Annotated in this window: 53 protein-coding genes and 3 pseudogenes; 26 read left to right on the forward strand and 30 right to left on the reverse strand. The window is 67.6% G+C overall.

Annotation, left to right across the window (positions count from 1 at the left end):
• Positions 1–147 precede the first annotated feature (147 nt).
• A complete protein-coding gene (locus tag A5767_RS01935; RefSeq protein ID WP_016692418.1) occupies positions 148–948 on the reverse strand; it encodes an alpha/beta fold hydrolase in 801 nt (266 codons plus the stop codon).
• A 195-nt stretch (positions 949–1,143) separates the two neighbouring features.
• On the opposite strand from A5767_RS01935, the gene A5767_RS01940 reads away from it, so the two are divergent.
• A complete protein-coding gene (locus tag A5767_RS01940) occupies positions 1,144–1,353 on the forward strand; it encodes a hypothetical protein (RefSeq protein WP_016692417.1) in 210 nt (69 codons plus the stop codon).
• A 111-nt stretch (positions 1,354–1,464) separates the two neighbouring features.
• Positions 1,465–2,976 (forward strand): alpha,alpha-trehalose-phosphate synthase (UDP-forming), encoded by a 1,512-nt coding sequence (locus A5767_RS01945; protein WP_064851525.1) that lies wholly within the window; start codon positions 1,465–1,467, stop codon positions 2,974–2,976.
• A gap of 10 nt (positions 2,977–2,986) precedes the next feature.
• Here A5767_RS01945 and A5767_RS01950 read toward each other — a convergent pair whose 3' ends face one another.
• The 12 genes from A5767_RS01950 to A5767_RS02005 all read right to left on the reverse strand — a co-directional run bounded on the left by A5767_RS01950 (position 2,987) and on the right by A5767_RS02005 (position 14,694).
• A complete protein-coding gene (locus tag A5767_RS01950) occupies positions 2,987–3,628 on the reverse strand; it encodes a hypothetical protein (RefSeq protein ID WP_039585845.1) in 642 nt (213 codons plus the stop codon).
• Entirely contained in the window at positions 3,625–4,137 is a 513-nt protein-coding gene (locus tag A5767_RS01955; RefSeq protein ID WP_064851526.1) for a hypothetical protein, read from the reverse strand. Before A5767_RS01955 ends, A5767_RS01950 begins: the two co-directional genes overlap by 4 nt.
• Positions 4,137–5,549, reverse strand: a complete 1,413-nt coding sequence (locus tag A5767_RS01960) for an MCE family protein (RefSeq protein ID WP_059382464.1) — start codon at positions 5,547–5,549, stop codon at positions 4,137–4,139. Before A5767_RS01960 ends, A5767_RS01955 begins: the two co-directional genes overlap by 1 nt.
• Entirely contained in the window at positions 5,546–6,763 is a 1,218-nt protein-coding gene (locus tag A5767_RS01965) for an MCE family protein (protein WP_064851527.1), read from the reverse strand. Before A5767_RS01965 ends, A5767_RS01960 begins: the two co-directional genes overlap by 4 nt.
• Positions 6,760–8,088: an MCE family protein gene (locus tag A5767_RS01970; RefSeq protein WP_019290088.1), complete on the reverse strand. Its 1,329-nt coding sequence runs from the start codon at positions 8,086–8,088 to the stop codon at positions 6,760–6,762. The genes A5767_RS01965 and A5767_RS01970 overlap by 4 nt, the downstream gene beginning before the upstream one ends.
• Entirely contained in the window at positions 8,085–9,143 is a 1,059-nt protein-coding gene (locus A5767_RS01975) for an MCE family protein (RefSeq protein WP_064851528.1), read from the reverse strand. The genes A5767_RS01970 and A5767_RS01975 overlap by 4 nt, the downstream gene beginning before the upstream one ends.
• Complete coding sequence (locus A5767_RS01980) at positions 9,140–10,159, reverse strand: MCE family protein (protein WP_024102956.1); 1,020 nt, start codon at positions 10,157–10,159, stop codon at positions 9,140–9,142. The genes A5767_RS01975 and A5767_RS01980 overlap by 4 nt, the downstream gene beginning before the upstream one ends.
• A 2-nt stretch (positions 10,160–10,161) precedes the next feature.
• Positions 10,162–11,340 carry an MCE family protein gene (locus tag A5767_RS01985; RefSeq protein ID WP_064851529.1) on the reverse strand — a complete coding sequence of 393 codons (1,179 nt, stop codon included), beginning with the start codon at positions 11,338–11,340 and terminating at the stop codon, positions 10,162–10,164.
• Between the two features lie 10 nt (positions 11,341–11,350).
• Positions 11,351–12,199, reverse strand: coding sequence for an MlaE family ABC transporter permease (locus A5767_RS01990; protein ID WP_024102955.1), 849 nt, complete (start codon positions 12,197–12,199; stop codon positions 11,351–11,353).
• Positions 12,200–12,215: 16 nt separating this feature from the next.
• The gene (locus tag A5767_RS01995) at positions 12,216–12,980 is read right to left on the reverse strand and encodes an MlaE family ABC transporter permease (RefSeq protein WP_064851530.1); all 765 of its coding nucleotides are present in this window, start codon (positions 12,978–12,980) and stop codon (positions 12,216–12,218) included.
• Between the two features lie 468 nt (positions 12,981–13,448).
• Positions 13,449–14,375, reverse strand: a complete 927-nt coding sequence (locus A5767_RS02000) for a 3-oxoacyl-ACP reductase (RefSeq protein WP_064851531.1) — start codon at positions 14,373–14,375, stop codon at positions 13,449–13,451.
• Positions 14,376–14,508: 133 nt separating this feature from the next.
• Complete coding sequence (locus A5767_RS02005) at positions 14,509–14,694, reverse strand: ferredoxin (protein ID WP_006551900.1); 186 nt, start codon at positions 14,692–14,694, stop codon at positions 14,509–14,511.
• Between the two features lie 132 nt (positions 14,695–14,826).
• Here A5767_RS02005 and A5767_RS02010 point away from each other — a divergent pair, with 132 nt between their 5' ends.
• The 4 genes from A5767_RS02010 to A5767_RS02025 all read left to right on the forward strand — a co-directional run bounded on the left by A5767_RS02010 (position 14,827) and on the right by A5767_RS02025 (position 19,421).
• Complete coding sequence (locus tag A5767_RS02010) at positions 14,827–16,011, forward strand: acyl-CoA dehydrogenase family protein (protein WP_064851595.1); 1,185 nt, start codon at positions 14,827–14,829, stop codon at positions 16,009–16,011.
• Positions 16,012–16,026: 15 nt separating this feature from the next.
• Complete coding sequence (locus A5767_RS02015) at positions 16,027–17,142, forward strand: acyl-CoA dehydrogenase family protein (RefSeq protein ID WP_006551902.1); 1,116 nt, start codon at positions 16,027–16,029, stop codon at positions 17,140–17,142.
• A gap of 4 nt (positions 17,143–17,146) precedes the next feature.
• The gene (locus A5767_RS02020; RefSeq protein ID WP_064851532.1) at positions 17,147–18,781 is read left to right on the forward strand and encodes a long-chain-fatty-acid--CoA ligase; all 1,635 of its coding nucleotides are present in this window, start codon (positions 17,147–17,149) and stop codon (positions 18,779–18,781) included.
• Positions 18,782–18,899: 118 nt separating this feature from the next.
• The gene (locus tag A5767_RS02025) at positions 18,900–19,421 is read left to right on the forward strand and encodes a DUF3253 domain-containing protein (protein ID WP_064851533.1); all 522 of its coding nucleotides are present in this window, start codon (positions 18,900–18,902) and stop codon (positions 19,419–19,421) included.
• Positions 19,422–19,437: 16 nt separating this feature from the next.
• On the opposite strand, the pseudogene A5767_RS02030 reads toward A5767_RS02025, so the two are convergent.
• The 4 genes and pseudogenes from A5767_RS02030 to A5767_RS02045 all read right to left on the reverse strand — a co-directional run.
• A pseudogene (locus A5767_RS02030) lies at positions 19,438–20,177 on the reverse strand (nitronate monooxygenase); the annotation flags it as partial.
• A 93-nt stretch (positions 20,178–20,270) separates the two neighbouring features.
• Complete coding sequence (locus A5767_RS02035; RefSeq protein ID WP_064851534.1) at positions 20,271–21,491, reverse strand: CaiB/BaiF CoA transferase family protein; 1,221 nt, start codon at positions 21,489–21,491, stop codon at positions 20,271–20,273.
• Positions 21,492–21,765: 274 nt separating this feature from the next.
• Positions 21,766–22,878, reverse strand: a complete 1,113-nt coding sequence (locus A5767_RS02040; protein WP_064851535.1) for an NAD(P)H-dependent flavin oxidoreductase — start codon at positions 22,876–22,878, stop codon at positions 21,766–21,768.
• An 8-nt stretch (positions 22,879–22,886) separates the two neighbouring features.
• Positions 22,887–24,554 (reverse strand): acyl-CoA synthetase, encoded by a 1,668-nt coding sequence (locus A5767_RS02045; RefSeq protein WP_019290099.1) that lies wholly within the window; start codon positions 24,552–24,554, stop codon positions 22,887–22,889.
• 45 nt (positions 24,555–24,599) lie between these two features.
• Between A5767_RS02045 and A5767_RS02050 the strand changes: the two genes are divergently transcribed.
• Positions 24,600–25,499, forward strand: a complete 900-nt coding sequence (locus A5767_RS02050) for a crotonase/enoyl-CoA hydratase family protein (RefSeq protein WP_231913097.1) — start codon at positions 24,600–24,602, stop codon at positions 25,497–25,499.
• A gap of 141 nt (positions 25,500–25,640) precedes the next feature.
• A complete protein-coding gene (locus A5767_RS02055; protein WP_006551910.1) occupies positions 25,641–27,170 on the forward strand; it encodes an AMP-binding protein in 1,530 nt (509 codons plus the stop codon).
• A gap of 76 nt (positions 27,171–27,246) precedes the next feature.
• Here the strand turns inward: A5767_RS02055 and A5767_RS02060 are convergent, their stop codons facing one another.
• Positions 27,247–28,284 carry an LLM class F420-dependent oxidoreductase gene (locus tag A5767_RS02060; RefSeq protein WP_064851536.1) on the reverse strand — a complete coding sequence of 346 codons (1,038 nt, stop codon included), beginning with the start codon at positions 28,282–28,284 and terminating at the stop codon, positions 27,247–27,249.
• Positions 28,285–28,374: 90 nt separating this feature from the next.
• Between A5767_RS02060 and A5767_RS02065 the strand changes: the two genes are divergently transcribed.
• The 7 genes from A5767_RS02065 to A5767_RS02095 are packed head-to-tail and all read left to right on the forward strand — an operon-like array spanning position 28,375 to position 34,805.
• Positions 28,375–29,346 (forward strand): Zn-ribbon domain-containing OB-fold protein, encoded by a 972-nt coding sequence (locus A5767_RS02065; protein WP_064851537.1) that lies wholly within the window; start codon positions 28,375–28,377, stop codon positions 29,344–29,346.
• A gap of 13 nt (positions 29,347–29,359) precedes the next feature.
• Complete coding sequence (locus A5767_RS02070) at positions 29,360–30,421, forward strand: thiolase domain-containing protein (protein WP_064851538.1); 1,062 nt, start codon at positions 29,360–29,362, stop codon at positions 30,419–30,421.
• Positions 30,421–31,596, forward strand: a complete 1,176-nt coding sequence (locus A5767_RS02075) for a thiolase domain-containing protein (protein WP_064851539.1) — start codon at positions 30,421–30,423, stop codon at positions 31,594–31,596. Before A5767_RS02070 ends, A5767_RS02075 begins: the two co-directional genes overlap by 1 nt.
• Positions 31,597–31,604: 8 nt before the next feature.
• Positions 31,605–32,486, forward strand: coding sequence for a TIGR03619 family F420-dependent LLM class oxidoreductase (locus tag A5767_RS02080; RefSeq protein WP_064851540.1), 882 nt, complete (start codon positions 31,605–31,607; stop codon positions 32,484–32,486).
• Complete coding sequence (locus tag A5767_RS02085; protein WP_064851541.1) at positions 32,483–32,896, forward strand: nuclear transport factor 2 family protein; 414 nt, start codon at positions 32,483–32,485, stop codon at positions 32,894–32,896. Before A5767_RS02080 ends, A5767_RS02085 begins: the two co-directional genes overlap by 4 nt.
• Before the next feature lie 10 nt (positions 32,897–32,906).
• Entirely contained in the window at positions 32,907–33,479 is a 573-nt protein-coding gene (locus A5767_RS02090) for a nucleotidyltransferase family protein (protein ID WP_064851542.1), read from the forward strand.
• Positions 33,480–33,539: 60 nt separating this feature from the next.
• A complete protein-coding gene (locus A5767_RS02095; RefSeq protein ID WP_064851543.1) occupies positions 33,540–34,805 on the forward strand; it encodes a hypothetical protein in 1,266 nt (421 codons plus the stop codon).
• A gap of 82 nt (positions 34,806–34,887) precedes the next feature.
• Here the strand turns inward: A5767_RS02095 and A5767_RS02100 are convergent, their stop codons facing one another.
• Positions 34,888–36,141, reverse strand: a complete 1,254-nt coding sequence (locus A5767_RS02100; protein ID WP_064851544.1) for a cytochrome P450 — start codon at positions 36,139–36,141, stop codon at positions 34,888–34,890.
• 180 nt (positions 36,142–36,321) lie between these two features.
• Here A5767_RS02100 and A5767_RS02105 point away from each other — a divergent pair, with 180 nt between their 5' ends.
• The 3 genes from A5767_RS02105 to A5767_RS02115 all read left to right on the forward strand — a co-directional run bounded on the left by A5767_RS02105 (position 36,322) and on the right by A5767_RS02115 (position 38,710).
• Positions 36,322–37,485, forward strand: a complete 1,164-nt coding sequence (locus A5767_RS02105) for a steroid 3-ketoacyl-CoA thiolase (RefSeq protein ID WP_033096885.1) — start codon at positions 36,322–36,324, stop codon at positions 37,483–37,485.
• Position 37,486: 1 nt separating this feature from the next.
• Positions 37,487–37,960 carry a nitroreductase family deazaflavin-dependent oxidoreductase gene (locus A5767_RS02110; RefSeq protein WP_064851545.1) on the forward strand — a complete coding sequence of 158 codons (474 nt, stop codon included), beginning with the start codon at positions 37,487–37,489 and terminating at the stop codon, positions 37,958–37,960.
• Positions 37,961–38,050: 90 nt separating this feature from the next.
• Positions 38,051–38,710, forward strand: a complete 660-nt coding sequence (locus tag A5767_RS02115) for a GNAT family N-acetyltransferase (protein ID WP_006551922.1) — start codon at positions 38,051–38,053, stop codon at positions 38,708–38,710.
• A 58-nt stretch (positions 38,711–38,768) separates the two neighbouring features.
• Here the strand turns inward: A5767_RS02115 and A5767_RS02120 are convergent, their stop codons facing one another.
• Together A5767_RS02120 and A5767_RS02125 are read right to left on the reverse strand one after the other, a co-directional pair.
• Positions 38,769–39,683, reverse strand: coding sequence for an SDR family oxidoreductase (locus tag A5767_RS02120; RefSeq protein WP_019290111.1), 915 nt, complete (start codon positions 39,681–39,683; stop codon positions 38,769–38,771).
• The gene (locus tag A5767_RS02125) at positions 39,680–40,456 is read right to left on the reverse strand and encodes an SDR family oxidoreductase (protein ID WP_006551924.1); all 777 of its coding nucleotides are present in this window, start codon (positions 40,454–40,456) and stop codon (positions 39,680–39,682) included. The genes A5767_RS02120 and A5767_RS02125 overlap by 4 nt, the downstream gene beginning before the upstream one ends.
• A gap of 194 nt (positions 40,457–40,650) precedes the next feature.
• On the opposite strand from A5767_RS02125, the gene A5767_RS02130 reads away from it, so the two are divergent.
• The 6 genes from A5767_RS02130 to A5767_RS02155 are packed head-to-tail and all read left to right on the forward strand — an operon-like array spanning position 40,651 to position 45,601.
• The gene (locus tag A5767_RS02130) at positions 40,651–41,205 is read left to right on the forward strand and encodes an FAS1-like dehydratase domain-containing protein (RefSeq protein WP_064061699.1); all 555 of its coding nucleotides are present in this window, start codon (positions 40,651–40,653) and stop codon (positions 41,203–41,205) included.
• Positions 41,202–41,609 carry a Zn-ribbon domain-containing OB-fold protein gene (locus A5767_RS02135; protein ID WP_024102932.1) on the forward strand — a complete coding sequence of 136 codons (408 nt, stop codon included), beginning with the start codon at positions 41,202–41,204 and terminating at the stop codon, positions 41,607–41,609. Before A5767_RS02130 ends, A5767_RS02135 begins: the two co-directional genes overlap by 4 nt.
• Positions 41,606–42,016, forward strand: a complete 411-nt coding sequence (locus tag A5767_RS02140; RefSeq protein ID WP_064851546.1) for a MaoC/PaaZ C-terminal domain-containing protein — start codon at positions 41,606–41,608, stop codon at positions 42,014–42,016. The genes A5767_RS02135 and A5767_RS02140 overlap by 4 nt, the downstream gene beginning before the upstream one ends.
• A complete protein-coding gene (locus tag A5767_RS02145) occupies positions 42,013–43,197 on the forward strand; it encodes a lipid-transfer protein (RefSeq protein ID WP_039585806.1) in 1,185 nt (394 codons plus the stop codon). The genes A5767_RS02140 and A5767_RS02145 overlap by 4 nt, the downstream gene beginning before the upstream one ends.
• 39 nt (positions 43,198–43,236) lie before the next feature.
• Positions 43,237–44,469: an acyl-CoA dehydrogenase family protein gene (locus A5767_RS02150; protein WP_064851547.1), complete on the forward strand. Its 1,233-nt coding sequence runs from the start codon at positions 43,237–43,239 to the stop codon at positions 44,467–44,469.
• A 1-nt stretch (position 44,470) separates the two neighbouring features.
• The gene (locus A5767_RS02155; RefSeq protein WP_064851548.1) at positions 44,471–45,601 is read left to right on the forward strand and encodes an acyl-CoA dehydrogenase family protein; all 1,131 of its coding nucleotides are present in this window, start codon (positions 44,471–44,473) and stop codon (positions 45,599–45,601) included.
• A 70-nt stretch (positions 45,602–45,671) separates the two neighbouring features.
• Here the strand turns inward: A5767_RS02155 and A5767_RS02160 are convergent, their stop codons facing one another.
• On the reverse strand, positions 45,672–46,268 hold the full coding sequence (locus tag A5767_RS02160) for a TetR family transcriptional regulator (protein WP_255312751.1): 597 nt from the start codon (positions 46,266–46,268) through the stop codon (positions 45,672–45,674).
• Positions 46,269–46,524: 256 nt separating this feature from the next.
• Here A5767_RS02160 and A5767_RS02170 point away from each other — a divergent pair, with 256 nt between their 5' ends.
• Entirely contained in the window at positions 46,525–47,043 is a 519-nt protein-coding gene (locus tag A5767_RS02170; protein WP_006551933.1) for a flavin reductase family protein, read from the forward strand.
• A 53-nt stretch (positions 47,044–47,096) separates the two neighbouring features.
• On the opposite strand, the pseudogene A5767_RS02175 reads toward A5767_RS02170, so the two are convergent.
• From A5767_RS02175 to A5767_RS02215, 8 genes and pseudogenes are all read right to left on the reverse strand, one after another.
• Positions 47,097–47,783: pseudogene (locus A5767_RS02175) on the reverse strand (MFS transporter); the annotation flags it as partial.
• A gap of 238 nt (positions 47,784–48,021) precedes the next feature.
• Positions 48,022–49,917, reverse strand: coding sequence for an ATP-binding protein (locus A5767_RS02180; RefSeq protein ID WP_231913098.1), 1,896 nt, complete (start codon positions 49,915–49,917; stop codon positions 48,022–48,024).
• 676 nt (positions 49,918–50,593) lie between these two features.
• A pseudogene (locus tag A5767_RS23605) lies at positions 50,594–51,104 on the reverse strand (FAD-binding protein); the annotation flags it as partial.
• Positions 51,105–51,242: 138 nt separating this feature from the next.
• Positions 51,243–51,656, reverse strand: a complete 414-nt coding sequence (locus A5767_RS02190; protein ID WP_082937573.1) for an MmgE/PrpD family protein — start codon at positions 51,654–51,656, stop codon at positions 51,243–51,245.
• Positions 51,657–51,874: 218 nt separating this feature from the next.
• A complete protein-coding gene (locus tag A5767_RS02200) occupies positions 51,875–52,798 on the reverse strand; it encodes a VOC family protein (RefSeq protein WP_006551938.1) in 924 nt (307 codons plus the stop codon).
• Positions 52,799–52,832: 34 nt separating this feature from the next.
• Positions 52,833–54,011: an acyl-CoA dehydrogenase family protein gene (locus A5767_RS02205; RefSeq protein ID WP_006551939.1), complete on the reverse strand. Its 1,179-nt coding sequence runs from the start codon at positions 54,009–54,011 to the stop codon at positions 52,833–52,835.
• A 192-nt stretch (positions 54,012–54,203) separates the two neighbouring features.
• Entirely contained in the window at positions 54,204–55,070 is an 867-nt protein-coding gene (locus A5767_RS02210; protein WP_064851552.1) for an alpha/beta fold hydrolase, read from the reverse strand.
• A 106-nt stretch (positions 55,071–55,176) separates the two neighbouring features.
• Positions 55,177–56,070 carry an IclR family transcriptional regulator gene (locus tag A5767_RS02215; RefSeq protein WP_019290123.1) on the reverse strand — a complete coding sequence of 298 codons (894 nt, stop codon included), beginning with the start codon at positions 56,068–56,070 and terminating at the stop codon, positions 55,177–55,179.
• Positions 56,071–56,344: 274 nt separating this feature from the next.
• Between A5767_RS02215 and A5767_RS02220 the strand changes: the two genes are divergently transcribed.
• Positions 56,345–57,490, forward strand: coding sequence for an oxidoreductase (locus tag A5767_RS02220; RefSeq protein WP_064851553.1), 1,146 nt, complete (start codon positions 56,345–56,347; stop codon positions 57,488–57,490).
• Positions 57,491–57,671: the final 181 nt, after the last annotated feature.

Genomic DNA, 57,671 nt, shown 5'->3' on the forward strand with positions numbered 1-57,671 from the left:
CCCCCCCCCCCCCCCCGCCCGCCCCGCGCCCCCCCCCCCCCCCCCCCCCCCCCGCGCCCCCCCCCCCCCGCCCCGGGGGGGGGGGGGGGGCCCCCCCCCCCCCCCCCCCCCCCCCCCCCTGCCGATTTCCCGTGTGAAGGGACTCCTCTAGGAAGCCAGGAAGTCCACCAGGATCTTGTTGACCGCCTCGGGCCGCTCGAGATAGCCGTAGTGCCCCGCGTCCGGGATCTCCTCGTAGCGCGCACCCGGAATGGCGTCCGCCACCTCGCGCGACAGATAGGCCGGGATCATCCGGTCGTCGGCGAATCCGACGGCCAGGCACGGCACGGTGATGCCGCGGTAGGCCGCGCGCCGATCGAATTCCCGGTCCATGCCGAGCTGCGCGCGCACGCCCGCCGACACCTTTCCGCCGCTGAACTCGAAGACGTCCAGCCAGTCGCGGGCGGTGTGCTCGTCGGCCAGCGAGGCCGGCGACAGATTCATCACCGCCGTGACGGCGGCCTGGTACTTCGGTGGCAGTTCGACGCCGCTGTCGTAGAGCTGGCGCTCCCCCTCGGTGAGCGTCAGCTGGAACTGGTCCATGCGGGCGTGGCCGGCCAGGAAGACGGCCTTGCGGACGAGCTCGGGACGGGCGAGCGTCAACTCCTGCGCGACACGCGCACCCATCGACGTGCCGATCACGTAGGCGGGACCGCCGAGCAGTTCGATCAGGCCGGCGGTGTCCTTCACCAGGTCGTCGATGGTCATGCCGCCGAGGCTCTCGCCCGACGGTGCGATGCCGCGGTTGTCGAAGGTGGCGACCCGGTAGCCGGCCTTCACGAGCGCGGGCACCTGGTGCAGATCCCACACGCGCCCCGGACTACCCGTTCCCATGATGAGGACGACGAGATCGCCCGTTCCCTTGACCTGGTAGTTCAGCGGGATGCCGTTCACGGTGGCAATGGGCATGAATACCTTCCTCGACGAGAGCGCGGTTGTGCGCCGCGGGTCGGCGCCGTGACGTCGCGCACCGGAAACACACACGGTGTACCTACAGCACGACCGTCCTACGGTACCGCGACGTAGACGTGCAGGACCGTGCCAGGACCGACCTCGGAAGGCGGGTGGCGGCGAGCTGTCCGATTCTCCTAGAGTCGAAGGACGATGCGTGCTCGCACAGAGCAGCGACCCCGGGAGGACATCATGGCCGCGGACCCGACCACCGCGAACGACATCGCCGACGAGGATCTCGAACCCGTCGCCGACGAAACCGCACGACAGGCGCAGCGAGTCGTCGCCGCCTACGCAGAGAATGCGGACGAGTGCCGCATGCTGCTGTCGATGCTCGGCATCGGTCCCAGCGACAAGCACTGACGAGCACGACACCCACCACGGTGCCGGTGACGGCACCCACCCTGCCGGGCCGGTGACGGCACCCACCCTGCCGGGCCGGCGACGGCACCGGCCCCGAAAGAGGACCACAACGTGACAGCAGGCGAAGCGGACGCAGCGGGGAACCACGACTCGCACGCCGGGTCGGACTTCGTGGTCGTCGCCAATCGCCTGCCGGTCGACCTCGAACGGCTTCCCGACGGCACCACCCGCTGGAAGCGCAGTCCGGGCGGCCTCGTCACCGCGCTCGAGCCGATCCTGCGTTCGAACAACGGCGCCTGGGTCGGCTGGGCCGGTGTGGCCGACGCCGAGTCCGGCGTCATCGTCGAGGACGGTCTGACCCTGCACTCGGTGCGGTTGAGCACCGAGGACATCGCCGACTACTACGAGGGGTTCTCCAACGCCACGCTGTGGCCGCTCTACCACGACGTGATCGTGCGCCCGGAGTACCGGCGCGAATGGTGGAACTCCTACGTCGAGATCAACCGCCGCTTCGCGGAGGAGACCGCGAAGGCCGCCGCGGAGGGCGCGACCGTCTGGATCCAGGACTACCAGCTGCAGCTGGTGCCGAAGATGCTGCGGATGCTCCGCCCCGATCTGACGATCGGCTTCTTCCTGCACATCCCGTTCCCGCCGATCGAGCTGTTCATGCAACTGCCGTGGCGCACCGAGATCGTCGAGGGTCTCCTCGGCGCCGATCTCATCGGCTTCCACCTCCCCGGTGGTGCCCAGAACTTCCTGTATCTCGCCCGACGTCTGGCAGGGGCCCAGACCTCCCGCGGCAACATCGGTATCCGGTCGAAGCTCGGCGTGGTCCAGGTCGGCTTCCGCTCGGTGCGTGTCGGTGCCTTCCCCATCTCCATCGAATCGGGCCGGCTCGACCAGCAGTCGCGCAGCAAGACGATCCGCGATCGTGCCAAGGCGTTGCGCAAGGAACTCGGCAACCCGAAGAAGATCCTGCTCGGCGTCGACCGGCTCGACTACACCAAGGGCATCGACGTGCGGCTCGACGCGGTGCACGAACTCCTCGCCGAGGGTCGCATGGACCCGAAGGACACCGTGATGGTGCAGCTCGCGACCCCGAGCCGGGAACGCGTCGATTCCTACGTCCACATGCGCGGCGAGATCGAGCGGACGGTCAGCCGCATCAACGGCGAGTACGCCGAGGTGGGGCGTCCGGTGGTGCACTACATCCACCGGCCGGTCCCCCGCGACGAGCTCATCGCGTTCTTCGTCGCGGCCGACGTCATGCTCGTGACCCCCTTGCGCGACGGTATGAATCTCGTCGCCAAGGAGTACATTGCGTGCCGCAGCGATCTCGGCGGCGCGCTGGTGCTCAGCGAGTTCACCGGTGCCGCAGCCGAACTGCGACAGTCGTTCCAGTGCAACCCGCACGACCTCGAGGACGTCAAGGACAAGATCCAGGCCGCGATCGAGGTGCCGCGCGAGGACGGCCGCAAGAGGATGCGTGCGCTGCGCCGTCAGGTGCTCACGCACGATGTGGACCGCTGGGCCCGTTCGTTCCTCGACACTCTCGCCAACACCAATGCCGCCGGGCGCGCGCTGATCGCGCCGGGTGAGGCCGGCGAACCCGACCCCACCTGACGGCTCTCTCCTAGATCGGCGTCAGCCGGCTGACGAGCCAACGCCCGTCCTGCTTTTCGAGTTCGACGCGCACCCGGCTGCCGCTGCTCACCGCTTCGGGGTTCTCCGAACTCGTCGTGATCTGGTTGAGGAACAGCAGGGTCACGGCACTGTCGGCGTCGGCGGAGACCACCGACGACGCCTGCACGCTCACCTGCACGCTGATCGCCTTCTCCTTGGCGCCCGGCGCGATGATGTTCTTCATCAGATTCGTGTACTCGTCGCGGAAGTCGCCGGTGAGGCCTTCCGCAGCGGCCTCGGTCTGCGCGTCCACCTGATCGTGGGTGTAGGCGAGCATCGCGACCGCCTGTTCCTCCGCAGCGACCCGCGCGTCGGTCCGCGCCGTCTCGGCGGCGGACTGCTGGACGGTGCCGTAGGCGAGCCACCCCACCAGGACCGCGAAAACCAGTGCCACGATCGACAATCCGATCGCGATGTGCGGCAGGTACGAGGCCTTCGGATCCGAAGTCGCGTCCGGGACCGAGGCGGCGGCGGCCGAGGTCTCGGCGGCGGCGGTGGATCCGCCCGTCTCCTCGGTCTTGTCGGACACAGTGCCGGACACGGCTTCGTCGGTCTTGTCGAGCGTCACGCGATCGTCCTTCTCGTCGGTCACGGCACGAACTCCACCTTCGACGCCAACAATCTGCCGTTCTCGTCGCAGATCGTCACCCGCAGACGGAAGTCGCGTGCTTCGGGTTCGGTCTGGTCGGCGTTGCTCACCATCGCGCGGGAGGCGACGAGCGACGACGCGCACGTGCCGTCCTCGTTCTGGATCCCCGCCTCGAGGACCTCACCGGTGGTGTCGACACCGGCCTGCTGCACGACCTCCACGAAAGGTCCTTCGCGGCCCTCGAACTCGGCCTTGAAATCACCCGTCGCGCCTTCGAGCAGACGCGCGACGTCGGCGTCGGCGGTGTCGGCGTTGATGGTGGTCAGGTTGAGCACCGTCTGCCGCGCGGCCTGCAGGTACGCCTCCCGACGCTCGTCGCGTTCGTTCGCGGACTGCCGGTCGACGATGAGCCAGGCCCCGACCGCCACGAGTGCGATCACCAGCACGGACGCGATGATCGCGACCGGCTTGGCCCATCTCGGCTTCGTCTTCATGTCGATCTCGTCTGCCATCAGCCCTGCTGCGCCTTCATGTAACTCTCCAAGCTCCGATCTCCACCGAGATCGGCGTGCGTGTACACGGTGCCGTCGGGACCAATGTACGTCCCGGTCTGCGGATCGATCCGTCGCGCCGCGACCCCGGCGGGAGCCGTGTCGTCTCCCCCGCCGTAGGAGGCGGGTGTGGGTGCGACATTCTCCGAGGCCACCGGCGTGGGCGGCCCGGTCCACGGATTGTCCGAGTAGGTGGGGCTGTACCCGGTGCGGCACATGTCGGGCGTCGGTGCGCGACGGCCCGGGTACTCCATGCACGGCAGGTTCCGGGCACCGCGGATCGCATTCGGATAGTCCTGCGGCAGTTGGCAGAAGACGTCGCCCGGGGTGTCGACCATGGACGTGTCGGCCGGGCTGCGCCACTGTTCCGGCGGCACGAAACCGGCCAGGCACGGCGGCGGATCGTGCAGTTGCAGATGGAAGTCCACCACGGCACCGTCCTCCGGTGGGCCGTCGCCGGCCGCGGTGATCAGGGCCGTCGTCATCGGCGGGTACAGCACCAGGATCTGCTCGATGCCGGCGTTGTAGATGACGCCCACCTCGCCGACGCTCACCAGATTCGCGAGCAGCAGCGGCAGCGTCGGTTTCAGGTCCTGCAGCAACGATTCGGCTTCGGCAGCGGCTCCCGGCCCGACGTCGAGCAGGGCCCGCAGGTCGGGATCGCTCTCGCGCAGACGATCGGTGAAGGTCACCATGTCGCGTGTCCACGACCGGATGGCGTCGCTCGTGACCACCTGCGTGTCGAGCAGCGGACCGATCTGATCGATCAACTGCCGTGTCTCGGCGCTGTTCGCCGAGGCCTCCTGCACGAACAGGCGCGTCGAGTCGATCAGTTCCTGCAGTTCGGGTCCGGAGCCGTTGAACGCGTCGAACGCCTCGTCGACCACCGTCTGCAGTCGCGTGTCGCCGATCGAGGCGAGCAGCACGTCGGCCTGGTCGAGCAGGGCACCGACCTCCTGAGGCACCGTCGTGCGGTCGACCGGGATCACGTCGCCGTCGGCCAGACGTTCGCCGCCCGAGCCGTCGGCCCGGGGCACGAGATCGACGTACTGTTCGCCGACCGCCGACACGCTGCGCACGGCCGCGTCGACGTCGGCGGGGATCTTCGCGTCGCTGTCGATGGACAACTTCGCCTCGACGCCCACCGGCGACAGCGAGACGCTCCGGACGGTGCCGACGGTGTTGCCGCGGTAGGTGACGTTCGAATGCGGGTACAGGCCGCCGGTCGACTGGAGTTCGACGACCACCTCGTACCGCCCGACCCCGAACAGGGCGGGCAGCCGCACGTACATCAGCGACATCACGACGAGTCCGACGACCGTGAGGATCGCGAAGATCGTGAGCTGGATGCGGACGAACCGCGTGAGCATCATGGTGCGGGCACCCCCAGGGGAAGGCCGGGAATGGTGATCTCACCGATGCCGGGGATCGTCAGTTTCCCTTCGGGACCGGGCGGTGGCGGCGGTGGCGGTTCGAGCGGTGCACGGAACGGATCGGTCGCCTGCGCAGCGAGTCCCGCGTCGCGGCCGAGGATCCCCTCCGGACCCGCGAGACGTCCCGCGAGCGGCGTCCCGGACAGGAAGTTCAGGTCGAGACGTTCGAGACTGAGGTCGATCGTCATCGCGAGGTTGGCGTAGTCGCCGCGGATGATGTTGTTGATGCCCGCCTGCGGGAAGGGATAGGTGAGCAGCACACCGAGCACCTCGGTCAGGGCACTGCCCGAATCGGCCAGCGCCTTCAACGTCGGGGCGAGCCCCTCGAGGTTCGCCTTCAGGTCGTCGTTCGAGGTCTCCACGACCCGGCTGGCCACGGTGCTCAGCTCGCCGAGCGAACTCATCGCGGCCGTGAGGTTCGATCGCTGGTCGGCCAGCACCTCGATCGCGGGCGGCAGTTCCTCGAGAGCCCGGACGAGTGTCGCGTTCTGGTCGTTCACGGTCGCCGCCAGACGGTCCATGCCCTCCAGCGCGGCGATGATGTCACCGCGCTGCGTATCGAGAGTGGAGACCAGTTCGTCCAGGCGCGGGAGCAGGTTCCGGATCGAGTCCTCCCGGCCGACGAGCGCCGCGTTCAGCTCGGTGGTGATGTCGTTGATCTGCGCGAGTCCACCACCGTTGAGCACCACCGACAACGACGAGAGCGTCTGTTCGGTGGTCGGATACGCACCGGCGCGTTCGAGTGGGATGACGTCGCCGTCCTCGAGGCGGCCCTCCGGGGGTTCGCCGACGGGCGGGATCAGTTCGAGGTGCTGCGATCCGAGCAGGCTCGTCTGACCGATCCGCGCGAGCGAGTTGGCCGGAACGATCACGCCTTCGTCGAGCGAGACCGTCACGAGCGCGTGCCAGCCGTCGAGTTCGATCCCCGAGATCGACCCGACGGTGACGTCGTCGACCCGCACGGGCGAGTTCTGGGTCAGGGTCGTCACGTTGGGCATCTCGATCTGCACCTCGTAGGCACCCTCCCCGCGGCCGGCGCTGCCGGGCATGGGAATCGAGTTGAGTCCGTCCCACTCGCAGGCGGTGAGCGTCGTGCTCACCGCGACCGCGGTGGCCGCGACGCCCAGGCGGCGGAACATCGAGCGGCCGGTCATCGCACTCCTCCCGGCTGCAGCAGAGAACCCAGATCCTGCGGGACCTGCAGCGACGGCAGGCCACCGAGGATCCCGTCGACCGGCGACGCGGTCTCCGAGGACGACGGCTCGGGCGCGGTGCCACGACCTGCCGACGCCTCCTCGAGCCAGGTTTCGGTGTAGACGATGTCGTCGGGGAAGGCCTGCACACCGGCGAGCGGATTGACCAGCAGCGGAAGGTAGTTGGCGTTGATGGACGACAGCACCGGGCCGAGTTGCTGGCGGCACAGTTCCTCGCTGCGCTCGGAGGTCGCGTTCGCGGCGGCCGCGACCGACCCGCACATCCACTCGACGGGGTTGGCGAGGTTGTTGATCGCGAGCGCGCCCGTGAGCGACCCCTGCGCCGGCTTGTAGATGTTGTAGAAGTTCGCGAGGGAGGTCGGGCCGGAGTGCAGCACCCGCTCGATCTCGGGACGTTTGCGGACCAGCACCTCGGTCGCATCGGCCAGCCGCTCCACCGATTCGGTGAGCTCGGCCCGGTTGTCCTGCACGAACCGCTGTACGTCGCCGACGGCGATGTTCAACTCGGACAAGGAGACACCGAGCTGGTCGGAGCTCTGCGCGAGCACGTCCGAGACCGACGCGAGACGACCGCCGAACTGCACGATCTGTTCGTTGCTCGACGAGAGGACCGACACGAAGGTCTGCAGGTTGCGGATCGTCGAGAACAGATCGGTGCGTCCCTCCGAGAGCGTGCGCATCGTGTCCGACAGCTCCCGAAGGGCCTCGCGCACGGTCTGCCCGTTGCCCTCGAGATTCTCGGCCGCGGTGTCGATGAACCGGCCGAGAGATCCCTGCGGATCGAGTTCCTCGGGACCGAGCGCTTCGGACAATCGCATCAGTTCGGTCTTGATCTGGTCCCACTCCACGGGAGAGGCCGTGCGCTGCATCGGGATCGTCGCGCCGTCCTCGATCGTCGGGCCACCCGAGTACACAGGGGTGAGCTGGACGAAGCGCGCCGAGACGAGACTCTGCGCGATGACGACGGCACTCGCATCGGACGGGATCTCGACGCCGTCGTCGACCTTCATCGTCACCTGTACGAGGTCGTCGCGGGGTTCGATGTCGCTGATGCGCCCCACCGAGACGCCGAGCACCCGCACGTCGTCGCCCTCGTACAGGCCGCTGGTGGACGCGAATTCGGCGTGGATCGTGCGTTTGCCGAGGTCCGGCAGGACGAACACGGCGAGGGCGCCGAGCACGAGCACGACGACGGCGCCGATGATCACCGGCACCAGCAGGGGTGGGCGACGGCGGGCGGTCGTCGGGGCGGTATCGGTACTCATTCGCCGTCCCTCTTGATAGTCGGGGGCCCGTCCGGGATCACGTCATGGAGATCCTCGGGGAGAAGATCGGGCGCGACCTGGCTGTCCACGATGGCCTTCCACCACGGCGCCGGCAGGATGTTGGACACGTAGGCGTTGAAGAACGGTCCGCTGGCGACGGATTCCCCGAGTGCGCTGATGTACGGGCCCAGGCCGTCGAGCGCCCCGGCGATGTTCTCCTTGTTCGCCTGCAGGTTGGCCGTCACGAGGTTGAGCTTCTCGAGTGTCGGTGCCATCTGCGCCTGGTTGTCCTGCACGAGCCCGGTGAGCTGACGTGAGACGGAGGAGATGTTCGCGATCAGTTCGGTGATGGCGTCGCGGCGCAGGCTCAATTCGCCGAACAGGGCGTTCGCGTCGACGATGAGCGCGTTGACCTGGTCGCTGCGCTCGGCCAGGATGCCCGTCACGCTCTCGGCACGCTCGAGCAGTTGGTGCAACGACTCGTCGCGGGCGTTGATCGACTGCGACAGGCGGGTCATGCCCTCCAGGGCGCCCTGGATCTCGGGCGGGGTGTTCTCGAGGGTTTGCGACAGCGCGTCGAGCGAGTCGTTGATGCGATCGGTGTCGAGTTCGGAGACGGTCGTCGTGAGATCGCCGAGTGCGTCGGTCAGTGAGTACGGCGAATTGGTGTGCTCGATACCGATGATCGAGTTCGGGCGCATCACACCGTCGCCACCGGGGCGCAGCGCCAGCGATTTCCGGCCGAGCACGGTGTTGGTCTTGATGTCGGCTCCGGTGGTGTCGCCGAGCCCGATACCGTCCCGGATGCGGAAACTCACCAGCACGGCCTGACCGTCGAGGCGCACCTCGGTGACGTCGCCGACGTTCACGCCGGCGAGCATGACGTCGTCGCCGGGCACCAGACCGCCGGCGTCCTGGAAGCGCGCCGAGTAGCTCAGGCCCCCGGAGAGGAAGTGCAGCTGGTCGTACTGCAGACCGGCGAGAACGATCGCGGCGGACACGGCCAGGCCGATGATGCCCGTGCGGATGTAGTTGGGGTCACGGGGTGCACTCATTCGACCTTCGCACACCTTCCCGTGTCGTGGTTCGCCGTGGTGTACCGGATGGTGGTGCCGTCCGGTCCGGAGAACTTGAAAGTATTGGCACAGAGGAAGAATTGGAAGAAGTTTCCGTATGCACCCACGCGGATGAGTTTCTTGTAGTCGGAGGGCAGGCGTTCGAGCGTGCGGTTGATGTCATCCTTGCCGAGGTCGAGCTGGGTCATGGTGCGGTTCGTCTCGGCGATGACCGTCTGCAAGTCGGGCCGGTTGTTCTGCAACAGCGCGGCGAGATCCGCGGTGCCGGAGGCGATCGGCGGGATCGACGCGCCGATGGGATCACGATCGGCGGACAGCCCGCCCACCAGGGTGTGCAGCTGTTCGATCGTGTTCTCGAACTCGCGGTCGTGATCGTCGATCGTGCCGAGGACGGCGTTGAGGTTGTCGATGACGTCGCCGATCAGCTGGTCGCGGTCGGCGAGTGAGTTGGTGAACGAGTTGGTGTTCCCCAGCAGCGACACGAGCGTGTCGCCCTGCCCCTGGAAGACCTGCAACAGAGCTCCGGAGAGGTCGTTGACCTGCTGCGCGTCGAGGCCCTGCAACAGCGGCTTGAACCCGCCGAGGAGCAGGTCGAGATCGAGGGCGGGTTCGGTCTGCTCGATCGGGATGTTGCCACCGGCGGGCAGGACGTCGACGCTGCCGGCACCTTCGAGCAGTTCGAGATACCGGTCGCCGACGAGGTTCTCGTATCGCACGGTGGCGCGGGTGCCGGTGAACAGCGTGTGCTTCGCATCCACGTCGAACTCGATCTCGGCGGTGTTGTCGCGGCCGATGTCGACCTTCTTCACCGAACCGACCTGCACCCCGGCGATGCGGACCTTGTCGCCGGCACCGAGACCGGAGACGTCCGTGAAGGTGGCCCGGTAGTTCTCGGTGCCGGTGAACCGCGCCTGGCTGAACACGACGGCCAGCCCGGCGAAGATCAACGTCATCGTGACGGCGAAGATCAGGAACTTGACGGTGGTCGCTCTCATGGTCACCGCCCGCCCGCGAGATGGTCGCCGAACAGGTACTGGAAGATCGTCGGGTAGCGGATCCAGGCTTCCGTTGCGGGCTTGTAGGGCGTTTCGCCGGTGTTCGACACGACGAACGGCGCGTGACCGTCGCGGCGCGGGTCGAAGTTCGGCAGGCCCCAGCAGTTCGGTCCGCCGGTCGCGCCGACCACGGGCAGATCCTGGGCGTCGTTGTACGGCGTCGCGCCACCCATGAAGCTGGTGCTCAGCATCAGCGCGGCGTACTCCCCGGTGCCGGCCATCGGTTCGAACGCCACCCGGGCGTCGTTGAGACCGACTATGAAGCAGGTCAATTGCGGCGAGTACTCACCGAGCAGGCCGGTGGTGCGGCTCAGGCTGTCGAGTGCGGTGGTCAACTGTGTTTCGTTCTCCCCCAGGACGTCCCGTCCGGTGTTCGCGAGACCGGTGAGGTTCATCAGTAGCAGATCGAGTTGCTGTTGTTCGTCGACGACGGTGTTGCCGACGTCGGTGGCGTTGCCGATCGTGGTCATGAGGTCGGGGGCCGTGTCGGCGTAGACGTCGGTCACCTGCGCAGCCGAGACGAGGTCGGCCTGCAGTTGCGGCAGCGACGGATTCATCTCGGCGAGATACGCATCGGCCTCGGCCAGGGCGGCACCGAGGGCGTCGCCGCGTCCGTTGAGCGCTTCCGACAGCGCGCCGAGGGTGGCGTTGAGCTTCTCGGGCTGGATCTGGGCGAGCACGTCGGACAGGTGCTCGAAGACCGTGTTGAACTCGACGGTGACGTTGTCGGCCGCGATTACGGCGCCTTCCTGCATCGGCACCGAGGACGGATCGTCGGGGACGACGATGTTGACGAACTTGGCACCGAAGACGGTGGTGGATTCGATCGCCACCCGTGCGTTCGACGGGATGAGCTGCATCTGCCCGGGCTGCATGTCGAGATGCAGGACCGCACCGGCCGGTGTGTGCTCGATCGACGCCACGCGGCCCACCTCGACGCCGCGCATCGTCACCTTGGCGTCGGGTTCCATCACCAGACCCGACCGGGGCGAGGTGACGGTGAGCGGGACCGTCGAGGTGAACCCACCGGCGAACATCGTCAGTGCCACCGCGACGATCGCGGCGAGGCCGCCCACGAGACCGAAGGCGGCGAACTTCTTCTTCCACGAAGGAGTGTCCATGTCGCGCGCCCTATCCCGACAGGTTGAAGTTGCCGGTCGCGCCGTAGACGGCGAGCGAGATGAGCAGGGTGACGGTGACGACCGCGACGAGCGAGGCCCGCACCGCGTTGCCGACCGCGACACCCACACCGACGGGGCCGCCACCTGCGGTGAAACCGTAGTAGGTGTGGATGAGCATCACGGCGATCGCCATCACGATGGCCTGGACGAACGACCACAGGATGTCGGTGGGTATCAGGAAGGTCGTGAAGTAGTGGTCGTACACGCCCGCCGACTGGCCGTAGAGCACCACCGTCGCGAAGCGGCTCGCGACGAACGAGGCGATCACGGCGAGCGAGTACAGCGGGACGATCGCGATCATCCCGGCGAGCACGCGCGTGGACACCAGATACGGGATGGACGGGATCGCCATGGTCTCGAGCGCGTCGATCTCCTCGGAGACACGCATGGCGCCGAGCTGGGCGGTGGAGCCGGCGCCGATGGTGGCCGCCAGCCCGATGCCGGCGATCGTCGGGGCCGCGATACGCACGTTGATGAAGGCCGCGAAGAAGCCGGTGAGCGCTTCGACACCGATGTTGCCGAGTGAGCTGAAGCCCTGCACGGCGATGATGCCGCCGGTGAAGAGCGTCAGGAAGCCGACGATCACGACGGTGCCGCCGATGACGGCGAGTGCGCCGGTGCCCATGCTGATCTCGGCGACCAGACGCACCGTCTCCTTGGGGTAGTGCATCAGCGCCCGGGGGACCGTCGCGAGGGCGCGCCCGAAGAACAGCGCCTGCTCCCCCACCCGGTCCACGGTGGACGACGCACGTGTCATGCGCCGAACCGCACGGGGGAAGCGCCAGGACATCACTGCCATGAAATCTCCGCTCCCCTCATCCCGCGGTCAGCTTGATGCCGACGGCCGTGACGAGGAGGTTGACCACGAACAGCGCCATGAACGCGAACACGACCGTCTGGTTGACGGCGTCGCCGACACTCTTCGCTCCACCTTTGACATTGAGACCGAGATAGGACGCGACCAGCCCCGCGATCATGCCGAACAGCCCCGCCTTGACCTGGGAGATCATCAGTTCTCCGAAGCCGGTGAGCAGGGTGATGCCGTTGATGAACGCGCCGGGGTTGACGTCCTGGAGGAAGACCGAGAAGGCGAACCCGCCGAGGATGCCGATCGTGCACACGAGACCGTTGAGCAGTAGGGCAACGACGGTGGACGCGAGCACCCGGGGCACGACGAGACGCTGGATCGGATCGATGCCGAGCACACGCATCGCGTCGATCTCCTCGCGGATGGTGCGCGCCGCGAGATCGGCGCAGATCGCGGTGGCGCCGGCACCGGCGACGATGAGCACCGTGACCATGGGACCCACCTGCGTCACCGCGCCGAGGGCCGCACCCGCTCCGCTGAGGTCGGCCGCGCCGATCTCCCGGAGCAGGATGTTGAGGGTGAAGCTCACCAGAACCGTGAACGGCACCGCGACGAGCACGGTGGGCACGAGCGAGACGCGTGCGACGAACCATGCCTGGTCGATGAACTCGCGCCGTTGGAAGGGGCGACGGAAGGCCGCCCGGGCGGTCTCGCCGGTCATGGCGAACAGTCCGCCGACGGCCCGTAAGGGAACCTCGAGGAGGTCTATCATCGTGTGCCCCCTTCGATCCTCACGTCGTCGGCGCGCGGCCGATCGATGGCGTGTGCTGTGACCCGGGTCATAGTAACTAGAACGTGTTCACCTGTCAAAGATTCGTCGAGGGGCATCTCGATCCATTTCCGTCCGAACGGACACACGGGCGTCGACCGACGCGTATCGACACGCTCATAAGTGGTTTTACGCTGGGGTTTCGGTGAGATTCTCGACGCCGGGCCCGAGCTCGATCACCTCGGCACGAGAGGCCGTCACGGCCCGATCGGGTCGTCGCAGTAGGGGAAAAATTAGAACACGTACCAGGCCAAATTACGGGGCCCGGCGAGAGCCGGAGGAACGGCCCGAGTGGGCGTGACGCTACCGGAACCCCGGTGTCCGTCATCCGTAGTTGCAGGATCCCGGCCCGGGGACGAAGACACGACATCCCCTGCTGTCCCCGAACGGGAACAGCAGGGGATGCCGGAACTACAGATCGAGAGCCGCCGAGGCCGAGAACGTCCGGCCCGGATCACGATCGGCGAAGTAACCGCCGAGCTCGTCGGCGAGCGCTGCGGGGGTCCACTGCCCGTCGGCGTCGAAACGCTGCTCGACGACCGGCGCGGCCATCAGGGCCACCATGGGTCCGTAGACGATGAAGACCTGCCCGTTGACGCGCCCGGCCGCCGGGGAGGCGAGATAGGCGACCAGATTCGCGACGTGGTCGGGCGAGAGCGGATCGATGCCGTCGTCCGGCGCACCACCGAAGACCGCCTCGGTCATCGACGTCCGCGCTCGCGGGCAGATCACGTTGGCGCGGACACCGTACCGCTCGAGACCACGGGCGGCCGAGAGGGTGAGCGCGGTGATGCCGGCTTTGGCGGCACCGTAGTTGGGTTGCCCGGGCGGCCCGAGCAGACCGGCCTCCGAGGACGTGTTGACCAGACGCCCGTAGACGGGGCCACCCTCCTGCTTCGACCGGTCGCGCCAGTAGGCCGCGGCATTGCGGGACAACAGGAAGTGACCACGCAGGTGCACGGCGACCACCGAATCCCACTCGTCGTCGGACATGTTGGGCAGCATCCGATCCCGCGTGATGCCTGCATTGTTGACGACGATGTCGAGACCACCGAACTTGCCGTGCGCCGCGGCGAGCATCGCATCGGCCGTCTCACGCTCGGCGACGCTGCCGGGCACGAACTCCGCCTCGGCACCGAGATCGCGGATCCGCGCGAGGGTGTCCTCCACCGCGTCGTTCTCCACGAGATCGTTGACCACCACCGATGCTCCGGCCCGCGCGAGCGCGAGCGCCTCGGCACGTCCGAGTCCCGCTCCGGCTCCCGTGACGACGGCGACCCGCCCTTCGAGAGACACCCGATCGTCGTTCTCCGCGCCACCGTTGGCGTCCGCACTCATCCACGTACTCCTCGAGATTCGGGCCGATTGCCGGCCGCACGCCGGTACTCTCCCCACCAGGACCCGGGGGCACCGAGAATGTAGAACTTGTTATTTTTCCTGACAAGGGTCGGTGCCGGTCACCGTCCGACGCTCATGCCTCGGCGAGGGCCGCACGCGGGCACTGGGCGACGGCCTCGCGGACGACGTCCTCGCTACCCTCGGGTACGGGATGCGTGACGATCAGCTCGTCGTCGTCGTTGAGATCGAAGACGTCGGGCGCCAGCCCGACACACACGCCGTTCGCTTCACAGCGGTCGAAGTCGACCTTGACATCCATTCCGGGACCTCGCTTCACATTCGCGCCGACCGATCGAGTCCAGACTAGAACGCGTTCCAATTCTGTGCAATGATTCGCGATGATCCCACAGAGACGATTCGCGGGGACACGCAGCGACGAAACGGAGCGTTCGTGGACATCTCCTACACCCCCGGGCAACAAGCCCTCCGCGAGGAATTGCGGGCCTATTTCGCACAGATCATGACACCCGAGCGCCGCGAGGCGCTCGCGGCCACGACCGGGGAGTACGGCTCCGGCAACGTGTACCGCGAGGTCGTGCAGCAGATGGGCAAGGACGGCCGGCTCACCCTCGGGTGGCCCGAGGAGTACGGTGGCCAGAACCGTTCCGCGATGGACCAACTGATCTTCACCGACGAGGCGGCCATCGCCGGCGCGCCCGTCCCCTTCCTCACCATCGACTCGGTCGCGCCGACGATCATGCACTACGGCACGGACGAGCAGAAGGAGTTCTTCCTCCCTCGCATCTCCGCGGGCGAACTGCACTTCTCGATCGGCTATTCCGAACCCGGCGCCGGCACCGACCTCGCCTCCCTGCGCACCACCGCGGTGCGCGACGGCGACGAGTGGGTCATCAACGGGCAGAAGATGTGGACGAGCCTGATCGCCTACGCCGACTACGTCTGGCTCGCCGCGCGCACCAACCCGGATGTCAAGAAGCACAAGGGGATCAGCGTCTTCATCGTGCCGACCGACGCTCCCGGCTTCTCGTACACCCCTGTGCACACCATGGCCGGCCCCGACACGAGCGCCACCTACTACCAGGACGTGCGCGTCCCGGCGTCCGCACTCGTCGGCGAGGTCGACGGCGGCTGGGCGCTCATCACCAACCAGCTCAACCACGAGCGGGTCGCGCTCACCTCCGCCGGCCCCGTGCGCACCGCACTGACCGAGGTCCGGCGCTGGGCGCAGGAGACGCATCTGCCCGACGGGCGACGGGTGATCGACCAGGAATGGGTCCAGATCAACCTGGCACGCGTCCACGCCGGGGCCGAATACCTGCAGCTGATGAACTGGGACATCGCCTCGAGCGCCGGCACGACCCCGCTCGGCCCGGAGGCCGCCTCCGCCAACAAGGTGTTCGGAACCGAATTCGCGACCGAGGCCTACCGGTTGCTCATGGAGGTCCTCGGACCCGCGGCGACGGTACGGCAGAACTCGGCCGGCGCGCTGCTCCGCGGACGGATCGAACGCATGCACCGCAGTTCCCTCATCCTCACCTTCGGTGGCGGCACCAACGAGGTCCAGCGCGACATCATCGCGATGACCGCTCTCGGCCAGCCGCCCGCCAAGCGTTAGAAAAGGACGCGCACCGTGGACTTCACCCTTACCGAGGCCCAGCAGGATCTCGCAGAACTGACCCGCAGCATCGTCGCGGACATCGTCACCAACGAGCACCTGCGCACACTCGACGCCTCCGAGGACCGCCTCGACCGCACCCTGTGGGACACGCTCGCATCGTCGGGCGTGCTCGGCGCCGCTCTTCCCGAGTCGCTGGGCGGAGACGGTTACGGCCCGCTCGAGCAGGCGAGCATCCTGCGCGAACTCGGCCGCGGCGTCGCCGCCGTCCCGTACATCGGCTCGATCGCCGCGTGCGCGTCGGCGATCGCGGAGTTCGGCGCCGCCGAGCAGCAGGCCGAGTGGGGACGCCCTGCGGCGACCGGCGAGCAGATCCTCTCCGCCGCGCTCGCCGAGGAACTGAACCCCGATCCCACGACCCCGGCGACCCGGGCGCAGGCCACCGGCGACGGTCACGTGCTCGACGGCGTGAAGATCGTCGTCGACTCGGCGCCGGTCGCCGACGGTTTCCTCGTCCCGGCCACCATCGGCGACTCGGTGTCGGTCTTCCTCGTGCGACCCGACGATCCGGGTGTCTCGATCACCCGTCAGCAGACCACTGACTTCGACAGTCGCGGCATCGTCACCCTCGAGCAGGTCGCGCTCCCGGCCGATCGTGTCCTCGGCACCGACGGCCTCGCCGTGGCGACGTGGTTGCGCGACCGCAGCCTGCTCGGCTCCGCCGCCTACCAATGCGGCGTCCTCGAGCAGGCGCTCGAGCTCACCGCGCAGTACGCGCGCGAACGCGTCCAGTTCGACCGCCCGATCGGCAGTTTCCAGGCCGTCTCCCAGCGACTCGCCGACGCCTATATCGACGTCAAGGCGGTGCGTCTGACGTTGTGGCAGGCCGCCTTCCGCATGGCTTCGGGTGAGCGTCACGACGACGCCCTGCGCACCGCGGCCTTCTGGGCTGCCGATGCGGGACATCGTGTCGCGCACACCACCGTGCACGTGCACGGCGGTGTCGGACTCGACGAGGACCATCCGGTGCACCGCTACTTCCTCGCGGCCAAGCACCACGAGTTCCTGCTCGGCTCCGCCACCGACCAGTTGCGCGCGCTCGGACGCGAACTCGCCGACGTCCCGGCCTGATCGCATGTCTGCCTTCACCGTCACCGAACTGCTCGAACGACTCGCCGACGTCGACGATCGAGGACTGCGCTTCGAGGAGACCGAGCTGTCCTGGCGCGAACACGTCGCACAGTCCCGGCGACGCGCCGCATTGCTGCGCGACCTGCTCGACGGCCCGGCACCGAAGCACATCGGGATCCTCATGGACAACGTCCCGGAGTTTTCGTTGCTGCTCGGCGCCGCGGCCTTCTCCGGTTCGGTGGTGGTGGGCCTGAACACGACCCGGCGCGGTGCGGCGCTCGCCCGCGACATCGCGCTCGCCGACTGCCGGGTCGTGTTCACCGAGGCCGCACATGCGTCACTGTTCGACGGTGTGGATCTCGGCGACGTGCGGGTGATCGATGTCGACTCCCCCGAGTGGACGGCGATGCTCGCCCCGTTCACCGGCACGGTCGTGGAGACTGCCGCGCATTCCCCCGACGACCTGTTCATGCTGATTTTCACGTCGGGCACGAGCGGCGACCCGAAGGCCGTGCGGTGCACGCACCGCAAGTTCACCGATCCCGCGACGATGCTCGCCACGCGGTTCGGTCTCGGCTCCGACGACACCGTGTACGTGTCGATGCCCCTGTTCCACTCCAACGCGATGATCGCCGGCTGGTCGGTCGGACTCGCCGCGCGCGGCAGCATCGCCCTGCGTCGCCGGTTCTCGGCGTCGGGTTTCCTTCCCGACGTCCGCCGTTACGGCGTGACCTTCGCGAACTACGTCGGCAAGCCGCTGTCGTATGTGGTGGCGACTCCCGAGCAGCCCGACGACCACGACAACCCGCTGCGCATCGTGTACGGCAACGAGGCGTCGGCCGCCGACGTCACCGAGTTCACGCGGCGCTTCGGCGCGCGGGTGGTCGACGGGTTCGGCTCGACCGAGGGCGGCATCGCGATCGCGTCGGCACCCGACGTCCCGGCCGGCGCCCTCGGTCGGCTTCCCGAGGGCATCGAGATCCTCGATCCCGAGACGGGGCGACGCTGCCCTCCGGCGGTGTCGGACGCGAACGGCAGGATCACCAACGCCGACGCCGCGACGGGCGAGCTCGTCAACGTGCGCGGTGCCGGTCTGTTCGACGGCTACTACAACAATCCCGAGGCCGACGTCGAACGCCTCCGCGACGGGCGCTATCACAGCGGCGACCTCGCCTACCAGGACGAGAACGGTTTCGTGTACTTCGCCGGGCGCAGTTCGGGCTGGCTCCGGGTGGACGGTGAGAATCTCGGTGCGGCGCCCATCGAGCGCATCCTGATGCGGTACGAGGGCTTCGTTCAGGTCGCGGTGTACGGGGTGCCCGACCGGCAGGTCGGCGACCGCGTGATGGCCGCCGTGATTCCCGCTGCGGATTCCGACTTCGATCCCGCCGCTTTCGCGCGTTTCCTCGATGCACAGACCGATCTCGGCCCCAAGCAGCTGCCCACCCTGATCCGTATCTGCCGCGAATTCCCCCGCACCGCGACCTTCAAGGTCCTGACCCGTTCTCTCGCCGCCGAACGCTGGTCCTGCAGCGATCCGGTGTGGCTTCGGGAACGTGGCGATTCCGAATTCCGGCTGTTGTCGGACGAACTGGCGCAGCTTCTCGAACCGGCCTCCCTCGGCACTTCTGCGCGATAGCGTCGTCGCCCCTCGGCCGACGCGCCCCCGCGCGTACAGTTGTGCCGCGGCGGTGGTTGTTCGGCGACAAGTCCGGAAGGACTTCCGTCGCCGTCGAGTCGAGTGACGGGCGGGACCGATGGACACCGACGGGTCATCCGGAGGGGCGGAGCGCACGCCCGACGGCAGATATGTGGTGGTGAACGGGCGGCGCTGGCGTGCCACCGACCCCACGATTCCTGAACCGTTGCAGAAGCAACTCGTGGCGGAGTTGATGCGCGCTCGGCGTCTCGTGAAGAGCGACGGCGACTCCGCACGGCACCGCGTCCAGGACGCGAAGGTCGCGCTCGGCGAACGCGGGCATCCGTGGTGGGAACCACGCGACGAATATGCGGATCGTGAACGGCTGGCGGCCACGATCTGCGCGCTGCTCCGGGAACGGAATCCGTCCACCATCTGTCCCAGCGACGCCGCGCGGGTCGCGGGTGGCGACTCGTGGCGCGACCTCATGGACGACGCACGCTCGGTGGCCGCCGAACTCGAACGCAGCGAACACGTGGTGATCACGCAGAAGGGCGAGCCGGTGGACATGGAGACGGCACGAGGTCCGATCCGGATTGCACCCGGACCGAACCTCGAGCACCCTCGTCCCTCCCCGTGAGACGAATCCGAGCGGATCAGACGCTCGCGGCCTCGTTCAGCTTCTCCAGCGTGCCGGTCGCCTCGAGGTACTCCTGCACCCAGCGTTCGATGACCGCGGAGGTCTTGTCGACCTTCGTGAACTGCCCGACGACCTGACCGACGGGGTTGAACGCGACGTCGACCGACTCGTCGGGGTACTTGTGAGTGGCGGCGACGGCCATGCCGGAGACCATGTACTGCAACGGCATTCCGAGGGGCTTCGGGTTGCCCTCCTGCTCCCACGCCTCAGTCCAGTCGTTGCGGAGCATGCGGCAGGGCTTGCCGGTGAACGAGCGGCTGCGGACGGTGTCGCGGCTGCTCGCCTTGATGTAGGCCTCCTGCTGCACCGGGGTGTTCTCGGCCTCCTCGACCATGAGCCACTGCGAACCGGTCCACGCACCCTGGGCGCCGAGCGCGAGCCCCGCGGCGATCTGCTGGCCGCTGCCGATATCTCCGGCCGCCAGCACCGGGACCGGCGCGACCTCCTTGACGACCTGCGGCCACAGCACGATCGAGCCGACCTCACCGCAGTGCCCGCCACCTTCGCCGCCCTGGGCGATGATGATGTCGACACCGGCGTCGGCGTGCTTGCGGCCTGCTTCGGCGAACCGCACAGCGCCGCGACCTTGCGACCGGCTTTGTGGATGTGCTCGATCATGTCGGCCGGCGGGGTGCCGAGTGCGTTGGCGATGAGCGTGACCTTCGGATGCTGCAGCGCCACCTCCACCTGCGGGGTGACCTTGCGCGGAAGGCACGCAACAACGGACGAAGGCTCGCAACACCGGTAGTGACTGCCGACGTTGCGAGCCTTCGCCTCGCGTTGCGTACCTCAGATGATTCCGCGCTCGCGCAGTTCCTTCTGCTCGATGTCGCTCAGTCCGAGGATCTCGCCGTAGACCGCCGCGTTGTCGTATCCCGCGACGGGCGGGCCGGCACGACGCACCGAACCCGGCGTCCCGGTGAGCGTCGGCACCACACCGGGGCCGAGTACGTCTGCGCCGGTGCGCTCGTCGTGATGCGGAACGATCATGTCCCGTGCCTGGAACTGCGGATCGGCGACGACCTCCGCGACGGTGTTCACCGGCCCGGACACCACACCCGACGACGACAGGTGCGCCAGCAGGTCGTCGAGCGTCCACGTCGCCGCCCACTCGCCGATGAGGGCGTCGAGCTCGTCCTGGTTCACGCCGCGCGCGAGGTGGTCGGCGAAGCGCGGGTCGCCGGCGAGCTCGGGGCGCTCCATCGCCGCGCACAGGCGACGGAAGACGGTGTCCTGGTTGGCGGCGATGACGATCCACATGTCGTCGGACGTCCGGTACAGGTTCGACGGGGCGATGCCCTCGAGCCGGGTGCCGGAAGGGCCGCGGACGACGCCTGCGACGTCGTAGTCGGGGATCACCGATTCCTGGATCGCGAGGCACGCCTCGGTGAGCGCCACGTCGACGACCTGCCCGCGTCCGGTCCGTTCGCGGCCGAGCAGCGCGGCGAGGATGCCCTGCACGGCGAACATCCCGGCGAGGGAGTCGCCCAGGGAGAGCGCGAGTCGCGGGGGCGCCTGCCCGGGATAGCCGTTCAGGTGCCGCAGACCGCTCTCAGCCTCGGCCACGGACGCGTAGCCGGCCTGCCCGGCCTTGGGACCGGTCTGCCCGTATCCGGAGACGCGAGCCAGCACGATGCCCGGATTGATCTCGGAGAGCAGGTCGTAGCCGAGCCCCCACTTCTCGAGCGTGCCGGGACGGAAGTTCTCGACCACCACGTCGGACTCGGCGACGAGACGCCGGAACAGTTCCTGCCCGTCGGGCGCCCGCAGATCGAGGGTGATGCACCGCTTGTTGCGGGCGTGCACCGTCCAGAAGAAGCGGTGCCCGTCCCGTTCGCCCTGCCCCCAGGTGCGGAGCGGGTCGGGCCGCTTCGGGTCCTCGATCTTGATGACGTCGGCGCCCATGTCGCCGAGCAGGCGTCCTGCATACGGCCCGGCGATCAGGGTGCCCAGTTCGAGCACCCTGATGTCCGCGAGCGCTCCGGTTGCCTGCGACTCGGCCTGTGTCACTGCGTCTTCCGTCCTCTGCTCGGTAACCGAGGTGAACGGCCTCCTCCTCGGTGAACGCTTCGAGTCCGCTGCGGTGCGGTTCACGACCGGTACCGCTCGCGTCACGTCCACCCCAGGGTAGTGCCGGATCGGGCACACCTCAGCCGTCGACCCCCACCTCCGACCGCCGCTGCCCCCTGTCCGGCGACACCCCGGCCGACGCAGATCCCGGAAAGGGACGGTGCCCGGGGCGGATCACTCCACCCCGGGCACCTGCCACCCCACCACTGTGGTCCTATCGCGCCTCGTTCAGCCGATCGACGGCCTCGTCGTAGCCCCGCACGAGGTCGGCCATGATCTCCGCGACGGGACGGATCTCGTTCATCCGCCCCACCACCTGCCCGACCGGCATCGCGACGGCCTCGGGGTCATCGGCCGCCGACATGCGCTGATGCGCCTCGCTCACCAGGATGTTCTGTAGCGGCATCGGCAGCGGTTCGGGCGCACCGGGTTTCGACCACGCCTCCGTCCACTTGGTCTTGAGCAGACGCGCGGGCTTTCCCGAATAGATCCGCGACCGCACGGTGTCGGACGAGCTCGCTCCGAGCAACGCGCGCTGGATCGACGACGGACCGTGCGCGGCCGCCCCGAGCTTGTACTCCGAGGTGGTGAGCCAGTACGAACCCATCCACACACCGGAGGCGCCGAGGGCCAGCGCCGCCGCGACCTGCCGTCCCGATCCCACACCACCGGCGGCGAGCACTGCCGCGGAATCGCCGAGCGCATCGACGATTTCGGGCCACAGCACCATCGATGCGATCTCACCCGTGTGCCCGCCGGCCTCGTAGCCCTGCGCGATCACGATGTCGACACCGTTCTCGACGTGCCGCTTCGCGTGCTCGACCGCACCCGCGAGTGCCGCGACCGGCACTCCCTTCTCGTGCGCGAGGTCGATGACGTCCTTCGGCGGCGACCCCAGGGCGTTGGCGATCAGGGCGGGCCGGTGTGCGAGTGCCACGTCGACGTGCGAACGCGCGACCGAATGCAGCCAGCCCAGAACACCGCTCGCCTTGCCGACGTCGCCGGACAGCGGCGGCACACCGAGTTCTTCGAGCGTGCGGTTGACGAAGGCACGGTGTTCGGCGGGGATCAGTTTGTCGAGGTCCACCGCGGTGCCCTCGGTGGGCACCTTGGCGGGCATCACGATGTCGACGCCGTACGGTTTGCCGTCGGTGTTCTCGTCCATCCAGGTCAGGACGGCGTCGAGTTCCTCCGGGTCGTTGAACCGCACACACCCGAGGACACCGAGTCCACCCGCGCGGCTGATCGCCGCCGCGACGTGTTCGGAAGGCGTGAATCCGAAGATCGGATACTCGATACCGAACTTCTTGCTGAGGCCGGTCTGCATGCGTCCTTCTATCCCGTCGCCGCGGCGCCGTTGCCGTCGCCGTTGTTGTAGACCTCGTCGGCCGGACGCAATCCGGTCTGGTCCTTGGCCCACCGGTAGTCGGGCTTGCCGGCCGGCGACCGCTTGATCTCGTCGACGAACCACACCGCGCGCGGCACCTTGTACCCTGCGATCTTCGACCGTGCCGTCGTCATGAGTTCGTCGAGCGTCGTCTGCTCGCCCTCGCGCAGGGCGACGACGGCGCAGACCCGCTCGCCGAAGCGCTCGTCCGGCACACCGACCACCAGGGCGTCGAAGACCGCCGGGTGCTGCTTGAGTGCGCCCTCGACCTCTTCGGGGTAGACCTTCTCGCCGCCGCTGTTGATCGAGACCGAACCGCGGCCGAGCATTGTGACGGTGCCGTCACCCTCGACTCGCGCGTAGTCACCGGGGATCGAGTAGCGGATCCCGTTGTACTCGCGGAAGGTCGCCTTGGTCTTGGCTTCGTCCTTGTAGTAGCCGAGCGGGATGTTGCCGGTGCGCGCGACCATGCCGACCTTTCCGGAACCCGGTTCGATCGGGTTGCCGTCGTCGTCGAGGACGGTGGTCGACTCGTCGATCTTCACCGTGGGGCCGCCGCCGAGGGTCTTGCCCTTCTCGGCGATGCCGATGCCACCGAAGCCGGTCTCGGACGAGCCGATGGAGTCGGTGATGATCTTGCCGGGCAGCAGGTCGAGGAAACGGTCCTTGATGGACGGGGAGAACAGGGCCGCACTCGATGCCATGGCGAACAGGGTCGAGAGGTCGTAGGGCTGACCGGTTGCCGGGTTGCCCTCCTCCAGTGCGTCGAGCATGGGGCGGGCCATGGCGTCGCCGGTGATGAAGATGACGTTGACCTTGTGGTCGTCGATGATGCGCCACACCTCGTGGCCCGAGAACTCGGGGTGCATGACCACCTTGCCGCCGCTGAACAACGACTGGAACAGCGCCCACTGGGCGCCACCGTGGATCATCGGCGGGATGGGATAGCGCACGAGACCGGGATTCTCGGCGCCCTCCTTCGCCAGCTGCCATTCGTCCTTGACCCATTCCCCGGTCATGAAGTTGATACCGCCGCCGAGGACGCGCCACACGTCCTCGTGACGCCACATCACGCCCTTGGGGTGACCGGTGGTGCCGCCGGTGTAGAGCATGTAGATGTCGTCGGCGCTGCGGTCTTCGAAGTCGCGTTCCGGGTTGCTCTGCGCCAGTGCCGCTTCGTATTCGATGCCGCTATAGGCCGAGAAGTCGACGTCGGTGCCGTCCTCGACCACCACGACGGTCTTCACCAGCGGAGTGTTCGGCAGGACGTTCGCGACCTTGTCGGAGTAGCGACGTTCGTGGACGAGCGCGACCATGTCGGAGTTGTCGAAGATGTACTGCAACTCGTTCTCGACATAGCGGTAGTTGACGTTGATCATGATCGCGCGGATCTTGAAGACCGCGATCATCGCCTCTACGGCCTCGATGGTGTTGCGCGAGTAGATGCCGACCTTGTCGCCCGGCTTCACACCTTGTTCGCGCAGGTAATGAGCAAGTCGGTTGGCTCGTTCCTCCAGCTGTGCGTAGGTGACCTCACGTCCGTCCGAGGCCAGCGCGACGCGCTCGGGAACGAGGTCGATTGCGTGTTCGACGAGGTCTGCGATGTTTAGGGCCACGCTGACAAAAGTAGAACGTGTTACCGTTTCTGACAAGACCTGAATATGATCCAGTTCACAATCCTGCGAGGAGTCCCGCCAGTGTCCGCTACCGAAGCCCCCGGCGCAGCCGATTCGGACATTTCGTCCCGCGCACCGCATTGCCTCGTCGAGCAACGCGGCCACGTTCTGATCGTCACTCTCAACCGCCCCGAGGCACGAAATGCGCTGTCCGGCGAAATGATGGCGATCATGAACGAGGCCTGGGATCGCGTCGACAACGATCCCGAGATCCGCGTCGCGATCCTCACCGGCGCCGGTGGAGCGTTCTGCGCGGGTGCCGATCTCAAGGCCATGAATGCAGCGCCTCCCGGAGACAAGTTCGAGCAGGGCGAGCGGAGCGACGGGAAAGGCAACGACGGGGGCTGGGACCTGTCGCGTCTGCCGGCGTTACTGAAGGGCCGCCGCCTGACGAAACCGCTCATCGCGGCCGTCGAGGGCGCCGCCATCGCCGGTGGCACCGAGATCCTGCAGGGCACCGACATCCGTGTCGCCGGCGAGAGCGCGAAATTCGGCGTCTCCGAAGCGAAGTGGGGACTGTTCCCGCTCGGCGGATCCGCCGTGCGCCTCGTCCGGCAGATCCCGTACACGATCGCCGCCGACATCCTGCTCACGGGCCGCCACATAAAGGCCGCCGAGGCCAAGGAGATCGGGCTCATCGGCTACGTCGTCCCCGACGGCACCGCACTCGACAAGGCCCTCGAGATCGCCGAGACGATCGCGAACAACGGCCCGGTCGCCGTGCAGGCCATCCTCCGGACCATCCGCGACGCGGAAGGTCTGCACGAGGAGGAGGCGTTCCGGATCGACGCCGAGCTCGGCGCAGCCGTCTTCAAGAGCGCCGACGCCAAGGAGGGGCCGCGGGCGTTCGCGGAGAAGCGCGCCCCGAAGTTCTCGGGTTCCTGACCTGCGCCACTGTGGACCGCACTCCCACCCGTGAGAGCACGGTCACAACCATCTCCTTAGCTCTGCTACATTGTCGGCCGTGATCCAGACCACAAGATCACAGTGTTCGTCGAGGCGATGTCGAGGCAATGAGGAGCCCCCATGTATCCAGGAGTCCACGCCCGCACCGCCCCGGACAAGCTCGCCGTCGTCCTGGCCGACAGTGGCCGGAGCCTGACCTACCGCGAACTCGACGACCGGTCAGCGGCGCTCGCCCGAGTGCTGCACGATGCCGGGCTCCGCCCCGGCGACGTCGTCGCCCTCCTCACCGACAACCGGCCGGAGGCATTCGAGGTGTTCTGGGCCGCAATGCGGTCCGGGCTGTACATCACGGCGGTCAACAGCCACCTCACCGCCGGCGAGGTGGCGTACATCGTCGAGGACAGCGGCGCGAAGGCCCTGATCGTCTCGACGACGCTGGGTGAGCTTTCCGAACAGGTCGGCGAGAAGGTCACGATCGGTTCCGCGCGACTCGCGTTCGGCGGCGCCGTGCGCGGTTTCGAGTCGTACGAGGACGCCCTCGCCGGGGCCGGTCCGCGGCTCGAGGAGGAACCGTGCGGCGCCATCATGCTGTACTCGTCCGGAACCACGGGCTTCCCCAAGGGAATCCAGCCGGATCTCCCGGAACGTCGCGTCGACGAACCCGGTGAGCCGCTGGTGACGGTGGCGCAGTTCCTCTTCGGCCTCACCGACTCCGACGTCTACTACTCCCCCGCCCCGATCTATCACGCAGCGCCTCTGCGCTGGGGTGGGGCGATCCACGCGCTCGGCGGCACGGTGGTCCTGGCCGAGAAGTTCGACGCCGAGACCGCGCTCCGGCACATCGAGGAGCACAAGATCACCGCCGGGCAGATGGTGCCGACGATGTTCGTCCGCATGCTCAAGCTCGACGACGAGATCCGTGCCCGCCACGACCTGTCGAGTCTGCGCGTGCTCGTCCACGCCGCCGCGCCGTGCCCGCCGGAGGTCAAGCGGTCGATGATCGACTGGCTCGGACCGGTGATCTACGAGTACTACAGCTCCACCGAGGCCAACGGGATCACGTTCATCAACAGCCAGGAATGGCTCGAACACCCGGGTTCGGTCGGCAAGAGCGTGCTCGGGCCCGCGCACATCTGCGACGAGGAAGGGCGGGAACTCCCGGCCGGTGAGGTGGGGACCATCTACCTCGAGTACGAGAAGGTTCCGTTCTCGTACCACAACGATCCCGAGAAGACCGCGGCGTCGCAGCATCCCGAGCATCCCACCTGGACCACGGTCGGCGACCTCGGTTACCTCGACGAGGACGGTTACCTGTATCTGACCGACCGCAAGTCGTTCACGATCATCTCCGGCGGAGTGAACATCTATCCGCAGGAGATCGAGAACGTGCTCGCCCTGCACCCGGCCGTCGAGGACGTCGCCGTCATCGGCGTACCCCATCCGGAGATGGGCGAGGAGGTCAAGGCCGTCGTGCAGGTGTCGTCCGGTGCCACCACATCACCCGATCTCGCCGACGACCTCATCGCGTACGTCCGCGAGCGGGTCGCCCACTTCAAGGTGCCGCGGTCGGTGGACTTCGTCGACGAACTGCCCCGCACCCCCACGGGCAAGCTGGTGAAGGGCAAGCTGAAGGCGGCCTACGCCTCCTGACGCCACACGCGGCGGGCGGAAGCCGTCCTCACGGAACGGTTTCCGCCCGCCGTGGCGTTGGCCCAGTACCACTGGTCTAGCGCAACACCACGTCGGCGATCGTGCGCACCTGGTCGACGTCACGGCATCCGACCAGGAGCATCGTCACGCCGGCCTCCTCCCACCGCTTCACGCCTTCGCGTACCTCGTCGGCGTTCCCGGCGATCATCGTCTCGGTGACCATCTCGTCCGGGATCGCTGCCGCTGCTTCGTCCTTACGGCCGGCACGGAACAGCGCGGTCACCTCGTCGACCACGGCCTCGTATCCCATCCGCCGGTAGACCTGCGCGTGGAAGTTCAACTCCGGCGCGCCCATTCCCCCGACGTACAGTGCCGTCACCGGTTTCATCGCCGCGATCGTCCCTGCGCGGTCGTCCGTGATCACCACCTGGCAGGTCGCCGCGATCTCGAAGTCCTCGCGGGTGCGCCGGGCGCCCGGCCGGGCGAACCCCTCGTCGAGCCACTCGTCGTACATCGGCGCTAGGCGCGGGGTGTAGTAGATCGCGAGCCAGCCGTCGGCGATCTCGGCGGTGAGCGCGACGTTCTTCGGACCTTCGGCACCGATCCAGATCGGGATGTCCGACCGCAGCGGATGCGTGATGGGCTTGAGCGGTTTACCGAGCCCGGTGGATCCGGTGCCTGCGTAGGGCAGCGGGAAGTGCGGTCCGTCGCCGGTCACCGGCGCTTCGCGCGCGAGCACCTTGCGGATCACGTCGACGTACTCGCGGGTCCGTGCGAGGGGCTTGGCGAACGGTTGCCCGTACCAGCCCTCCACCACCTGTGGCCCCGAGACGCCGAGGCCGAGGATGTGTCGGCCACCCGAGAGGTGATCGAGCGTGAGCGCGTGCATCGCGCAACTCGTCGGTGTGCGTGCGGAGATCTGCACGACGGACGTGCCGAGCCGCACCCGCTCGGTGGACGAACCCCACCAGGCGAGCGGAGTGAACGCGTCCGATCCCCACGATTCGGCGGCGAAGACGGCGTCGAATCCTTCGGCCTCGGCCGCAGCAACGAGTTCCGGTGCGTTCGAGGGCGGCTGAGCACCCCAGTAGCCGAGTTGCAGTCCCAGTTTCATTGGACGCCTTTCCTGTCGGGCGAATCGTGGAGAGATGCAGTTCGCGCGCCGCTCTTGCCAGCACCACTAGAACCTGTTCTACTCGAAATTGTGAGCCTGGGAAAGAGCACGGTTGCCGAGCCACCGCTGAGCGCACCGCTGAATCTGAAGTTCGACTACACACGATCCACCGGGCCGACCGTCGGAGCCTTCGTCACCGGATTGCGCGACGGCCGCATTCTCGGCGCCCGCGGATCCGACGGACGGGTCCTCGTCCCACCCCCCGAATACGACGCGGTCACCCATGAACCGCTCACCGATGTCGTCGAGGTCGGACAGACCGGCACCGTGGTGAGCTGGACGTGGAACGCCGAGCCGTTGCCCGGACAGCCCTTCGACCGGCCGTTCGCGTGGGCGCTGATCCGCCTCGACGGAGCCGACACGACGTTGCTGCACGCGGTCGACGTCGCGTCGCCGGACGAGATCGCGACGGGTCTGCGTGTGCGCGTGCGCTGGGCGGCCGAGCGCACCGGCGCGATCCACGACATCGAGGCCTTCGAACCCGGCGAGGCGACGATCACCGTCGCAGCGGCCGAGGGTGATCCGGTCACGATGATCACCACTCCCGTCGACCTGGACTACCGGCACTCGGCCTCCCCCGAGGAATCCTGGTACCTGCGAGGGTTGAAGGACGGCAGGATCATCGGTGGCCGCACCGGCCCGGGCGGGAAGGTCTACGTGCCCCCGCGCGGTGCTAGCCCCACCGACGGCGTACCGACGAAGGAACCCGTGGAAGTGTCCGACAAGGGCATCGTCACCACCTTCTGCATCGTGAACGTGCCATTCCTCGGCCAGCAGATCGAGCCGCCCTATGTCGCCGCCTACGTACTGCTCGACGGTGCCGACATCCCGTTCCTGCACCTGATCCTCGAATGCGATGCGTCCGAGGTGCGGATGGGCATGCGTGTCGAAGCGAAATGGCGTCCTCGCGAGGAGTGGGATCACACGCTACGCAACATCGAGTACTTCCGTCCCACCGGCGAACCCGACGCCGACTACGACACCTTCGAACACCACCTCTGAGAGCGGCGGACACATGACAGACATTGCAGTCGTCGGCTTCGCGCACGCTCCGCACGTGCGCGAGACGTTCGGCACCACCAACGGCGTCGAGATGCTCGTCCCGTGTTTCCAGGAGCTGTACGGCAAGCTCGGCATCACCAAGTCCGACATCGGTTTCTGGTGTTCGGGTTCCTCCGATTACCTTGCCGGACGAGCATTCTCGTTCATCTCGGCGATCGATGCGATCGGCGCCGTCCCGCCCATCAACGAATCGCATGTCGAGATGGATGCGGCCTGGGCGCTCTACGAGGCGTGGGTCAAGCTCATCACCGGTGAGGTCGACACCGCCCTCGTGTACGGCTTCGGCAAGTCCTCGGCCGGCACTCTGCGCCGAACCCTGTCCCTGCAGCTCGATCCGTACCTCGTGGCCCCTCTGGGCGTCGACTCCGTCTCGCTCGCGGGCCTGCAGGCCCGCCTGGGTCTCGGATCCGGTAAGTGGACCGACCGCGAGATGGCGGAGGTCGCGGTCCGTAGCCGCGCCGCCGCCAAGGACAATCCCAAGGCGCAACTCTCCGGCGACTTCGACATCGACGAACTGCTCGCCCAGCCGTACATCGCCGACCCGTTGCGTAAGCACGACTGCGCCCCCGTCACCGACGGCGCGGCCGCGATCGTCCTCGCGACCGGCGACCGGGCGCGCGAGCTGTGCGAGAACCCGGCGTGGATCACCGGGATCGAGCATCGCACCGATTCACCGAACTTCGGCGCACTCGATCTGACCGTCTCACCCTCGACCCGGGCCGCAGCGCAGGCCGTCACCGGCGGGGACACCGCCTTCGACGTCGCCGAGTTGCATGCACCGTTCACGCACCAGGAACTCATCCTGCGCGAGGCGATCGGCCTGGGCGAGTCGACGATGATCAACCCGTCCGGTGGGCCGCTGACGGGCAACCCGATGTTCTCCGGCGGTCTCGAGCGCATCGGTTACGCAGCGCAGGCGATCATGGACGGCACCGCCGGACGTGCACTCGCGCACGCGACGAGCGGTGCTGTGCTGCAACAGAATCTGGTAGCCGTTCTGGAGGGACGCAACTGATGGCGAAGCAACCCGCAGCTGTCCTCGGAACCGGGCAGACCCATTACGTCGCCAAGCGGCACGACGTGTCGATGTCCGGCCTCGTCCGCGAGGCGATCGACCGCGCCATGACGGACGCCCAGATGGGCTGGGACGACATCGACGCCGTGGTGATCGGCAAGGCCCCCGACCTGTTCGAGGGCGTCATGATGCCCGAACTGTCGATGGTCGACGCCATCGGCGCCACGGGCAAGCCGATGCTGCGCGTGCACACCGCCGGGTCCGTCGGGGGCTCGACGGCGAACGTCGCGGCAAGCCTCGTCCAGGCCGGCGTGCACCGCCGGGTACTCGCGGTGGCCTGGGAGAAGCAGTCCGAGTCGAACGCGATGTGGGCGCTGTCCACACCGGTCCCGTTCACCATGCCGGTCGGTGCCGGCGCGGGCGGCTACTTCGCGCCGCACGTCCGTTCGTACATCCGCCGGTCCGGTGCGCCCGAGCACATCGGGGCGATGGTCGCGGTCAAGGACCGCCTCAACGGCGCGAAGAATCCGTACGCGCATCTGAAGCAGCCCGAGATCACCCTCGAGAAGGTGCAGGCCTCGCAGATGCTGTGGGATCCGATCCGGTACGACGAGACGTGCCCGTCGTCCGACGGTGCGTGCGCGGTCGTGCTCGGCGACGAGGACACCGCGAAGGCCGCCGAGCAGGCCGACCGCCGGGTGGCGTGGATCCATGCCACGGCGATGCGCACCGAACCCACCACCTACGCCGGGCGCGATCAGGTGAATCCGGAGGCCGGACGGGTCGCTGCCGCAGCACTGTGGAAGCAGGCCGGTATCACCGATCCGCTCGGCGAGATCGACTGCGCCGAGATCTACGTGCCGTTCTCGTGGTTCGAGCCGATGTGGCTCGAGAACCTCGGTTTCGCGTCCGAGGGGTCGGGGTGGAAACTCACCGAGGCCGGCGAGACGGCGATCGGCGGTCGGCTTCCGGTCAACATGTCCGGCGGCGTGCTCTGCTCCAACCCCATCGGGGCATCGGGCATGATCCGGTTCGCCGAAGCCGCGATCCAGGTGATGGGCACGGCGGGAGATCACCAGGTGGACGGTGCCCGCAAGGCTCTCGGACACGCCTACGGCGGTGGTTCGCAGTACTTCTCCATGTGGGTCGTGGGCTCCGACCGGCCCACGAACTAGGAGGCGGCATGGTCTCGTTCACCGTCGGGGTCGCGATGACCCCGCTCGACCAGCTCACCGGCATCGCGCAGACCGCCGAGGAATGCGGATACACCTCGATCGCCTTGCCCGATTCGCTGTTCTACATGGAGAAGCAGACGGTTGACTATCCGTACACCCCCGACGGTTCGCGGATGTGGACGCCCGACACCCCGTGGGTGGATCCGCTCATCGCCGCGGCGTCCATGGCGGCCGCCACGTCGACGATCCGGTTCTACACGCAGGTGCTCAAGCTCGGTTCGCGCAATCCGGTGCTACTGGCCCGGCAGGTCGGTTCGGTCGCCAACCTCACCGGCAACCGATTCGGTCTCGGTGTCGGGATCGGATGGGCGCCGGAGGAATTCGAGTGGTGCGGCGTCCCGTACACCAAGCGCGGCAAGCGCGTGGACGAGATGATCGACGTGCTGAAGCTGATCCTCGGCGGCGGCATGGTCGAGCACCACGGCGAGTTCTACGATTTCGACCGGCTCCGGATGAGCCCCGCCCCCACCGAACCGGTGCCGTTCTACGTCGGTGGGCACACCGATGTGGCGCTGCGGCGCGCGGCGCGGGTCGGGGACGGGTGGACGTCGGCGATGATCGAGTACGACGATCTCGTCGAGGTCATCACCCGACTGCGCGAGTTGCGCGCCGAGTACGGCCACAGCGACGAGCCGTTCGAGATCCAGGCCGTGTGCGTCGACAGGTTCGGCAGCTCCGGTTATGCCGAACTCGCCGACGCCGGGGTCACCGACATCATCGTGGTGCCGTGGATCTTCGACGGGCACGGATTCGACTCGCCGCTCGAGGCGAAGCAGGAATCGCTGCGGAAGTTCGCCGATAAGTACATCCACCGAAAGGACGGGGCATGAGCGAGGAACATCCGGCGCGCGTGGCGGCCCGGGCGTCGCAGGCGGCGGCGAGCGACAAGCGCAAGGACGAGTGGCTCGCACTGTTCACCGAGGATGCGTGCGTCGAGGATCCCGTCGGTCCGTCCGGTTTCGACCCTGAGGGCAAGGGGCACCACGGACACGAGGCGATCGCGAAGTTCTACGACATGACCATCGCGAACACCGACAAGCTCGAGTTCCTCGTCGACGACGTGCTGGTGTGCGGCAACGAGTGCGTCAACATCGGCACGATCCGCACCACGATGGCGGGCAATCTCATCGACGCGGAGGGCGTGTTCGTCTACCGGGTCGACGACGACGGCAGGATCGTGTCGCTGCGTGCGTTCTGGGAAGTGGATCGCGCGATGAAGACTCTGCGGCCGGTCTCGTAGCATCGGCGGTATGCCGACCGCCGGAATCGTTCTCGCAGCAGGGGACGGCTCGCGGTTGGGTGGGCGCGCGAAGGCGTTGCTCCCCCACCGTGGCCGTCCCCTGCTGCATACCGTCGTCGATGCACTGCTCGGCGGTGGCTGCGACGAGGTCGTGGTGGTAGTCGGGGCGTTCGGCGACGAGGTCGCCGCCGCCTGCCCGGCCGGCGCCACGGCGGTGCACAATCCCGACTGGTCCGACGGCATGTCGACCTCCCTGCGCCATGGGGTCGACGCCGCGCGCACTCACGACCGGGTTGCGCTCACCGTCGTCGATTTTCCCGGCATCACGGCCGATCTGGTGCGCCACGTCCTGGACGAGCACCGGCCGGGCACGGTCACGCTCCCCGTCTTCGGAGATCACCCCGGTCATCCGGTGGTCTTCGACATCGCCGACGCGCTCGGCGCCGCCGCCGACGCCACCGGTGACGAGGGCGCGCGGTCCTTCCTCGCCCGCAATCGTGAACGCGTGCGGCGTCTCGACTGCACCGGGCTCGCCGACCCCGGAGACGTCGACACCTCCGAGGATCTTCGCCGCCTGACCTGATCGCATCGTCGCCCGGCGTGTCGGCGCCGCGTCCCGGTGACCGCTCGGAGAAGGTAGGGGGTGCCCTCCTGGATTCTCTACGCACTCGCAGCCGTCGGCAGTTTCACCGCCGGAACCGTCCTCGCCGCGCCGAGCGTCGACACCTATCCACTCGATACCGGGTTCGGTTTCGGTGCCGTGGAGACTTCGGGTATCACCGCGTCTGCCACGGGAGCGCTCGTCGCCGCGTCGATCGCGCTGTGGTTACGCCACCGGGTGGGCGCGCTCGGCGCCGTCGTGGCCGGAGCCGCACTCGTGGCGGTCGTCGCCCTGCCGGGTGCGTGGCGGTTCGACATGTACGTCTCGGCGGTCGGTGTAGGCCTGGTGCTCGGTGCCCTCGTCGTCTGCTGCGCCCGAACTGCGGGCACCCGGCTCCCCGCGGTGATGACCGGTGGCGTCGTTGCCGCGCTGCTCACCGCGGAACCCGTCGCGGAATACCGGGAGTTCGCGGCTTCCTCGTCCGGAAGCGCCGTGTACCTCGAGGTGTCGGTGCAGCCCGCCAACACAGTGTGGACGGTTCTCTCGGTGACTGTCATCGCGGTGGCAACAGCGGCTCTCGTGATGCGTGCCGGTGCTCCCGATTCGGTCGACGAACGACGATGGGATGTGAGGGAAACGGTGGTCGGTATCGGCCTACCGCTCGTCGCCGTCGTGCTGTATCGGTCTCTTCACAGTGCCGTGTGGTCTCCGGATGCGAATCCCGGCGGGAACGGGCGATGGCTGTGGGGCATCGTCGCTGTCCCACTCGTGATCGGTGCTGCCCTGTGGCTGCGCGAGAGAAGCGGAGCGGTCCTGCTCGCCGCCTTCGCGGTGGCCGTCGCCGCGGGTACCGCTCCCTCGTGGATTCCCGGCGGATGGCTCCTGCCGGCCGTGATGGTCGTGCTCGCCGCCGTCGGCGCGTGGCTGGGCCGTCGCGCGCCGAGGCCGATGGCCGGAGTGGGCGTGCTCGCGTTCGTCACGATCACGGCGATCTTCACTCGTGCGCCCTGGGACAACGTCCACCTCTTGGCGACCTTCTTCGTTCTTCCGGTGGCAGCCGCGTACACGATCAGCGCGGCACTACCGTCGACGAGCGCGGTCACCGCCGCGTCCTTCTCGCTGCCCGCCGTGATGGCGTTGCCTCTGCTCACCCGATTCGGATGGACCGCCTACACGCCTCTCACCGATTCTCCGTCCGGGTGGACGCCGGACTCGTGGACGGTTCTCACGACCGGTGTATCGGTAGCCGGTGTGCTCGCGGCGGGGGCCGCGATGTGGTGGATCGGCCGCAGGTCCGAGGTCCTGTAGACGACACGGGATGTGCGAGGTCCCCGGACGCGCAGGGGCGCCCGGGGACCTCGATGTTCGGTTCGGTCGGTGTTCGGTTCGGTCAGTGCTGGACCGGGCACCCACCCGAGGTCTTGTAGTCGACCTGGAACTCCTTGATGCCGTTGAGCCAACCCGACCGCAGACGGTGCGGGTCGCCGATCTTGGTGATGTCCGGGATGTGGTCGGCGATCGCGTTGAAGATCAGGTCGATCTCCATACGTGCGAGGTTCGCGCCCAGGCAGTAGTGCGCGCCCGTTCCACCGAATGCCAGGTGCGGGTTAGGATCACGAAGGATGTCGAACTCGCGGGGGTTGTCGAACACTTCTTCGTCGTTGTTGGCCGACGCGTACAGCATGACGACGCGATCGCCCTTCTTGATCGTCTGCCCGCCGAGTTCGGTGTCCTCGAGGGCGGTGCGCTGGAACGACGTGACCGGGGTGGCCCAGCGGATGATCTCGTCGGCGGCGGTCTTCGGCCGGTCGCGCTTGAAGATCTCCCACTGCTCCGGATTGTCGAGAAAGGCCGCCATGCCGTGGGTGATCGCGTTGCGGGTGGTCTCGTTGCCGGCCACCGCGAGCACGATGAAGAAGAAGCCGAACTCCTCGGGAGCGAGTTCGTCACCGTCGATGTCGGCCTCGATGAGGGTGGTGACGATGTCGTCGGCCGGGTTCTCCTTGCGGGCCGCGGCCATCTGGTAGGCGTACCCGAGGACTTCCATGGACGCTGCCGCCGGATCGGCGGTGTTGTCCGGATCGTCGTAGCCCGTCATCTGGTTGGACCACTCGAAGATCTTCGCGCGGTCCTCCTGCGGGACGCCGATGAGGTCGGCGATGGCCTGCAGCGGCAGTTCCGCGGCGATCTGCGTGACGAAGTCGCCCCGACCGGCCTGGCAGGCCTCCTGGACGATCATCTTGGAGCGACGGTCGAGCTCGTCGCGCAGGCCGTTGATCGCACGGGGCGTGAAGCCTCGGGCGACGAGTTTGCGCAGCTTGGTGTGCTCGGGGGCGTCCTTGTTGAGCAGGACGTGACGTTGCAGCTCGACGGCCTCACGAGGAATGTCGTCGTTGAACCGCGGAATCGCAGTGTTCTCCCAGTTGGAGAACACGTCGCTCCGGCGGGAGACCTCTCGGACCTCCTCGTGCCGGGAGACAACCCAGAAACCCTCGTCGTGGAAACCACCGACGTCGGGAGACTTCTTGTTCCACCACACCGGTGCCGTCTTACGCAGTTCCGCGAACTCTTCGAACGGCATACGGTCTGCGTACAGATCGGGATCGGTGAAGTCGATGTCTTCGGGGATGTTCGGCTGCGCCACTGATATCTCTCCTGCCCTGGCGAGTACCGCTCGCGTGATTTGTAACACGTTCTAGAACCATTCAAACACAGGCGCGCCGCGCGACCAAGAGATCTGCACGTCCCGTGGATAATCGAGTTCTGTTGCCTCTCGGAGAAACCTGTTCTATTTTGCGAAGAACGTAGGAGAAAGGAGCCCGAAGTGGGCACACCAGTCATCGTCGAGGCCGCACGGACCCCGATCGGCAAGCGGGGTGGATGGCTCGCGGGCCTGCACGCTGCCGAGATCCTGGGCGCCGTCCAGGCCGGACTCGTCGAACGCGCCGGCATCGACGCCGAGCTCGTCGAACAGGTCATCGGTGGCTGCGTCACCCAGGCGGGCGCCCAGTCCAACAACATCACCCGCACCGCATGGCTCAACGCGGGGCTGCCCTGGCAGGTCGGCGCGACCACCATCGACGCCCAGTGCGGATCGGCGCAGCAGGCCAATCACCTCATCGCAGGCCTCATCGCCACCGGCGCCATCGACGTGGGCATCGCCTGCGGCATCGAGGCGATGACCCAGGTGCCCCTCGGCGCCAACGTCGGCGACCAGGCGGGCCCGCGCCGGCCGGAGTCCTGGAGCATCGACATGCCCAACCAGTTCGAGGCCGCCGAACGCATCGCGCGGCGCCGCGGCATCACCCGCGAGGACGTCGACGCACTCGGCGTGCGCTCACAGCAGCTCGCGAAGCAGGCCTGGGACGAGGGCCGGTTCGACCGCGAGGTGCTGCCGGTCGTCGCACCCGTCGTCGACAAGGAGGGCAACCGCACCGGCGAGAAGGCGACCGTCACCCGCGACCAGGGTCTGCGCGAGACGTCGGCCGAGTCGCTGGCGAAGCTGAAGCCCGTGCTCGAGGGTGGCATCCACACCGCCGGCACCTCGTCGCAGATCTCCGACGGAGCCGCGGCCGTGCTGCTCATGGATTCCGACCGCGCGAAGGCACTCGGACTGAAGCCGCGGGCGCGGATCGTCGCGCAGGCTCTCGTCGGCGCCGAACCCGAGTTCCACCTCGACGGCCCGGTCCAGGCCACCGCGAAGGTTCTCGAGAAGGCGGGCATGAGCGTCGGCGATCTCGACCTGTTCGAGGTCAACGAGGCGTTCGCGTCGGTGCTGCTGTCCTGGGCCCAGGTGCACGGACCCGACATGGACAAGGTCAACGTCAACGGTGGCGCGATCGCGCTCGGCCACCCCGTCGGATCCACCGGCTCCCGCCTCATCACCACCGCGCTGCACGAGCTCGAGCGGCGTGACGCGTCGACCGCTCTGATCTCGATGTGCGCCGGTGGAGCGCTGGCGACGGGCACCATCATCGAGCGCATCTGACATGGGCACCGAAGCGGCGCCGAAGGGCCTCGACTCGAAGGCCACGATCTCGATCATCAAGTGGATGTCGCGGTTCAACGTCGCGGCGTACCGGGCGACCGGCGGTCGCATCGGCGGGAAGTGGCGCGTGGGAAGCGCCTTCCCGTGGGGCATCCCGGTGTGCCTGGTGACCACGATCGGGCGGAAGACCGGGCAACCGCGAACGGTCCCGCTGCTGTTCCTCGAGGACGGCGACAAGGTGGTCCTCGTCGCCTCCCAGGGAGGACTGCCCAAGCACCCCTTGTGGTTCCGCAACATCCAGGCGAACCCGGAGACCACGGTGCAGATCAAGTCGCGCATCCGGACCATGCGGGCGCGGGTCGCGAGCGACGAGGAACGAGCGGCCTACTGGCCACATCTGACGGCGATGTACCCGGACTTCGACAACTACCAGTCGTGGACCGACCGTGTGATTCCCGTCGTCGTGTGCGAGTGAGCGTCCCTCCCGGCACGGCTCGCCGGGACGGTCCCGTGCGGGAATACTGAGTCTCGTACGTCCAGGTTCTCGACGAAGGGATGTCGCACGATGGAAACCACCGATCACGACAAGGTGCTCGACCGGCGGGAAATCGCGGCCGCGCTGCTCCGGGCGCTCGAACGACGCCACGAGGTGCTCGACGTGATCGTCGAGAGCAAGGATCGGGGCGACGCGGTCGCGAAGCTCGCCTCGCTGCTCGACACCGACGAGTTCTGCGCGGAGGCCGTGCTGAACCTTCCGTTCCGCCGTCTGACCCAGGCGGAGCGGAAGAAGATCCGTGAAGAACTCGACGATCTCGATGCGGTGCTGCAGTGGACGACGGCGGCGCGTCCGTACGCGACCGGCGCGCATTTCCGGTTGCGGCCCATTTCCCACAGCGCGGCCGACACGGCGCTGTTCAAGCAGCGCTGCGCCGACCAGCTGGGTGACGACAGCGACGAACAGGTCGAATCCGAGCGGCAGCGCGGCAGCGAGCTGATGGACGACGAGTCCGGAATGTGGCTTGTGGCCGAAGATCTTTCGGGCGACGAGCCGAAGGCCATCGGGTTCGCGTTCGGCGAGCTGACCGGCAACGAGGTCGAGGTGCGGATCTGGGTGCATCCCGAGTTCCGCAAGCAGGGTTACGGCACCGCCACGCTCAAGCAGGCACGTTCCGAACTCGCTGCCTACTTCCCCGGCTCCACCCTCATCGTCCGCACGCCCGCCTAGAGCGGCGACGCCGTCCGTGCGCGTTTCCGGTGATGACCACCGGAAACGCGCGGGGACATCACGCTCCGTAGACCGGCGTCGGCGGCTGCGACGCTGCGATCAGCTTCTCGACGACGGGACCGAGTTCCTTCGGATCCCAACGGTCGCCCTTGTCGATCGCCTCACCGTGGCGCCATCCGTCGGCCAGCGACACCTTGCCGCCCTCGGCCTCGAACACGCGACCGGTCACGTCCTTCGCTTCGGCACTGCCGAGCCACACGACCAGCGGCGAGACGTTCTCCGGCGCCATGGCGTCGAAACCCTCTTCGGGTGCGGCCATCATCTCGGCCATCGCGCCACCGGCCCCGACGGTCATGCGGGTGCGTGCCGAGGGTGCGATCGCGTTGACGGTTACCCCGTAGCGGCCGAATTCGGCTGCGGCCTGGATCGTGAGCGTCGCGATACCGGCCTTGGCGGCGGCGTAGTTGCCCTGGCCGATGCTGCCCATCAGGCCGGCACCCGAGCTGGTGTTGATGATGCGGGCGTCGACGGGGTTGCCGGCCTTGGCCTCGGCGCGCCAGTAGGTCATGGCGTGACGCATCGGCGCGAAGTGCCCCTTGAGGTGCACGCGGATGACCGCGTCCCACTCCTCCTCGCTCATGTTGGCGAGCATGCGGTCGCGCAGGAATCCGGCGTTGTTGACGAGCACGTCGAGTCGGCCGAAGTTGTCGAGGGCGGTCTTGACGAGGTTCTCGGCGCCGGCCCAGTCGGCGACGTCGTCGCCGTTGACGACGGCTTCTCCCCCGGCCGCGCGGATCTCCTCGACGACCAGCTCGCCGGGCGACTCACCCGTGGCCGAACCGTCGCTGCCGACACCGATGTCGTTGACAACGACCTTCGCACCCTCCGCGGCGAAGGCGAGGGCATGGGCGCGACCCAGTCCTCGCCCGGCGCCGGTCACGATGACGACGCGCCCGTCCAGCAGTCCACTCACTTCGTCTCCTTCGTTTCGGCCGCTGCCATGTAGGCAGGGCGTTCACCGCCACCGTGGACGGTCAATGTCGATCCGCTGACGTAGGCCGACAGCGGAGAGGCCAGGAATGCGGCGCAGTGGCCGATATCTTCGGGCTGGGCCAGCCGTCCCAGCGGAACGGTCTCGCCGACTGCGGCGACGCCGGCCTTGTCTCCGTAGAACAGGTGCGACTGTTCGGTTTCGACCAGGCCGACCACCACCGAGTTCACCCGTACCTTCGGGGCCCACTCGACGGCGAGCGACTGTGCGAGGCTGTCGACGCCCGCCTTGGCCGCACCATAGGCCGCGGTGCCCGGCGAGGGGCGGGATCCGCTCACGCTCGAGATGTTGACGATCGAGCCGCCGGTGTCCTGCTTCTGCATCACCGCGTTGGCGGCCTGCGCGACCAGCAGCGGGGACAGCAGGTTCAGTTCCACGATCTTGGCGTGGAACTTCGGGCTGGCATCGGCTGCCAGCGCGTACGGTGACCCGCCGGCATTGTTCACCACGGCGTCGAGCCGCCCGTGGCGGTCGACGATGGTCTCGATCAGCGCGGCCACCTGATCGGCATCGCGGACGTCGCACGTCAGGAACTCCGCGGTCCGCCCGTCCACCTCGAGAGGCTGTTCGGGCTCGTTGCGAGCGCACGTCACGACGGTCGCACCGGCACGCAGGAACACCCTGGTGATGCCTGCACCGACTCCCCGTATTCCCCCGGTGACGAGCACGACCGCGCCGTCGAGTCCCAGATCCATTCGCTGCCTCCACGTCATTCATCCCGCGGGATGCGCGGGTCTCACGTCGACAACTTACCAAGCAATCGCTTGGTTCGTTACCGGCTCCCCCTCACCCCGCCACTGCTCCTGCTCAGTGGGAATCACGGGAACTCGCTTGTCGGCCCCACTTAGCGTGACGACGAACGCGCGCGTCGAAGAGGAGTGACTGGGCCATGCAGACCGTCGAGCAGGATTACGAGAAGTACGTCGGGCAGGTGGCCGAACCACCCCGCGTGGCCCGATACGCCGTCAACGACGCCATGATCCGCAACTGGGTCGAGGCCCACGACGACTTCAACCCGATCTACGTCGACGCCGAGGCCGCGCGCGAGACCGGACGCGACTCCGTCGTGTGCCCGCCCGCCATGATCTCCACCTGGATCATGGCCGGCTACCGCCGCTGGCGTGACGTGCAGCGCAAGCGCGCCGAGGGCGTCGTGGAGGACTTCGCATACTCCCGGATGCTTGCCGACCTCGATCGGGAGGGTTTCACCTCCGTCGTCGCGACGAACGTCGAGCAGGACTACCACCGCGAACTCGTCCCGGGCGACCACATCACCGCCCACTACACGATCGAGTCCGTATCCGAGGTCAAGCGAACGGGTCTCGGCCACGGCCGATTCTTCACGCTGTACAAGCGCTACGAGGACCAGAACGGCGAAGTCGTCGCCGAGGAACGCTTCCGGATGCTCCGGTTCAACCCGAACACCGACAAGGAGACGCGATGACCGCCGTCCCCCGGCTCACCATCACCCAGGACAACCAGTTCTGGTTCGACGCCGTCCGTGAGGGCCGACTCGAGATCCAGCAGTGCAGCGAGTGCGGCACTCTGCGCCATCCTCCGGGCCCGGCATGCCCCGCGTGCCGCTCGTTCGAATGGAAGACCGTCGAATCCTCACGGCGCGGAACGCTTCACAGCTGGACTGTCATTCACCACCCGCAGGATCCGGCCTTCGAGTACCCGCTCGCCGTCGGACTGATCGACCTCGACGAGGGGATCCGCATCGTCGCCGACATCGCGGGCGTCGACCACGACACCCTCGAGATCGGCATGGAACTCGAGGTGGGATTCGCCGAGCACGCACACGGCGAGATCCTGCCTCAGCTGCGCAAGCCCGGAGGAGACGCATGAACCTCGCCGAATGCACTGTCGGACAGGAACTTCCCCAACTCACCCTGCCTATGGATCGCACCACCATCGTGGCTACCGCGATCGCGTCGCAGGATTTCGAGGATGTGCACCACGACCCGGACGCCGCACTCGGACGCGGCACACCGGACGTCTTCATGAGTATCAATGCCACCAACGGTTTCGTCGACCGGTACGTCACCGACTGGACCGGACCGTCGGCGCGGGTGCGCCGCGCGTCGCTGCGCCTGGGCGTGCCCTGCTTCCCCGGCGACCCCATGCACATGAACGGTGAGGTGACCGCCGTCGACGGCGCGACCGTCACCCTGAAGGTGCAGGGCCGCAACAGCAGAGGCGTCCACGTCACTGCCGAGGTCGTGGTGGAGCCCTACGAGAGGAAGACACGATGACCGTCAAGGGCTTCTCCGGAGCCGCTGCTATCGCCGGTATCGGAGCCACCGAGTTCTCCAAGAACTCCGGCCGCAGCGAATGGCAACTCGCGTGCGAGTCGGTCCTCGCCGCTCTCGAGGACGCACAGATCGGTGTCGAAGAGGTCGACGGCTTCGCGCTGTTCACCATGGAGACCAACCCCGAGATCGCCGTCGCCCGCGCGCTCGGCATCCCGGAACTGAAGTTCTTCAGCCGGATCCCGCACGGCGGCGGCGGCGCCTGCGCACCCGTGCAGCAGGCCGCGCTGGCCGTCTCGAGCGGTGTCGCCGACGTCGTGGTCGTCTACCGCGCCTTCAACGAGCGCTCGGGTCACCGTTTCGGCGCCGGGCCGCCGCCCTTCGCATACAACTCGAACACCGACCAGGAATACCGGAACTGGATCAACCCCTACGGCCTGCTCACTCCCGCTCAGCAGGAGGCCTTCCTGGCCCGCACCTACATGCACAAGTACGGGGCGACCAGTGCAGACTTCGGGCAGATCTCGGTGCTCTCGCGCAAGCACGCGGCGAACAACCCCAAGGCCTGGTTCTACGAGCGGCCCATCACTCTCGACGACCACCAGAACTCGCGGATGCTCGCCGACCCGCTGCGTCTGCTGGACTGCTGCCAGGAGAGCGACGGCGGACAGGCACTGGTCATCGTGAGTGCCGGACGCGCACGGGATCTTCCGCACCCGCCGGCGATCATCACCGCTGCAGCGCAGGGTGTCGGTCCTCAGCAGATCTCGATGAGCAGCTACTACCGCGAGGACATCGACGCGATGCCCGAGGTCGAACTCGTCGCCCGGCAGATGTGGGCACAGGCCGGCTTCGGTCCCGAAGGTATCGACGCCGCGATCCTGTACGACGCCTTCACCCCGATGGTCCTGCTCCAGCTCGAGGAGTACGGCTTCTGCGGTCACGGTGAGGCGAAGGACTTCATCGCCGACGGCAACCTCGAGGTGGACGGGCGACTGCCGATCAACACCCACGGCGGTCAGCTCGGCGAAGGCTACATCCACGGCGTCAACGGCATCGCCGAAGGCGTCCGGCTCATCCGCGGCACCTCCGTGAACCAGCCGGCGAAGACACTCGACAACGTGCTCGTCACGGGCGGATCGCCGGTGCCGCACAGCGCGATCGTCCTCTCGGCCGACCGTTAGGCCCGCAACCCGGGCCCCGACCACCTCTCAGGAGACCACATGCATCCCGAGCTGTCCGACAAGTCACGGCGGCTGCGCACCGAACTGCGGGAGTATTTCGCCCGCATCATCGACGACGACGATCGACGCGCCCTGGTCGATCAGACCGAGGGTGGACCGGTCTTCGACAAGATCTACCGGCAGATGGGCGCCGACGGCTGGCTCGGTCTGGGGTGGCCCGAGGAGTACGGCGGACGCGGGGAGGATCCCGAGGCGCTGTACGTTTTCTACGACGAGACGATCCGTGCGGGCGCACCGGTCTCGCTGGTCACTCTCAACACCGTTGCGCCGGCACTGATGAAGTACGGCACGCAGGAGCAGAAGGACTTCTTCCTTCCCAAGATCCTCACGGGTGAACTGAAGTTCGCGATCGGGTACACCGAGCCCGGTGCCGGCACCGACCTCGCTGCACTTCAGACGCGGGCACGCATCGACGGTGACGAACTCGTCATCGACGGCAACAAGCTGTTCACGAGTTCGGCCATCTTCGCCGACTGGATCTGGCTCGCCGTGCGCACCGATCCGGACGCGCCTCGCCACAAGGGGATCTCGGTCGTGCTCGTGCCGACCTCGTCGCCGGGCTTCTCCGCCACCGAGATCCAGACCGTCGGCGGAATCAGCACAGCGGTCACGTACTACGAGAACATCCGCGTTCCGCTGAGCAACGTCGTCGGCGAGCTCAACGGCGGCTGGACCCTCATCACGAGCCAGCTCAACCACGAGCGTGTCGCGCTGGCCGCCCGCGGTGGCATCGCCAACGAGATGTACGACGAGGTCCTCGCCTGGGCGAAGCAGGAGCCCTTCGGCCCCGGCGTGCTGTTCGACGTCCCGTGGGTGCGTTCGACGCTCGCGGAGGTCTACGCGCTGCTGTCGGCCGCCGACCTCGTGAACCTGCGCCTGGTGTCGGACATCGCGGCCAACACCCTCGACGGTGGCGACTCCGCCGCCGCGAAGGTGTTCGGAACCGAAGGTGTGGTCGCGGCCTACGGAATGTTGCAGGAGGTGCTCGGCGCCCGCGGTCTGCTGCGTCCCGGTAGCCGCGGCGCGGTGATCGAGGGCCGCGTCGAAGCGCTCGGTCGACGCGCGCAGAACAACACCTTCGGTGGTGGCAGCAACGAGGTGATGCGCGAGATCGTGGCGGCGAAGACCCTCGGAATGACCCTGGGCGCCCGCAGGCGCCCCGACGCGACGGCACAGGCTGCGGTGAAGACGCCGGCCGAGACGAGGAGCTGACATGGAATTCGAACTCGATGACGACCTGATCGCGGTCGAGGACCTCGCGTCGCAGGTCTTCGGTTCGCTGGCCAAGGTCGAGCGTGTGGTCGAGGTGGAGCGCACCGAGGGCGGTTTCGACGCCCCGCTGTGGCAGGCACTCGCCGACGCCGGCCTCCTCGGACTCGCACTACCCGAGTCCGTCGGCGGCGCCGGCATGGGCATGCTCGGGCTCACGACGATCCTGCAGCAGCAAGGTCGTCGCGTCGCTCCCGTGCCGGTGTGGTCCACCGTGGCAGGTGCGGCTCTCCCGCTCGCGCAGTTCGGCACGGGAACCCAGGTCGAGCGTTACGTTCCCAAGCTCATCGACGGTTCCGTCGTCCTGACCGGCGCGTTCGACGACACCCCGGGCGCGAGCCCCGCCGTGACAGCGATCCGCAAGGGTGACGAGCTCGTCATCAGCGGCGAGATCCCGTCCGTTCCGTGGGCGCCCATCGTCGCCGGTGTCATCGTCCCGGTGCGGTGTGACGACGACTCGGTCGCCGTGGTGGTCGCACCGGTGGATGCGACCGGTGTCGAGACCGTCCCGGTCGCTGTGACCGGACGCGGCGCCGAAGCGGCGGTGCGTTTCACGGACGTGCACATCGGAGCCGAGGACGTCCTGCCCGGTGACGGTGAGGAGATCGCGGCCTGGACCCGTCGTCGTATCCGCCTCGCTCTGGCTGCCGTTCAGCTCGGGGTGTGCGAGGAGACGCTGCGGGCAACGGCGAAGTACACCTCCGAGCGCGTACAGTTCGGCCGCCCGCTGTCGACGAATCAGGCTGTCGCATTGCGCGCGGCCGATGCCTACCTCGACACCGAGGCGATCCGACTCACGGTGCGGAAGGCGGCGTGGTTGATCGACGTCGGACGCGAGGACGAAGCCGACTCCGCGGCCCTGGTCGCCAAGTGGTGGGCGTCCCGCGGCGGTGTGCGGGTGGGCTTGACCGGCCAGCACCTGCACGGCGGCATCGGCGCCGACATCGACTACCCCATCCACCGCTACTTCCTGTGGGGCCGGCAGCTTGCGTTCACCTTCGGCGGCGCCGACGCGACGGCAGCTGCCCTCGGGGACGTCCTGGACACCGCACCCCCGATCGGTGCGGCCGGATAGTCTTCTCGCACCGATGACGTGAGTCCTTCTCCGCAGACCGCGGAGGGGGACTCGCGTCGTTTCCGGTGCCCTACTCCGACAGGTGCGCGAGCAGCAGGTCGCAGCTCCTCCGCACATCGGCCTCGGTCTCCTCGAGGGTCGCTCCGCCGTTGAGATAGGTCACCAGCAGTCCGGACCACAACATCGACAGCAGCCGCACGGCGTTGCGATCCTCCTCTGTCGGCTCGTCGAGGCCTGCCCTCTCGAACAGGATTCGGTGGAACGTCCGCCTCACCTCGGTGGAGTCCGGAACCACCGAGGCCGGGGCGGTGCTGTTGGACAGCAACATCGCGGAGGCCAGGCGTGGTCGGTCGACGAACCGGCGGGTCATCTCGACGAGCGTCTCGGTGATCGCCTCGCGCGCGCTCGTCCCCGGTTTCCGTTCGGGCAACCGGTCGGCGCCGAGCTCGAGCCGGTGGAGCAGCAACGCCACGAACAGGTGCGTCTTCGACGGAAAGTATCGGTACAGGGTGCCGATCGCGACCTCGGCGTTCTTCGCCACCTCGGTCATCTGCACGCGGGCCAATTCGTGCTCGGACCCCAGCTGCGCTGCAGCCTCGAGGATCCGCACATGGCGTCGCCGTTGTTCGACCGAGGTCGGCTCGGCTCCGTCCCGCGCCTTACCGATTCTGGGCACCGGTCCCCCTTTCCACGATGACGACCCGTCGATTCTGCACCGAACCGCCCGGCAGATTGTCGCATCGCGGATCGTCCACGGTCCCGAACGGTGGGAGCACGGGCACCGGACGTCGTGCTGGGACGGCATCGGATCCGAGCGTCCACTGAGCGAGAAGCCGGTCCGTCCCGACTTTCTCGGGCCGTAACGTCGGAGTCGGAGAAGGACGGTCGGAGTCGACCTCCACGATCGAATCGGAGTGAGCCACATGCAGACCCGGATACCGACCCGCGACACCGACCACAGGATCGAACTGCCGGGCCCCGACGAGATGCGACGTGCCATGGGACGGTTCGCGAGCGGCGTCACCGTCGTGACCGGTCTCGACGAGGACGGGCCCACCGGCTTCGCATGCCAGTCGTTCGCGTCGGTCTCGCTCGAACCGCCCCTCGTGTTGTTCTGCGCGGATCACCGCGGGCGCGCGTGGCCGCGGATCCGCCGCGTCGGCCGGTTCACCGTCAACGTGCTCGGTGCCGACCAGAGTGATCTGTGCGCGCGTTTCGGGTCGAGCCGCGGTCCGAAGTTCGACGGTCTCCACTGGGAATTGTCCCGCTGGGACACTCCGTCGCTGCCGGATGTCCTGCTGCGGGTGCACGCATCGGTGGAGGATGTGCACGTCGCGGGTGATCACGACGTCGTCATCGGCCGGGTCGCCGAACTGGAGTGCGTCGGCGACCGGAGTCCGATGGTGTTCTACCGCGGGGCGTTCGGGCTCGACGCGCGGTAACTCCGCCGATACTTCCTCCGTCCGCTGCTACCGACGGGCGGAGGAAGTCGTCGTCACACCCTCACGGAGGGCGTCGCGCCGGCGGCAACCTTCGCGAGACGGGCCCGGCGCGACTGCGGACCGGCGACGGTGAGGACAGCCGCGGGAAGCGCGACGCCTGCGCCCGTCAGCAGGACGACCCGGAAGCCGGACTCCGTGGAAATGGTATGACCGGCGAACGGCACGCTCATCTGTGCGAGGACGACACCGACGACGGCGGAAGCGGAGGACGTGCCGACCGACCGCATGAGACTGTTCACGCTTTTGGCGGATGCCGTCTCCGTGGCAGGGACCTCCCCCATGATCAGGGCGGGCATCGCACCGTATGCGAACCCGACTCCCGTGCTGCAGATCGCGGCGACGACTGCCAGGCCCAGGACCGATCCCATCAACAGCAGCCCTGCCGTGTACCCCAGAGCGATGATCAGGCAGCCCACCAGCAGCGTGGTCTTCGGGCCGTGGCGAGCCGAGAGCTTTCCTCCGATGGGAGAGACCGCCATCATCATCAGACCACCCGGTGCCATGCACAGACCCATCATGATCATGGACCGGCCGAGTCCGTGACCGGTCTCTTCCGGCAGCTGCAGGATCTGCGGAAGAATCAGCGACTGGGCGTACCTCGCGAAACCCACCACGATCGAAGCACTGTTGGTGAGCAGTACGGGCCGGCGGGCGGTGACGCGCAGATCCACCAACGGATCGCGAACCCCGGCTCGAACGCTTCAACAACGACATCGAACGCTTGACGGGGCATCCGTGGCCGCGACCCCCCGGGTCCGCAGTGCATCTTCCCGACGGATCCGTCGGGGGGATGTGAGCCGGGGGTACCGTGCGAACACGGTTCGGTGGCCGGCCGAGACCACCGGCAGACCGGAACACCCGCGGTACGAGTGATGCCACCGCCGTCTCGACGGCGGTGGCATCACTTCCGGTCACACGTCAACCACGATACTTTCCGTGGGCAATACCTCCGGCGGGCGTCGTCGACGGCACCAAGGACGGAAGTTCCTCGGTCCTGAGCCGGCGGGGGCGTTCCGTCATCACGGTGGGCTGGACCGTGTGCACCTCGCTGAGGAGAGCGGCCGGGAAGTAGACCGACGCCGTGACACCGGCGTTCGTCTCGGTGTCGAAGGTCGGCCTCAGACGCACGCTCATGCCGTTGCGGGCCGCCAGACGCCCGATCACGAACAATCCCAGTTGACGCGGGGCGTCGACATCGGCATTCTCACCCGCCGCGAGACGGATATTGATCTCCTCCATGATATCTCGGGGAATACCGATTCCGCGATCGGCGATATCGAGAAGCAGGCCACCCTCCACGGCGGAGGAGAACTCGAACCTGACGGGAGTGGTGGGCGGGGAAGCCCGCAGCGCGTTGTCGACGAGTTCGGCCACCAGATGCACCACGTCGTTCACCACCTTACCGACGAGATATCCGCGCGGGGTGTTCCCGATCTGCACCCGCTGGTAGTTCTCCACCTGGGACACCGCACCGCGGAGCACGTCGCCGAGCGGTGCGGGCCCGCTGCGAGTACGCGGGCGCGTGCCCGCGAGAACCAACAGGGATTCGCCGGTACGCCGCATGCGCGTCGCCAGATGATCGAGAGCGAACATGCTCTGCAACCGGGCGGGATCCTTCTCCTCGTATTCGAGAGATTCGATCAGCGAGAGTTGCTGTTCGACGAGGGTCTTGTTGCGGCGTGCCAGCGTCTCGAGCATCACGTTCACCTGTTTCCTCAGGTGGGCCTGCTCGCCGGCGAGACGCAGCGCCTGCGTGTTCATCGAATCCACCGCTCGGGAGAGTTCGCCGATCTCCTCGTCCGTATCGGTGCCGACGGGAGCGAGACGGACGGTGTCGATGTCGGCCCCGTCCTTGACCGCCGCGATGGCGGCGGGAAGCTCGGTGTTCGCCGCTGCGAGAGTGTTGTCTCGCAGACGTCCCAGGGGCACCGACAGGGAACGGATGACTGCTATCGCGAGGAGCAGGGCGAGTACGAGTGCTGCCGTGACGAAGAGCGCGTCGCGGGTGGCCGCGGTACGTGTCTCGTCCGCCAGTTCTTCGAGCGTCCCGATGATACGCGCGCTGGCGCTGTCGATCCCTTCCGCATAAGACCGGGACGCCGAAAGTACGGCGTTGCGAAGGTCTTCCCCGAATTGCCTGCTCGGCGTGAAGTTCTCGATCAACCTACGGCGCGCTTCGATACCGCCGAGCATCCCGTCGATCTGCCCGGTATCGAGCCCCGATCCTCGAAGGAGCCGCAGCGTCGACTCTTCGGTGTTCATGGCGCCGGTCGCCAGGATCCGGGCGGCTTCGGGGTTGGTGGCCAGCAGCCGGAAGGACTCCATCTGGTCGAGGAGGTTGAGCTGCGCGTCCCACATCAGGAGCAGGTTCGTGGCGTCGACGAGAGCGTCGTGGTTCTCGAACTGATCGAACAGATCTCGGAAGATATCCCTGCACCGCACCAGGAAGTCGGTGGTCAGGCGACCGAACTCCTCGGCTCCGAGGGAGGAGTTCATGACCCCGGCGTAGAGCTGGTCGCCCTGCGCGAGCAGCGCATCGAGTTCTACGGCGACATCGGAGCTGAGATCGCTTTCTGCGGCGAGTTCCCTCAGAGTGTTCATGGACTGCGTCACATCGTCCGCGGCCACGCTCTTGGGCGTGAATCCGAGGCTCGTGGCGGCGGTAATGCTGATCACAGCGATGGAGAAGTCGAGCAGCGCCGGCGCGACAACGGTCTGCTCGGACAATGCGGCCGACCGCTGCGCCTCGTCGAGCTGAGTCGTGACGCGCACGGCACCGAGAGCGACAGCGAGGACGAGGGGAATCGACAGCACGGCCGCGAGTCTGTATTTGAGACGCCAGCGACCGATCTGCAGCGCACCTGTTCGGCTCGGCTCCAATTCTCGGATCTCCCTTTCACGATGAAGAGAACGTGCTTTTCGGACATAAATTACATCTTTCCGAAACGTTCTACACCAGATCCTCGTTCGGGCACATACCCCGTCCCGGGCACGGAGACGAATTCCGTGCCGGTCGTCCTCGCCCGAGGACCGACTCCCTACGAACCGGTCGGCCGAACCGTCGATCGCCGCAGGACGAGCACCGCCGTCGAGGGCTGGACCGCACACTTCCGCACCGGAGACGACGAGGAATCCCGGCGGCAGCCCGCCCCCGCCGGCCCCCGACAACCGTGCCCAGTCCTGTGTTCGTTCATCGATGCCCCCTGTTCGCGGCGTCGAACATACACAATGCGTGCGGAGGACGGTGAGGAGGTCCGCCCTTTTCGTCTACGGCGACAACGCTCCTCGCGTGCTCGAATACCCGATCAGGCCGCGCACCCGGCACCGAGGTCCGGTCGCCGACCGCCGGCGCGAATTGCAGAGCCGGCGCACGGCAGGGGTCGCGAACCCGGCATCGCCCCGTGGCACGCTCGCACGACACGCGGAGCCCTCCCGGACCCGGATCCGGAATGCTCCGCTCATCGCATCCGAGGGGACATCCCGGTGCCACTCACTTCGCCGCCGCACGCATTCCCGCGCGCCGGCCGAAGAAGCTACCGTCACCGAGGGAGATGCCGCTGCAGTAGCCCCACGCCGAGAGGCCGGACGTACAACGGCCCGCCGCATACAGACCGGGAATCGGATCTCCGCCACGTGAAGAACTTCCGAGTCCACCGAGGTCTGCAGTCCCCCAGGGTGAAACCTTCGGTCATGCCACGCAGATCGATCGCGGCGATCGGCGATCGGAGGGGCCGCACCCACTCCGCCTTCTTTCCGAGGACCGGATCCGTCCCCGATTCGGCGTGCCGATTGTAGAGCTCCACCGCCGATCCGAGAGTTCCTGCGGGAAGACCTATTTCGGACTCTAGTTCCGACACCGTCTCACACACCCAGGTCGGCTGGTGACGGAGTTGCGGACTCGAAGTCGGTGTGGCCATTCCTTCCTCGTAGGCCTGTTCGTCGATGACCAGGAACGCCTGATTGTCGTTCTGGTACATGGTGAGCTGGCCGATCCGCCCGGGAGGTTGAAGGCTCCGTGGATCGCGGCACGATGGTCGGGTTCGATACTCGTTGCCGGCGTGTGGAACACCCGCTGGCTGTAGGCGCCGGGGTTGAGCCGAACCTCGATGTGTTCGATATCGTCCGGCCCCCGGCCGTGTTCACGGACGAGCGCGCGCAACGCATCGATGGAGGCACCCGTGTAGCAGCAAGGCCGGGCAGTACTTCACGGCACTGTCGAGTATCCACCACTTCATCTTTCCGTCGACGACCTCCATGAACGAGCATGCGAGGTTGAGCCGCGCGGTCATGTCGTAGCCGACAGCGACGGCACGGAGCAGGCTGTCGCCGGACGCATCGACGCGTTCGGCCTCGGCGCGGGCCGAGGAGATCACGATCGTCGCGAAGTGCGCCGAGTCGAAGAGTGTGTCGTCCGCGTCGAGCGCGTAGGTGATATCGGAGTTGAACGCAGCAGCAACGGCAGCAGGCGCTTTGGTCGAACGGCCGAACACCGTGGCCTCCTCGACCCCACCGAGGCGGTCGATCACCTTGTGTGCCATGCGAGTACGTTCCATGCGTAGGGACGGCCCGCGTCGAGATGCGTGAGGATCCGGCACGATCTGTAATCCACATCACTCTCCCCGAAGCCTGTGACGCACCGCCTTCCGGTCCCGCTCACCGGGAGCCGCCCTCCCGGGTGTACCGAGGCGATCGGACAGGGCCACCGACGCGACGATGCCACGGCGTCGTACGCCGTGGCATCGTCGGAAGGCATCCGGGTGGACGAACTCGATCAGCCCACCGGAGGCGAGAACGCCGCGAGCGGCTCGGAGCCCGACCAGTCGTGACCCCAGTAACTGTCCGCGGTGATTTCTTCTGCGGTGTAGAAGGTTTCGTCGACGAGCATGCCTTCGGTACCGAACTCGAGGTCCCATCCGCCGGGGGCACGCACGTAGAAGGAGACCATCTTGTCGTTGGTGTGCCGGCCCAGGGTCGACGAGATCGAGAAGCCCAACTTGTTCACCCGGTCCAGGGCCTGACCGACCGCGTCGAGCGTCTCGACCTCGAGCATCAGGTGCACGAGGCCGGGTTCGGCGGTGGGGGGAGCCGGGCACAACGCGAGGCTGTGGTGGCGGCGGTTGACGCCCAGGAACCGCACGCGTCGCACGGGCGGCGGTGCCGACAGGCCACCGAGTCGCGTCGCTCCGCGCGGCAGGAATCCGAGTACCTCGGTGTAGAACTCGTAGGACTCCGCGAACGCGGCGGTGGGCAGGACGACGTGGCCGAGTCCCTCCTCACCGGTGTGGAAGACACCGGCGAACGGCGTCACGAGGGGGCTGTGGTCGAGCACCGGACCGAAGAACACCTCGGTGCGGGTGCCGCCCGGATCGTCGAATGCGATGACCTGCTCGGCGTCGCGGTAGGTCGACTCCTCCTCGGAGAGGACCTCGACGGCGATGCCGGCCTTCTCGACCGCTTCGCGCACGCGACGCAGCGCGAACTCGTCGCGTACCTCCCAGCCCACGGCGAGTGCCTTGTCGACCTCACCGGGCAGCACGATCAGGCGTGCCCGCCGCTCGTCGACACGCAGGTACAGGCCGTCGGGTTCCGGGCCGGTACCGATCGCCATGCCGAGTCCGTCGACGACGAGTTCGCGCCATCGTGCGATGTCTGTGGTCTGGATCCTGAGATAACCCAGGCCCCGAATATCCGTCATATCCGAATGTTCCTTCGCCGTAATGGATGTGATGTCAGATCATCGACCGCATCATGCCCTGCGGCTCTTCGCCGAGCTGGGTGAGCGTCGCGGCGTGGAAGATCGAACCGGGGACGTGGATGGCGTGGCTCAGACCGGCGTGGGCGTCGCGCCAGAAGCGCTGCAGCGGATTGCTCAGCTGCAGCGCGCCGCCGCCGGCCCGCGAGAAGATCTCGTCGACGGCGCGCACGGCCCGCCATGCCGCGGCGACCTGGGTCCGGCGTCCGATCGCGCGTTGCTCGAAGGTGACCTCGATGCCCCGCTCGGTCAGATCCCAGAAGCGGTCGACGGTTTCGAGCAGGGCGGCGCGCGACGCGGCGATCTCCGCTGCGGCGTCACCGAGGTTCGACAGCACGTATGGGTCCTGCTTGATTGCGGTGCCGGACACCGTGACCCGCTCGCGCTGGGACTCGATGTAGCAGTTCAGCGCACCCTCGGCGATGCCGATGAGCGACGAGGTGATGCCGAGCGGGAAGATGCACGAGAAGGGGAACTTGTAGAGCGTCTCGTCGCGTCCGGCGTCCTGCCACGCCACCCCGCCCATGACGCGCTCGGCGCGCAGGGTCCGGTATTCGGGGAGGAAGGCGTTCTCGACGATGAGATCCTTCGAACCCGTGCCGCGCAGGCCGACGACGTTCCAGCTGTCGTGGTCGATCCGGTAGTCCGACCGCGGCAGCAACACGTGCAGGCTCTGTGGCGGGTTCAGGCGGTTGCCGTCCTTGTCGCCCACGGCCGCACCGATCATCACCCAGTCGCAGTGGTCGGTGCCCGACGAGAACGACCAGCGGCCGTTGAGGATGTATCCGCCGTCGACGGGGGTCGCCACACCCATCGGTGCGTACGGGGAGGCGATCCAGGTGTCGGGGTTCTCGCCCCACACCTCCTCCTGGGCCTTCGGGTCGAAGAAGGCCATCTCCCACGGGTGGACACCGACGATGCCGCTGACCCAGCCGGTCGCGCCGTCCATGGCGCCGATGGCCATGGCGGTCTCCGCGAACTCGCGCGGGTGCGCCTCGAGGCCCCCGAATTCCTTCGGTTGCAGGAGACGGATGACGCCGGCGTCGCGGAGCCTCTTCGCGCTGCGGTCGGTCAGCCGCATCAGCGTGTCGCCTTCGGCGCCGTCCGCGCGGATCTCGTCTGCGAACTCCGAAACGGAGTCGAGCACCTGTCCCATGATCTCTCCAGCTCTGTGAGGGTGACGCCCCCGATACGGCGTGGTGAGCGTCGGTTCCGTTGACGCCTACGGTCTCAGGTGGACCGCTCCCGTATCGTCGTTTTTCCACTGAGCGGGAGCGGTCGATGGGGCTGAGCGGGAGCGGTCGATGGGGCTGAGCGGGAGCAGGTTACGAGTCCGCGCGGACGGGGCCTACGCGTCGTCGCGGCGAAGGAACGCGAACACCGCCGACAGCCACGCCTCGCGCGCCTCGATCATCGTCCAGTGGCCGCAGTTGGGGAAGACGTGGAGCTCGCCGCGGCGCAGTTCGCGCATGGGAAGCATCGCCATGTCGACGGGGCTGACACGGTCGTCGCGACCCCAGGTCAGCAGCACCGGCGCGGTGATCTTGTGGAGCTGCGCCCAGTACGGGGTGGCGTCGGAGGCGGCAGCGGCCTTCGCGCCCGCAGCGAAGGCCGCGGTGCTGTACATGCGTCGGGCGATCTCGAGGGTCTTCGGTTCGGTGGCCAGTGCCCACCGCTCCTCGATGAGTTCCTCGGTGACGATCGCGGGGTCGTAGACCATCGACCGCAGCCAACGGACGAGCTTGTCGCGCGTGGGGTCGTCCGTGAACTCCATGAGCAGCCGGATGCCCTCGCCCGGCGACGGCGCGAAGACCGAACGGCCGGCGCCTCCGATGGTGACGAGCTTCTTCACCCGCTCGGGCTGCGCGATCGCGAACTGCGTCCCGACGATGCCGCCCATCGAGTTCCCGATGATCGACACGCGGTCGAGGCCGAGTCCGTCGAGGAAGTCGGTCACCGCGACCGAGGCCATCGCCATCGGGTGTCCTTCGCACGGGTCGCTCACGCCGAAGCCGGGGAACTCCAGGACGAGGCACCGGTAGTGCTCGGCGAGATCGGCGAGCACACCGCGGTAGTTCCGCCAGCCGGTGACGCCCGGTCCGGAGCCGTGGAGCAGCAGGAGTGGTTCACCCTGACCGGCTTCGTGGTAGCGGAGGGTGCCGCGGTCGGTCGCGAGTTCTCTCGCCGTGTTCTCGAAAGTCGATACCGTCGTCATGACGAGAAGGTTTCCAGTGATCCACCTCACGCGGCTCGAACGTTCCCGACTACCGGGATGTTCCGCCCGCCGCGGGGTGGTGCGTGATGTTGCCCGGCTCCGGCCGTCAGATCCAGCCGTTCGACTGCGTGGCGAGCATTCGCTCCATGACCTGCGGCGACCACGACGCTCCGGACGTGCGTGCGGCGCGATTGCGTCGAGGGGTGTCGAGTTCGGGATAGAGCGTGCGCGAGATCGTGCGGACCGCATCGGCGACCAGCGGCGCGATGCGTTCGAGGTGTCCGGGGCGGGTGGGACCGCACAGGGAGATCGCGGCGACCGACGATGCAGGGCTGCGGATCGCGGCGCCCGCACAGGACATACCGGCGGTGGCCTCTCCGGTCTCGAAGGCCAGACCGTGGCGACGGCGGATGCGGTTGAGTTCGAGGTGCAGGGTCGACAGATCGGTGATGGTCCGCTCGGTGCGACGCGGCAGTTGCGGGCCGGGGTAGAGGGCATCGACCTGCTCCGGCTCGAGTCCGGCGAGCAGCGCCTTGCCGCCGGCGGTGGCGTAGGCGGGGACACGTCCGCCGACCCGCGACGGCAGTGCCGCGGCGAGCTGGCCGCCGATCTTGTCGAGGTAGACGCAGTCGGGCCCGTCGAGCACGGACAGGTGCGCGACCATCCCGGTGGTCATGTGCAGTTCGTGGAGGAGCGGTGCCGCGGCCTCACGGACGCGGATGTGCCCACTGTCGCCCTCTCCCATGGACTTCGCACGACGTCCGAGGCAATACCCGAACGACGCGTGGTCGATCCAGTCGAGTCGCACCATCTGGTCGAGGATGCGGTGGACCGTCGAGCGCGGAAGCCGGGTGCGGCACGCGACTTCTTCCAGGGTGAGCCGCGACGAGAGATCGTCGAAGGCATCGAGGATGAGGGTCATTCGCTCGACCATCGATGCAGGCAGTTCGCGCTTCGGTGCCTGGGAGACCTGCGTACGTTGCGCCTCGGACATCGTCACCCTTTCTCCGGAATCCGATCACCCACGAAAGCAAGAATTGAAATTGATTCTTGTGAGTGATGCCCAGAGTACAAGGCGAGTGACCTGTCGCACAATTCCCGATCAGCGGACTCGATGCTCCCGCGATCTACGTCCCTCCCCTCGCGCTTCCGCCGGCACGTCTCACTGAGCAGGAGGTCCCTGTCCCGCGGACCGGGCGGTGGGTACAACCTCGGATGTGGGCCGAACCCGCCTGCACCCGTCGCCCGCACGAGCCGAAAGAGTCGAGACCACGATGCCGGATACCGAGTCCCCCCTCTTCCGTCCCCTGACGGTCCGTTCCCTCGAGCTCCGCAACCGCATCGTGATGTCGCCGATGACCCGCTCGCACTCGCCGGGTGGCGTGCCCGGCCCGGATGTCGTGGAGTACTACCGGCGACGCGCCGCGGGCGGCACGGCCCTGATCCTCACCGAGGGCGTCGCGATCGATCACCCGACAGCAGTCGACAATCCCCGCGTGCCACACATGCACGGCGAAGAAGCCCTCGACGGCTGGCGTCGCGTCGTCGACGCGGTTCACGCCGAGGGTGGACGCATCGTCCCCCAGCTCTGGCACGTCGGCCCCCTCTGGGGCGCGATGACCGCAGATGTCGACCCCGACCTCGTCCCCATGCGGCCGTCGGGAGTCTGGGGCGAGCTCGGCGTGACGTCCTACGGCGAGGACTACATCTCCCGGGCCTCAGCGCCCACGCGGGCCATGACCGTGGAGGACATCGAGCAGGTCGTCGCGGCCTATACCGACGCGGCGGCCGCCGCTGCCCGAGTCGGATTCGACGGCATCGCACTGCACGGTGGGCACGGCTATCTGCTCGACGCGTTCCTCTGGGAGGGAACGAATCTCCGCGACGACGAATGGGGCGGCGACCTCGAGCGCCGCACCCGTTTCCCCGCCGCGGTGGTCGCCGCCATCCGCGCGCGCATCGGCGACGACCTGCCGATCTTCTACCGGTTCTCGCAGCACAAGCAACAGAACTACGAAGCCCGGATCGCCCACACCCCGGACGAACTGAAAGCCGTCCTCACCCCATTGAAGGAAGCCGGCGTCGACGTCTTCGACGCGAGCATCCGCCGCTTCGACATGCCGGCCTTCGGAGGCAGCGACCTGACACTCGCAGGCTGGGCCAAGAAGGTCACCGGCGCACATTCGATGGCCGTAGGCAGCGTCGGAATCGCAACGACGTTGCGGGAGAGCCGCCTCCAGGGCAGCGCACCTGTGCGCAACAACGTTCCCGAACTCGAACGACGCCTGGGCGACGACGAATTCGATCTGATCGCCATCGGTCGGCTCCATCTCGCCGACCCGTCGCTCGCGACGACCCTTCGCAACGGCGCGGAACTGCCCGAGTTCGACCGCGCAGTACACGAGGCCGTGCTCATCTGACGCACCGAAATCGTTCTCGCTCAGCGAGATAGAACAGCGTGACAGCCCTCACCTGCGATACCAAGTGATCCGAGCCACTCCCATTCGTGGGGCAGGAAGCACGGCCCGCGATCGGGCCGCCGAGAGTCTGGAATGCGCTTTGACGTCCTACGCCAATGACCTCTCCCAGCCGGAATCCGCA

Origin of the sequence: Rhodococcus sp. 852002-51564_SCH6189132-a, from assembly GCF_001665495.1 — a bacterium.
In the GTDB taxonomy this organism is placed as follows: domain Bacteria; phylum Actinomycetota; class Actinomycetes; order Mycobacteriales; family Mycobacteriaceae; genus Rhodococcus; species Rhodococcus pyridinivorans.

Coding starts and splice junctions, on each gene's coding strand:
- A5767_RS01935 (WP_016692418.1), bottom strand. CDS start 948: ATGCCCATTGCCACCGTGAACGGCATCCCGCTGAACTACCAGGTCAAG.
- A5767_RS01940 (WP_016692417.1), top strand. CDS start 1,144: ATGCGTGCTCGCACAGAGCAGCGACCCCGGGAGGACATCATGGCCGCG.
- A5767_RS01955 (WP_064851526.1), bottom strand. CDS start 4,137: ATGGCAGACGAGATCGACATGAAGACGAAGCCGAGATGGGCCAAGCCG.
- A5767_RS01960 (WP_059382464.1), bottom strand. CDS start 5,549: ATGATGCTCACGCGGTTCGTCCGCATCCAGCTCACGATCTTCGCGATC.
- A5767_RS01965 (WP_064851527.1), bottom strand. CDS start 6,763: ATGACCGGCCGCTCGATGTTCCGCCGCCTGGGCGTCGCGGCCACCGCG.
- A5767_RS01970 (WP_019290088.1), bottom strand. CDS start 8,088: ATGAGTACCGATACCGCCCCGACGACCGCCCGCCGTCGCCCACCCCTG.
- A5767_RS01975 (WP_064851528.1), bottom strand. CDS start 9,143: ATGAGTGCACCCCGTGACCCCAACTACATCCGCACGGGCATCATCGGC.
- A5767_RS01980 (WP_024102956.1), bottom strand. CDS start 10,159: ATGAGAGCGACCACCGTCAAGTTCCTGATCTTCGCCGTCACGATGACG.
- A5767_RS01985 (WP_064851529.1), bottom strand. CDS start 11,340: ATGGACACTCCTTCGTGGAAGAAGAAGTTCGCCGCCTTCGGTCTCGTG.
- A5767_RS01990 (WP_024102955.1), bottom strand. CDS start 12,199: ATGGCAGTGATGTCCTGGCGCTTCCCCCGTGCGGTTCGGCGCATGACA.
- A5767_RS01995 (WP_064851530.1), bottom strand. CDS start 12,980: ATGATAGACCTCCTCGAGGTTCCCTTACGGGCCGTCGGCGGACTGTTC.
- A5767_RS02000 (WP_064851531.1), bottom strand. CDS start 14,375: ATGAGTGCGGACGCCAACGGTGGCGCGGAGAACGACGATCGGGTGTCT.
- A5767_RS02005 (WP_006551900.1), bottom strand. CDS start 14,694: ATGGATGTCAAGGTCGACTTCGACCGCTGTGAAGCGAACGGCGTGTGT.
- A5767_RS02020 (WP_064851532.1), top strand. CDS start 17,147: ATGTCTGCCTTCACCGTCACCGAACTGCTCGAACGACTCGCCGACGTC.
- A5767_RS02025 (WP_064851533.1), top strand. CDS start 18,900: ATGGACACCGACGGGTCATCCGGAGGGGCGGAGCGCACGCCCGACGGC.
- A5767_RS02040 (WP_064851535.1), bottom strand. CDS start 22,878: ATGCAGACCGGCCTCAGCAAGAAGTTCGGTATCGAGTATCCGATCTTC.
- A5767_RS02050 (WP_231913097.1), top strand. CDS start 24,600: ATGATCCAGTTCACAATCCTGCGAGGAGTCCCGCCAGTGTCCGCTACC.
- A5767_RS02055 (WP_006551910.1), top strand. CDS start 25,641: ATGTATCCAGGAGTCCACGCCCGCACCGCCCCGGACAAGCTCGCCGTC.
- A5767_RS02060 (WP_064851536.1), bottom strand. CDS start 28,284: ATGAAACTGGGACTGCAACTCGGCTACTGGGGTGCTCAGCCGCCCTCG.
- A5767_RS02070 (WP_064851538.1), top strand. CDS start 29,360: ATGACAGACATTGCAGTCGTCGGCTTCGCGCACGCTCCGCACGTGCGC.
- A5767_RS02075 (WP_064851539.1), top strand. CDS start 30,421: ATGGCGAAGCAACCCGCAGCTGTCCTCGGAACCGGGCAGACCCATTAC.
- A5767_RS02080 (WP_064851540.1), top strand. CDS start 31,605: ATGGTCTCGTTCACCGTCGGGGTCGCGATGACCCCGCTCGACCAGCTC.
- A5767_RS02085 (WP_064851541.1), top strand. CDS start 32,483: ATGAGCGAGGAACATCCGGCGCGCGTGGCGGCCCGGGCGTCGCAGGCG.
- A5767_RS02090 (WP_064851542.1), top strand. CDS start 32,907: ATGCCGACCGCCGGAATCGTTCTCGCAGCAGGGGACGGCTCGCGGTTG.
- A5767_RS02110 (WP_064851545.1), top strand. CDS start 37,487: ATGGGCACCGAAGCGGCGCCGAAGGGCCTCGACTCGAAGGCCACGATC.
- A5767_RS02115 (WP_006551922.1), top strand. CDS start 38,051: ATGGAAACCACCGATCACGACAAGGTGCTCGACCGGCGGGAAATCGCG.
- A5767_RS02125 (WP_006551924.1), bottom strand. CDS start 40,456: ATGGATCTGGGACTCGACGGCGCGGTCGTGCTCGTCACCGGGGGAATA.
- A5767_RS02130 (WP_064061699.1), top strand. CDS start 40,651: ATGCAGACCGTCGAGCAGGATTACGAGAAGTACGTCGGGCAGGTGGCC.
- A5767_RS02135 (WP_024102932.1), top strand. CDS start 41,202: ATGACCGCCGTCCCCCGGCTCACCATCACCCAGGACAACCAGTTCTGG.
- A5767_RS02140 (WP_064851546.1), top strand. CDS start 41,606: ATGAACCTCGCCGAATGCACTGTCGGACAGGAACTTCCCCAACTCACC.
- A5767_RS02145 (WP_039585806.1), top strand. CDS start 42,013: ATGACCGTCAAGGGCTTCTCCGGAGCCGCTGCTATCGCCGGTATCGGA.
- A5767_RS02150 (WP_064851547.1), top strand. CDS start 43,237: ATGCATCCCGAGCTGTCCGACAAGTCACGGCGGCTGCGCACCGAACTG.
- A5767_RS02155 (WP_064851548.1), top strand. CDS start 44,471: ATGGAATTCGAACTCGATGACGACCTGATCGCGGTCGAGGACCTCGCG.
- A5767_RS02170 (WP_006551933.1), top strand. CDS start 46,525: ATGCAGACCCGGATACCGACCCGCGACACCGACCACAGGATCGAACTG.
- A5767_RS02190 (WP_082937573.1), bottom strand. CDS start 51,656: ATGGAACGTACTCGCATGGCACACAAGGTGATCGACCGCCTCGGTGGG.
- A5767_RS02200 (WP_006551938.1), bottom strand. CDS start 52,798: ATGACGGATATTCGGGGCCTGGGTTATCTCAGGATCCAGACCACAGAC.
- A5767_RS02205 (WP_006551939.1), bottom strand. CDS start 54,011: ATGGGACAGGTGCTCGACTCCGTTTCGGAGTTCGCAGACGAGATCCGC.
- A5767_RS02210 (WP_064851552.1), bottom strand. CDS start 55,070: ATGACGACGGTATCGACTTTCGAGAACACGGCGAGAGAACTCGCGACC.
- A5767_RS02220 (WP_064851553.1), top strand. CDS start 56,345: ATGCCGGATACCGAGTCCCCCCTCTTCCGTCCCCTGACGGTCCGTTCC.